The 57,671-nt window shown below is 31.4% G+C and carries 49 protein-coding genes and 1 other annotated feature (1 of these 50 cut by a window edge); of the genes, 33 read left to right on the top strand and 16 right to left on the bottom strand.

All coding sequences use genetic code 11. The features are described from left to right. From ACWJJ2_RS05935 to ACWJJ2_RS05910, 6 genes are all read left to right on the top strand, one after another. On the top strand, nt 1-906 hold the 3' portion of the coding sequence (locus tag ACWJJ2_RS05935; RefSeq protein WP_216303018.1) for a sensor histidine kinase. It extends 468 nt beyond the left edge of the window; 906 of the gene's 1,374 nt are visible here — the last part of the coding sequence; its start codon lies off the left edge, out of view; its stop codon occupies nt 904-906. A gap of 740 nt (nt 907-1,646) precedes the next feature. Next, nucleotides 1,647-3,122 (top strand): D-alanine--poly(phosphoribitol) ligase subunit DltA, encoded by a 1,476-nt coding sequence (dltA, locus tag ACWJJ2_RS05930; RefSeq protein WP_462953973.1) that lies wholly within the window; start codon nt 1,647-1,649, stop codon nt 3,120-3,122. Further along, nucleotides 3,123-4,268 (top strand): D-alanyl-lipoteichoic acid biosynthesis protein DltB, encoded by a 1,146-nt coding sequence (gene dltB, locus ACWJJ2_RS05925; RefSeq protein ID WP_216303020.1) that lies wholly within the window; start codon nt 3,123-3,125, stop codon nt 4,266-4,268. It abuts the gene before it with no gap. A 14-nt stretch (nt 4,269-4,282) separates the two neighbouring features. After that, complete coding sequence (locus tag ACWJJ2_RS05920; protein ID WP_216303021.1) at nt 4,283-4,522, top strand: phosphopantetheine-binding protein; 240 nt, start codon at nt 4,283-4,285, stop codon at nt 4,520-4,522. Continuing rightward, nucleotides 4,522-5,715, top strand: a complete 1,194-nt coding sequence (gene dltD / locus ACWJJ2_RS05915) for a D-alanyl-lipoteichoic acid biosynthesis protein DltD (protein WP_462953972.1) — start codon at nt 4,522-4,524, stop codon at nt 5,713-5,715. The genes ACWJJ2_RS05920 and dltD overlap by 1 nt, the downstream gene beginning before the upstream one ends. 499 nt (nt 5,716-6,214) lie before the next feature. Beyond that, entirely contained in the window at nt 6,215-7,627 is a 1,413-nt protein-coding gene (locus tag ACWJJ2_RS05910; RefSeq protein WP_216303763.1) for an alanine/glycine:cation symporter family protein, read from the top strand. Between the two features lie 162 nt (nt 7,628-7,789). Here the strand turns inward: ACWJJ2_RS05910 and ACWJJ2_RS05905 are convergent, their stop codons facing one another. The 3 genes from ACWJJ2_RS05905 to ACWJJ2_RS05895 form a co-directional block, all read right to left on the bottom strand. Further along, nucleotides 7,790-9,175: a L,D-transpeptidase family protein gene (locus tag ACWJJ2_RS05905; protein ID WP_462953971.1), complete on the bottom strand. Its 1,386-nt coding sequence runs from the start codon at nt 9,173-9,175 to the stop codon at nt 7,790-7,792. A gap of 460 nt (nt 9,176-9,635) precedes the next feature. Then, complete coding sequence (gene brnQ, locus ACWJJ2_RS05900) at nt 9,636-10,973, bottom strand: branched-chain amino acid transport system II carrier protein (protein ID WP_462954314.1); 1,338 nt, start codon at nt 10,971-10,973, stop codon at nt 9,636-9,638. Nucleotides 10,974-11,085: 112 nt separating this feature from the next. Continuing rightward, nucleotides 11,086-11,340, bottom strand: a binding site (T-box leader). A 119-nt stretch (nt 11,341-11,459) separates the two neighbouring features. Continuing rightward, the gene (locus tag ACWJJ2_RS05895) at nt 11,460-12,521 is read right to left on the bottom strand and encodes an IS30 family transposase (RefSeq protein ID WP_462953225.1); all 1,062 of its coding nucleotides are present in this window, start codon (nt 12,519-12,521) and stop codon (nt 11,460-11,462) included. 371 nt (nt 12,522-12,892) lie between these two features. On the opposite strand from ACWJJ2_RS05895, the gene ACWJJ2_RS05890 reads away from it, so the two are divergent. From ACWJJ2_RS05890 to ACWJJ2_RS05870, 5 genes are all read left to right on the top strand, one after another. Further along, nucleotides 12,893-13,048 carry a hypothetical protein gene (locus ACWJJ2_RS05890; RefSeq protein ID WP_462953970.1) on the top strand — a complete coding sequence of 52 codons (156 nt, stop codon included), beginning with the start codon at nt 12,893-12,895 and terminating at the stop codon, nt 13,046-13,048. A 224-nt stretch (nt 13,049-13,272) separates the two neighbouring features. Further along, nucleotides 13,273-14,268, top strand: a complete 996-nt coding sequence (locus tag ACWJJ2_RS05885; protein WP_253198239.1) for a LacI family DNA-binding transcriptional regulator — start codon at nt 13,273-13,275, stop codon at nt 14,266-14,268. Nucleotides 14,269-14,454: 186 nt separating this feature from the next. After that, on the top strand, nt 14,455-15,831 hold the full coding sequence (locus ACWJJ2_RS05880; RefSeq protein ID WP_462953969.1) for a sucrose-specific PTS transporter subunit IIBC: 1,377 nt from the start codon (nt 14,455-14,457) through the stop codon (nt 15,829-15,831). A gap of 39 nt (nt 15,832-15,870) precedes the next feature. Continuing rightward, nucleotides 15,871-16,839: a carbohydrate kinase family protein gene (locus tag ACWJJ2_RS05875; protein ID WP_462953968.1), complete on the top strand. Its 969-nt coding sequence runs from the start codon at nt 15,871-15,873 to the stop codon at nt 16,837-16,839. 6 nt (nt 16,840-16,845) lie between these two features. Then, entirely contained in the window at nt 16,846-18,291 is a 1,446-nt protein-coding gene (locus tag ACWJJ2_RS05870; protein ID WP_462953967.1) for a glycoside hydrolase family 32 protein, read from the top strand. 256 nt (nt 18,292-18,547) lie between these two features. On the opposite strand, the gene ACWJJ2_RS05865 is transcribed toward ACWJJ2_RS05870, so the two are convergent. Further along, a complete protein-coding gene (locus ACWJJ2_RS05865; RefSeq protein WP_268064169.1) occupies nt 18,548-19,408 on the bottom strand; it encodes a mechanosensitive ion channel family protein in 861 nt (286 codons plus the stop codon). Between the two features lie 288 nt (nt 19,409-19,696). Here ACWJJ2_RS05865 and putP point away from each other — a divergent pair, with 288 nt between their 5' ends. After that, nucleotides 19,697-21,172, top strand: coding sequence for a sodium/proline symporter PutP (putP, locus tag ACWJJ2_RS05860; protein WP_216303752.1), 1,476 nt, complete (start codon nt 19,697-19,699; stop codon nt 21,170-21,172). A 52-nt stretch (nt 21,173-21,224) separates the two neighbouring features. On the opposite strand, the gene ACWJJ2_RS05855 is transcribed toward putP, so the two are convergent. Continuing rightward, a complete protein-coding gene (locus ACWJJ2_RS05855) occupies nt 21,225-22,967 on the bottom strand; it encodes an oleate hydratase (protein WP_462953966.1) in 1,743 nt (580 codons plus the stop codon). Between the two features lie 258 nt (nt 22,968-23,225). Between ACWJJ2_RS05855 and ACWJJ2_RS05850 the strand changes: the two genes are divergently transcribed. Together ACWJJ2_RS05850 and ACWJJ2_RS05845 are read left to right on the top strand one after the other, a co-directional pair. Further along, nucleotides 23,226-23,384 (top strand): hypothetical protein, encoded by a 159-nt coding sequence (locus tag ACWJJ2_RS05850; RefSeq protein ID WP_216303751.1) that lies wholly within the window; start codon nt 23,226-23,228, stop codon nt 23,382-23,384. Between the two features lie 249 nt (nt 23,385-23,633). After that, nucleotides 23,634-25,178 (top strand): M4 family metallopeptidase, encoded by a 1,545-nt coding sequence (locus ACWJJ2_RS05845; RefSeq protein ID WP_216303750.1) that lies wholly within the window; start codon nt 23,634-23,636, stop codon nt 25,176-25,178. Between the two features lie 95 nt (nt 25,179-25,273). On the opposite strand, the gene ACWJJ2_RS05840 is transcribed toward ACWJJ2_RS05845, so the two are convergent. The 3 genes from ACWJJ2_RS05840 to ACWJJ2_RS05830 all read right to left on the bottom strand — a co-directional run bounded on the left by ACWJJ2_RS05840 (nt 25,274) and on the right by ACWJJ2_RS05830 (nt 27,403). Continuing rightward, complete coding sequence (locus ACWJJ2_RS05840; RefSeq protein ID WP_462953965.1) at nt 25,274-26,095, bottom strand: endonuclease I family protein; 822 nt, start codon at nt 26,093-26,095, stop codon at nt 25,274-25,276. A gap of 388 nt (nt 26,096-26,483) precedes the next feature. Beyond that, nucleotides 26,484-26,975: a hypothetical protein gene (locus ACWJJ2_RS05835; protein ID WP_462953964.1), complete on the bottom strand. Its 492-nt coding sequence runs from the start codon at nt 26,973-26,975 to the stop codon at nt 26,484-26,486. 29 nt (nt 26,976-27,004) lie between these two features. Further along, nucleotides 27,005-27,403 carry a hypothetical protein gene (locus ACWJJ2_RS05830; RefSeq protein ID WP_224578878.1) on the bottom strand — a complete coding sequence of 133 codons (399 nt, stop codon included), beginning with the start codon at nt 27,401-27,403 and terminating at the stop codon, nt 27,005-27,007. 252 nt (nt 27,404-27,655) lie between these two features. Here ACWJJ2_RS05830 and ACWJJ2_RS05825 point away from each other — a divergent pair, with 252 nt between their 5' ends. Then, nucleotides 27,656-29,122: an amino acid permease gene (locus ACWJJ2_RS05825; RefSeq protein ID WP_220286946.1), complete on the top strand. Its 1,467-nt coding sequence runs from the start codon at nt 27,656-27,658 to the stop codon at nt 29,120-29,122. A gap of 454 nt (nt 29,123-29,576) precedes the next feature. Further along, on the top strand, nt 29,577-30,824 hold the full coding sequence (gene brnQ, locus ACWJJ2_RS05820; protein ID WP_216303747.1) for a branched-chain amino acid transport system II carrier protein: 1,248 nt from the start codon (nt 29,577-29,579) through the stop codon (nt 30,822-30,824). A 56-nt stretch (nt 30,825-30,880) separates the two neighbouring features. Here the strand turns inward: brnQ (ACWJJ2_RS05820) and ACWJJ2_RS05815 are convergent, their stop codons facing one another. Further along, nucleotides 30,881-31,702 carry a response regulator transcription factor gene (locus ACWJJ2_RS05815; protein ID WP_216303746.1) on the bottom strand — a complete coding sequence of 274 codons (822 nt, stop codon included), beginning with the start codon at nt 31,700-31,702 and terminating at the stop codon, nt 30,881-30,883. Between the two features lie 17 nt (nt 31,703-31,719). Beyond that, nucleotides 31,720-33,480 carry a cache domain-containing sensor histidine kinase gene (locus tag ACWJJ2_RS05810; RefSeq protein ID WP_462953963.1) on the bottom strand — a complete coding sequence of 587 codons (1,761 nt, stop codon included), beginning with the start codon at nt 33,478-33,480 and terminating at the stop codon, nt 31,720-31,722. A 361-nt stretch (nt 33,481-33,841) separates the two neighbouring features. On the opposite strand from ACWJJ2_RS05810, the gene ACWJJ2_RS05805 reads away from it, so the two are divergent. From ACWJJ2_RS05805 to ACWJJ2_RS05755, 11 genes are all read left to right on the top strand, one after another. Then, nucleotides 33,842-35,107 carry an ABC transporter substrate-binding protein gene (locus tag ACWJJ2_RS05805; RefSeq protein WP_216303744.1) on the top strand — a complete coding sequence of 422 codons (1,266 nt, stop codon included), beginning with the start codon at nt 33,842-33,844 and terminating at the stop codon, nt 35,105-35,107. Between the two features lie 108 nt (nt 35,108-35,215). Further along, nucleotides 35,216-36,085, top strand: coding sequence for a carbohydrate ABC transporter permease (locus tag ACWJJ2_RS05800; protein WP_216303743.1), 870 nt, complete (start codon nt 35,216-35,218; stop codon nt 36,083-36,085). Between the two features lie 23 nt (nt 36,086-36,108). Continuing rightward, nucleotides 36,109-36,990, top strand: a complete 882-nt coding sequence (locus tag ACWJJ2_RS05795; protein WP_462953962.1) for a carbohydrate ABC transporter permease — start codon at nt 36,109-36,111, stop codon at nt 36,988-36,990. Nucleotides 36,991-37,132: 142 nt separating this feature from the next. Continuing rightward, a complete protein-coding gene (locus ACWJJ2_RS05790; RefSeq protein WP_462953961.1) occupies nt 37,133-39,535 on the top strand; it encodes a GH36-type glycosyl hydrolase domain-containing protein in 2,403 nt (800 codons plus the stop codon). A 40-nt stretch (nt 39,536-39,575) separates the two neighbouring features. Further along, entirely contained in the window at nt 39,576-40,988 is a 1,413-nt protein-coding gene (locus ACWJJ2_RS05785) for a phosphoglucomutase/phosphomannomutase family protein (RefSeq protein ID WP_216303741.1), read from the top strand. A 245-nt stretch (nt 40,989-41,233) separates the two neighbouring features. Next, nucleotides 41,234-41,698, top strand: coding sequence for a C-GCAxxG-C-C family (seleno)protein (locus ACWJJ2_RS05780; RefSeq protein WP_216303740.1), 465 nt, complete (start codon nt 41,234-41,236; stop codon nt 41,696-41,698). Between the two features lie 12 nt (nt 41,699-41,710). After that, complete coding sequence (locus ACWJJ2_RS05775) at nt 41,711-42,664, top strand: TDT family transporter (RefSeq protein ID WP_220320080.1); 954 nt, start codon at nt 41,711-41,713, stop codon at nt 42,662-42,664. 301 nt (nt 42,665-42,965) lie between these two features. Then, entirely contained in the window at nt 42,966-44,126 is a 1,161-nt protein-coding gene (locus tag ACWJJ2_RS05770) for a cell wall hydrolase (RefSeq protein ID WP_253198235.1), read from the top strand. Nucleotides 44,127-44,888: 762 nt separating this feature from the next. Next, on the top strand, nt 44,889-45,275 hold the full coding sequence (gloA2, locus tag ACWJJ2_RS05765; protein WP_216303738.1) for an SMU1112c/YaeR family gloxylase I-like metalloprotein: 387 nt from the start codon (nt 44,889-44,891) through the stop codon (nt 45,273-45,275). Nucleotides 45,276-45,543: 268 nt separating this feature from the next. Beyond that, nucleotides 45,544-45,714 carry a hypothetical protein gene (locus ACWJJ2_RS05760; protein WP_165412276.1) on the top strand — a complete coding sequence of 57 codons (171 nt, stop codon included), beginning with the start codon at nt 45,544-45,546 and terminating at the stop codon, nt 45,712-45,714. 175 nt (nt 45,715-45,889) lie between these two features. Continuing rightward, nucleotides 45,890-46,096, top strand: coding sequence for a hypothetical protein (locus tag ACWJJ2_RS05755; protein ID WP_216303737.1), 207 nt, complete (start codon nt 45,890-45,892; stop codon nt 46,094-46,096). A gap of 111 nt (nt 46,097-46,207) precedes the next feature. On the opposite strand, the gene ACWJJ2_RS05750 is transcribed toward ACWJJ2_RS05755, so the two are convergent. The 4 genes from ACWJJ2_RS05750 to ACWJJ2_RS05735 form a co-directional block, all read right to left on the bottom strand. Beyond that, entirely contained in the window at nt 46,208-46,441 is a 234-nt protein-coding gene (locus ACWJJ2_RS05750; RefSeq protein ID WP_165412278.1) for a hypothetical protein, read from the bottom strand. Nucleotides 46,442-46,552: 111 nt separating this feature from the next. Further along, a complete protein-coding gene (locus tag ACWJJ2_RS05745; RefSeq protein ID WP_216303736.1) occupies nt 46,553-47,194 on the bottom strand; it encodes an ABC-2 transporter permease in 642 nt (213 codons plus the stop codon). Continuing rightward, a complete protein-coding gene (locus ACWJJ2_RS05740) occupies nt 47,194-48,054 on the bottom strand; it encodes an ABC transporter ATP-binding protein (RefSeq protein WP_462953960.1) in 861 nt (286 codons plus the stop codon). The genes ACWJJ2_RS05745 and ACWJJ2_RS05740 overlap by 1 nt, the downstream gene beginning before the upstream one ends. Continuing rightward, the gene (locus ACWJJ2_RS05735; RefSeq protein WP_165412281.1) at nt 48,051-48,431 is read right to left on the bottom strand and encodes a GntR family transcriptional regulator; all 381 of its coding nucleotides are present in this window, start codon (nt 48,429-48,431) and stop codon (nt 48,051-48,053) included. Before ACWJJ2_RS05735 ends, ACWJJ2_RS05740 begins: the two co-directional genes overlap by 4 nt. A 309-nt stretch (nt 48,432-48,740) precedes the next feature. Between ACWJJ2_RS05735 and ACWJJ2_RS05730 the strand changes: the two genes are divergently transcribed. Continuing rightward, nucleotides 48,741-50,480, top strand: coding sequence for an ABC-F family ATP-binding cassette domain-containing protein (locus ACWJJ2_RS05730; protein WP_216303733.1), 1,740 nt, complete (start codon nt 48,741-48,743; stop codon nt 50,478-50,480). 70 nt (nt 50,481-50,550) lie between these two features. On the opposite strand, the gene fliB is transcribed toward ACWJJ2_RS05730, so the two are convergent. Both fliB and ACWJJ2_RS05720 read right to left on the bottom strand, forming a co-directional pair. Further along, nucleotides 50,551-51,771: a flagellin lysine-N-methylase gene (gene fliB / locus ACWJJ2_RS05725; protein ID WP_216303732.1), complete on the bottom strand. Its 1,221-nt coding sequence runs from the start codon at nt 51,769-51,771 to the stop codon at nt 50,551-50,553. 233 nt (nt 51,772-52,004) lie between these two features. After that, nucleotides 52,005-53,165: a metallophosphoesterase gene (locus ACWJJ2_RS05720; RefSeq protein WP_220286934.1), complete on the bottom strand. Its 1,161-nt coding sequence runs from the start codon at nt 53,163-53,165 to the stop codon at nt 52,005-52,007. Between the two features lie 366 nt (nt 53,166-53,531). On the opposite strand from ACWJJ2_RS05720, the gene ACWJJ2_RS05715 reads away from it, so the two are divergent. The 5 genes from ACWJJ2_RS05715 to ACWJJ2_RS05695 all read left to right on the top strand — a co-directional run bounded on the left by ACWJJ2_RS05715 (nt 53,532) and on the right by ACWJJ2_RS05695 (nt 57,499). Then, on the top strand, nt 53,532-54,905 hold the full coding sequence (locus tag ACWJJ2_RS05715) for a DUF4317 domain-containing protein (protein WP_462953039.1): 1,374 nt from the start codon (nt 53,532-53,534) through the stop codon (nt 54,903-54,905). A 100-nt stretch (nt 54,906-55,005) separates the two neighbouring features. Then, nucleotides 55,006-55,434, top strand: a complete 429-nt coding sequence (locus tag ACWJJ2_RS05710) for a hypothetical protein (protein ID WP_220286932.1) — start codon at nt 55,006-55,008, stop codon at nt 55,432-55,434. Beyond that, nucleotides 55,409-55,795, top strand: a complete 387-nt coding sequence (locus tag ACWJJ2_RS05705; protein ID WP_220286931.1) for a HEPN domain-containing protein — start codon at nt 55,409-55,411, stop codon at nt 55,793-55,795. The genes ACWJJ2_RS05710 and ACWJJ2_RS05705 overlap by 26 nt, the downstream gene beginning before the upstream one ends. Before the next feature lie 127 nt (nt 55,796-55,922). Beyond that, on the top strand, nt 55,923-56,606 hold the full coding sequence (locus ACWJJ2_RS05700; protein ID WP_258280590.1) for a helix-turn-helix domain-containing protein: 684 nt from the start codon (nt 55,923-55,925) through the stop codon (nt 56,604-56,606). Nucleotides 56,607-56,680: 74 nt separating this feature from the next. Continuing rightward, entirely contained in the window at nt 56,681-57,499 is an 819-nt protein-coding gene (locus ACWJJ2_RS05695; RefSeq protein ID WP_253198320.1) for an IS3 family transposase, read from the top strand. Nucleotides 57,500-57,671: the final 172 nt, after the last annotated feature.

Raw genomic sequence — 57,671 nt, 5'->3', positions numbered from 1 at the left:
ACTTTTGCCGCTTTATATTTTTTCATTATTTTAATCATTACTACTATTTATGCGAAAAACCTAAATAAGCATCTAAGGCCCCTCCTGCAAGCTACTGAAAAAATCAAGGAGCAGGATTTGGACTTTGACATAAAATGTTCAGGAATTAAAGAATTCAATGATGTACTTTTATCAATATCAGACATGAAAACAGAATTAAAAAAATCATTAGAACAGCAATGGAATATAGAACAAGCAAAGAAGGAGCAGATTTCCGCTCTTGCCCATGATCTTAAAACTCCACTAACAATTATCAAAGGAAATGCTGAATTGCTGTCTGATTCAACATTAGATAAGGAGCAACAGGAATATATTGATTATATTTCAACAAATACAAGGCAGATTGATCAGTATATCAAAACACTGATTGATATTTCAAATTCAGAAAAAACTCTTTTTCTACAACTGGAAAGAATAGATTTTGAAAATTTTATTGGCACAATTCAAGAGCAGCTTGAAGCCATTGCAAATACCAAGGGACTTAAAGTTGAGTTTACTAAAACTTATATTCCTAGGTCGATTATGATTGATAAGTTGCTACTTCAACGTGCCATTATGAATGTTATTTCAAATGCGGTGGATTACTCCCCAAGTAACGGAAAAATTTATTTTGAGGTAAAATCCATGGATAATAAAATAAGATTCATTACAACAGACGGTGGAAAGGGTTTTTCAAGCGAGGATATCAAATCAGCCACAAAACAATTTTATATGGGTGATTGTAGCCGCGCATCGAAAAGTCATTATGGGATAGGGATGTACATTACCCAATCATTTGTAAATCTCCATGGGGGGACCCTCCATATGGATAATTCACTTGTAACTGGTGGCGCACAGGTAACAATAGAGATTCCAATTTGTGAATAGGGGATTGGTGATTTTTTTGACAGCAAGTTCAGAATATAATAATTAAAGCTACAGGTCTTTCTAAAGGGAAGGTCATACAGATAAAGAAAGTCCTCAAGCGATTGAAAACCAATCATTTGAGGGCTTTTTTAAATAAGCATAGAATTTTTTTTGTTTCTATTTTACTATAAAGTAGAAAGGGTCTACAAAATTGAACGATATTACAGAGTATTTTAGTTCTCTTTGGTAAGTTGTATACTCTAATCTTAAGAAATCTTAAGGTTTAATTACAATTTTCTTAAACTCCTTCTTGTAATATAAGAAAGCAAGGAATATGCATTTTACTTTGTTGAAAAATTTTAAACGGTTTATCTGCCAACATGATGGAGCAAAAACCATTACAATTTAATATTATATTTATCTTGAAATTTTCGGATATTTTATATTGCAATATACAATTTTATTTATTTTTTTACTTTTATGTATACATTTGTACCCAATATGCCTTATAATTACATGGGAAGTTTTACATAGAGTAGCGTTATACCATAAATTGTAAGAGCGAATATAAATGGAGGCAAGGGAAAGTGGATAATTAAGCAAAACGAATGTATGTGTGTAAACAAAAACATTGAATTATGTTAAATAGAATGTTTAGAGTTATTAATATATTTAGATTATATAATGTACATAATTATTGCTTAGCGAATAGGAAATAAAAGAAAACATAGATTTTTGAAATATAGAGAGGAGGCACATTTATGGACTTTATTGATAAAATCGAAAGTTACAGTACTGGCGATAAAGTAGCTCATATGTATAGGAATAGTAACTTAACCTATAGGGAATTAAAAACAAAATCTGATTCACTTGCTGTAAATATTATAGATTTATTTGGAAAAGATAAAACTCCAATAATAGTTTTTGGACATAAAGATCATTTAATGCTTATCTGTTTTTTAGCTTGTGTAAAAAGTGGACATGCATATATTCCAGTGGATAGCTCAACACCAACTACAAGGCTTAAAGATATTGTATTTATTTCTGGTGCTAAACTAATTATAAACACATCAGATGATTTAATTGATATTCCAGCAGAAACAATATTGAATAAGAGTGAAATAGAAGAACATTTATTACAACATGGGAATAAAATACCAAATATAGGTTATAGAATTAAGGATGAAGAAGTTTATTATATTATATATACTTCAGGAAGTACTGGTAATCCAAAGGGAGTTCAGATAACTAAAAATTGTATTCAAAGCTTCATTGATTGGAGTATGGATTTAACTGATAAAAAAGATAAAATATTTATGAATCAAGCACCTTTTTCTTTTGATTTATCTGTTATGGATACTTATTTATCATTGGTTTCTGGTTCAATACTATATAGTATTGATAAAGAGATGATAGCTAATTTACCTGAGCTTTTTATTGATTTTAAGTCTTCGGGAATTACAACTTGGGTTTCCACTCCGTCCTTCGCAGAAATGTGTTTACAAAGTGAGCAATTTAATGAAAAGTTATTACCCAAATTGAGGCAGTTGTTATTCTGTGGAGAAACACTTTCTAAGGAATGCGTAAGAAAATTATTCGAAAGATTCCCTAAAATTAAAATAATAAATTTCTATGGGCCAACAGAGGCAACAGTAGCAGTAACTGCAATTGAAATAAAGAAAGAAATGCTTTTAAGTAAAGAAAAGCTTCCAGTTGGGTACGTAAAAAAAGACTGTGAAATAATCATAGAAGAAAATACAAATGAAATATTAATAGTAGGTGATAGTGTAAGTATAGGGTACTTTGCTGAGCCTATTTTAACAGAAAAAAATTTTTTTGAAAAAGAAATTTTAGATGTTAAAAAGAGGGGATACAGGACCGGAGATACGGGTTATATAGTTAATGGTCTATTATATTATGAGGGACGAATAGATAATCAAATTAAACTTCATGGTTATAGAGTGGAAATTGAAGATATTGAAAACAATATAAGAATACTTCCTTTCATTAAAAATGCAGTTGTAGTACCTATTAAAGAAAGAGGTAAAATTAAATATTTAGCAACAGCTGTAGTGTTAAATGATAAATACGAAGGAAACATAATTATCTTAGTTAAAAATTCCTTGAAGGATTTATTGCCTTCATATATGATACCTCGCAAAGTAAAGGTAATAGAAGTTTTACCGATAAATGGAAATGGAAAAATTGACAGAAAAAAGATAATGGAGGAGTTTTAAATGCTTCCTTATGGAGATTTTTTGTATTTCTATATAATGATTTTAGTGCTAATTCCAGCAATTGTTGTTGGTTTGCTTGGCAAAAGGATAAAATGGTATGGACTACCGGCTAGCTTATTTATGATGTATTTAATTTTTGGCAAATCAAAACAGCAAATTAAATATTTAATTATATTTTTTATAATGGAATTTTTGTTAATTATTATTTACAGCTTTATAGTGAAAAAGTTTAAACAAAGATGGTTACTTTGGATAATGATATTTATAGGCCTGTCACCTTTAATATACTCAAAGTTTAGCAATATACTTATACACAGAGAGCTTGGATTTCTAGGGATTTCTTATTTAACTTTCAAAGTTATTCAGATGTTAATACAAATTTTTGATGGGTATATTACCAAAATAAATATTTTTGATCTTGCTTATTTTATGTTATTTTTTCCAACGTTAAGTTCTGGACCCATTGACCGCTCACTTAGATTTACTGAGGAAAGCAATAAGGTTATAAAGCCCAGACAATATGTTGAATATTTAGGTGATGGACTATTTAAGATTCTACAGGGAATAGGTTACAAATTCTTAATAGGATATTATATACAACAACATTTTATTAATGTAATATCATTAAGACCACACACTTTAATAAATGCAACTAAATATATGTATTCTTATAGCTTTTATTTGTTTTTCGATTTTGCCGGTTACAGTTTAATTGCAATAGGCGTAAGCTACATAATGGGAATAAAAACGCCTGAAAACTTTAATCTTCCATTTATAAGTAAAGATATAAAAGATTTTTGGAACAGATGGCACATGAGCTTATCTTTTTGGTTTAGAGATTTTATTTATAATAGATTCGTAATGACTGCCATTAAGAAAAAGTGGTTCAAGAGTAGATATACAGCTTCCTACATTGGTTTCATGATAAACATGATAACCATGGGGCTATGGCATGGGATTCAGTTGAATTATGTTGTTTACGGTGCCTTCCATGGGATTTTAATCATAGTTACAGATTATTTTCAGAGAAAAGTACTCTACAAAAAAATCAAAGGAAAGGGTTATTTTAAAATTGCTTCGACTTTTGTAACTTTTAATTTGATATGTTTTAGTTTTTTAATATTTTCAGGATATTTATTTAAATAGAAGGAGGAATTTATATGCAAGAATTAATTTATAGTATATTAGAAGAAATTACTGGTGAGGATTTACATAACGAAAGTGATGTGAATTTATTTGATAGCGGAAGATTGGATTCATTAGGAATTATTGAACTGATTGTAGAATTAGAGGATAAAGCTAAAATCAAACTTGATCCTGCAATTGTTGAAAGAGGAGATATAGAAACACCAAACAAAATTATTGACTACATTCAAACTCTCTCTGAATGTAGAATGTAATGAAAAAGGTCATAGCTTTCGCTTGTTCTATTATTATTAGTATTGGTTTTTTATTTTGTTATCAAAGCTATTATAAAGGTCTTATTTCAAAAAAATATTATGATAAATTCGGAGAAAATTTATCTGCATATAAATTTAAAAGCGTAGCACTTCAAAGCATGGGAGCAAGACAAGGTGATAATCTTTTTATGTTTGGTTCCTCTGAAGTTGTAAAGACTACTGCATATTCTACTCATCCAATTAAAGTTTTTAATGATAAAAAAAATGGTTTCCAAATCAATCTTATAGGACAAGGAGGTTATAAATCCTTAGTACATACTGCTAATTTTGGAGCAATTGGTAAGGAACTTAAGGGGGAAAAAGTGGTTTTCGTACTTTCTCCACAATGGTTTTTAAAGAACGGCATTAATGAAAATGAGTTCGAAGCCAATTCTTCTGAAGCACAGGTATATGGATTTTTGTTTAATAAGGATATTAGTTTAACTACAAAGCAAGAGTTTTCTAAAAGAATAATATCAATTACTGACAAAAAGGCCAATAAACACTTTGATATTATGAGAGACTACTGCTCTCTTTATAGTAATAATGACTTATTAAGTACATCTAAGAGATATTTAATGACTCCTTATTACAGGATAAAATACGAGCAATTAATGTTAAAGGACAATATAAATAGCATTAAATATCTTAAGCCTAAACTTGCAAAATATAATGCGACGCAGCATACAAATATTAACTGGAATGCGGAATTAAAAAAAGCTACGGAGATTGCCGAATCAAAGTCTAATAATAATAAATTTGGTATGGACAATAATGCGTATAAACACGCGATTAGAGGAAATCTTTATGAAATAAAGGGGTCTATGAAGAAGGACTCTTATAAAGTATCTCCAGAATATGAGGATTTTAAATTGTTGTTAGATGTTTGTAAAGAACAAGGAATTAAACCACTATTTCTAAATATTCCTGTAAACGGCAAGTGGTATGACTATGCTGGATTTAATAAAAATGATAGGCTAGCTTATTATAAAAAAATAAACACTATGGTTAATTCCTATGGATTTGAAGTTGCTGATTTTTCAAAATATGAAAATGAAAAATACTTTCTAATGGATAGTTCCCACTTAGGCTGGAAAGGTTGGGTATATGTTAATGAAGCTATTGATAAATTTTATAACAAAAATGAAAACTAATATAATTTGTATGACAACTATTTATATTATTGTCATTTTAGGCTGTAGTTATGTATTTTTATTTCAGCCAGATGTTAAAATTTCTTATATATATAATCAGTTTTAAAGCTAGACAATTATGCATGCAGTACTATCTATATGTAACATTCTAAATAATACAAAAACCCCTCTGTAGCTACAGAGAGGTTTTTTAAAAACATATGGCGTTTACTTTAGCGCGAATTGAAAATGGTGATAATATTAATAAGAATTTTGCATTTTGCATAAATAATATATTCATATTTTTGTTAATAAGAAAAAAGGTTTAAAGTTTTTTAAAAAAAATATTCATTGTATATAACCAATTTGAAGCTACATTATCTAACATAACTTTAAAAACATTACTTTCGGAATATTCTAATTTTTGGGTTTTACGTTTTTCTGTGGTACAATAACTTTGAATTTAACTCATACATATCTATAAAATATTAAATTTACAAAAGAAGGGGAGGATAAAATGATGAACTTTTTACAAGCAATTATCGGAAAGACAAATGATATTCTATGGTCCTATATACTTATTGCACTACTTATTTTTATGGGGCTATATTTTTCTTTTAAAACAAAATTTGTTCAATTTAGATATTTAAAAGAAATGATTTCTCTTTTAACTGAAGGTGTGGGGAAATCTATTTCTAAATCTGATAAAAAGAAAGGTACATCTTCATTTCAAGCATTTTGCATAAGTACTGCTTCTAGAGTTGGAACTGGAAATCTTGCTGGAGTTGCTATTGCTATAGCGCTTGGTGGTCCTGGTGCAATATTTTGGATGTGGCTAATTGCTTTAATAGGCGGTGCTTCTAGCTTTGTTGAAAGCACTCTAGCTCAAATTTATAAAGTTAAAGATAAGCATGGCTATAGGGGCGGGCCTGCATACTATATGGAAAAAGCACTTAATAAAAGATGGATGGGAATTGTTTTTTCTATATTAATTACAGTATGTTTTGGTCTTGTATTTAACTCTGTTCAATCAAACACTATATCACTTGCTTTTCAAGAAGCTTTTGGTGTTAAAACTGTAATTACTGGTTTAATTTTATCAATATCTACAGCAATTATAATTTTTGGTGGAGTTCAAAGAGTGGCTAAGGTTTCAGAGATTATTGTTCCTATAATGGCTGTTGCATACTTGTTAGTAGCTATATTTGTTATTCTTAAAAACATTTCTTCGCTACCATCAGTAATTTCACTTATATTTAGAAGTGCGTTTGGTTTTGAACAAGCTTTAGGCGGTGGTGTAGGTGCGGCAATGATGATGGGAATTAAACGAGGACTTTTCTCAAACGAAGCTGGAATGGGAAGTGCTCCTAATGCGGCAGCAACAGCAGAAGTAACTCACCCTGTAAAACAAGGACTGATTCAAACTTTAGGAGTATTTACAGACACAATTTTAATATGTAGTGCAACAGCATTTATAATATTATTATCTGGAACTTATACAACTAAAGGATTAACTGGAATACAGCTTACGCAAAATGCTTTAAGCTCACAAGTTGGGGCTTGGGGAAGTACCTTTATTGCTGTATGTATATTCTTATTTGCATTTAGCTCAATTGTAGGAAATTACTATTATGGCGAAACAAATATAGAATTTATTAACTCAAATAAAATATATGTTTTATTATATAGAATTACTGTTGTAGGTATGGTTTTTGTTGGCTCTGTAGTAAAGATTCAAATAGTTTGGGATTTAGCGGATTTATTTATGGGCTTAATGGCAATAATTAATTTGATCGCTATATTCCAACTTGGTAAAATTGCTTTTGCAGCATTAAAAGACTACACCTTCCAGAAAAAGCAGGGTAAGAATCCTGTATTCACAAAGAACTCTATTGAAGGATTAAAAAATGTGGAATGTTGGGATGAAGAATAGTTTCTTTTAAAATCTATGATTTTAACGACATTTCAGCACTGCAGGTGATGATTTAATACCTCTAATCTAAAAGCAAATCAAAAAAACGCAAGTTAACTAACTTGCGTTTTTTTGATTTGCTTTTATTTGGTAAACATATTATAAAAAGACTTTATTAAATCTCTAGTTATAACAAATAACCGGAGTATTAACATCAATATTATTATATATCGTCATTGCAAAATCGTCTGATGCATTTATACAACCATGAGAACCATTTGTCAAATATACATTTCCACCAAAGGAGTGTTTCCACGGTGCACCATGTATTCCAATACCATTATTAAATGGCATAAAGCAATTGACAGGTGTATTGTAACCCGGTCCCTTTAAGCTTGTATTTTTTGCTTTATCTTTTAATTTATAAACACCTGGTGGTGTTGCTGTATTTCTGCTTACATCACCAGTAACAACATCTCCATCTACAATAAGAGCACCATTCTTATAAAACCACATATGCTGTTCTGTCAAATTGATCTCCACATAGGTATTCCCGATATCATTTACACCATGAGATACTGCGGTTTGGGCATACTTGGGTTGCTTTGTTATGGTTTGTCCACCTTTTATAGATACAATTAAATCATTGACTTCACCTGTGCGATCAACTAACCATCCATAATCGCCACCGCTAACCTTTGCAGTTGTTCCGAATGATGTAGCAAAATCTCTTTCATTGCCATAGGTATTATAATGATTGGCCAGTTCACTTACATAATCTTTCATTTTAATTTCATCAAATGAAATTGCAAGGTTGTCATTAACTACTAGCCAATTGTGTATTATAGAACCGTCTAAAACTTCCTTGCCTCCAGTAAAGGTATAAGTGATTTTTGAAGCTACATATTTATCAAGCAAAATTTTAGTGTTTTTAACTTCTTTGGAACTTGAATTATATTTTGGATTAATGTATTGATTTGTTGTCTCCAAATTTATTGTTGTTTCGCCTTTGAGAATTGCATTTACTACATTTGCATACAAATGCTTGCTATTGATTTTGTTTCCCATAATTTCTTTTACAATCACATAGCCGGCATCTGAATATTTAAAACTAGGATTTTTAGGTTTAATTGCTTTCTTGTTATCAAAACAAGAGAGTTTATCAAAATGTTTTTTTAATAGTTTTTCATCATAGGTCACTATGTCAGGTAGTTCAGAAGCTTTTGAATTAAAAACTTCATAAATCCACGCAAAAGAATTCTGACTGTCTTTTAAAACTTGAATTTTATCCTTTGCATTATATTTAAGTCCAATGTCAGCAGCTTTAAGTTGTTCATTCACACCACTTCGTTCTTGAAGGTTCAGTGTATATGTTTTGCACTTTGATAATAAGGCTTTATCTAATTCATCTACTGTTTTACCAGAAGCATTTATGCCATTAATTACAGAACCAAAATAAAAATGGTTATTAAAATATATTGACATACCTAAATATAGAACAAAGATAATCGAAAAAGAAATTATACTAATGCGAATAGATTTTTTGTGTTTTATTGTTTGTATTTCCATGAGGCACCTCTTTTAATGTAAATTTAGTATTTCATATTAATCATATTCCAATATGTAGGAAATGTAAAGTAACCTTAGCGAATATTTTTACATTCATGTAAAATATTCGTTAATAAAAGCAAAGATTAACGAATTGTGCTCTAACGCCTCACTTAGAGTAGTGGAGGACTTTCCTTCTGAAATGTGCTAAAGTAATTCACTTAAATTTGCAGTTGTAAGATCAATACTGTTATTTTTCATACTAAAAAAGACCCCTTAACTAATTATTTAATGAGACATTAAAATTAGTTGGCGCTCCGTTAATTAAACAATATGAAATTTAAATAGTATCTTTGCAATGATCTACTAGATTAATTATATCACAACAAGTTTTTATTAGCGAGTTATGAAGGAAAAGGAAAAATTGTACTAGACAAAAATTAAAGGAATGCACACGGTTGTGGCATCCCCTTGAATTTTATTATTTATTATATTTATTTAAAGAGATTTCTTTTGAAAAAGAAGATTCTTTTACCATGCTAAAAAACCACCCTATTACAGCACCAACTAACGATGGAACTACCCAAACAAGACCCTGCTTAAATAAAGGTATAGAACTCAAAAATGACATTTTAAGTCCAACTTGATCAAATGAATCAAATATACTAAAAACAGCAGTAAATAGCATGCTGAAAGAATATACAGAGCTATAACCTTTAAATAGGTTATGGGAGAATGCAAGTACAATAAGTACTATCGCCATAGGATATATGACTGTTAAAACAGGTACAGATATACTTAATAGTTTAGTTAAGCCTACATTTGCAAATAACATACTAAATAGTGTTATTGCAGTAACCCAAATTTTATAGTTAACCTTTGGAACCATCCTTGAGAAGTATTCACTACATGATGTTATAAGACCAACACAAGTTGTAAGGCAAGCAAGTCCAAAAGTTAAACCAAGTATTATAAGACCATTTGCATTAAAAAGGTAAGATACTACATTTGTTAATGTTTGCGCTCCATTTTTTGTAGCACCAAATCTAGTTTGAGCAGCAGCGCCTAGGCATGAAAGCATTAGATATATTACAGTTAAAACAAGACCAGCTATAAGTCCAGCTTTTATTGTATAGGAGCTTAAAGCTTTTTCATCTGTAATTCCTTGTTTCTTTAAAACTAATGCAACAACTATACCAAAATTAAGTGCAGCGATGGCATCCATAGTCATGTATCCATCCAAGAATCCTTTTAACACAGGAAAGCTAGCATAATCTCCAATTGGAGCATTGAAGCTACCAATTGGTTTTACTAAACTACCTATAAATACAATTAATATAAGTATTAAGATAGCGGGGGTTAGTACCTTCCCAAAACGATCCATTAATTTATTAGGATTCATACTTAGCCAAAAAGCTAAACCAAAGAAACACAATGTATATAGAAAAAGAGGTAAAGCTCCACCAATAACTGATGCTGGTAAAAATGGTGCTATGCTTGTTTCAAAAGACAAACTAGCAGCACGAGGTATGCCTAAAAATGGTCCAATTGATAAATATATTAACAATGTGAAAACGAGCGCAAAGGTTTTATTAACTCTGCCAGCTAAATTTTGAAGACCATCAGCTTTTGCAACAACAGCTACAGCCAGGATCGGTAGACCTACTGCAGAAGCAAGGAAGCCAGATAACGAAAGTAAAAGATTTGTACCTGACATTTGTCCAAGTACAGGAGGGAAGATTAAGTTTCCAGCTCCAAAAAACATTGAAAATAGCATTAAACTAACTAGCATTAAACTTTTTCTTGATAATTTATTCATAGTAATTCCTCCAAAAATATTATTTTTTTTAAATTTTAGTATTATATCGCTAATATCAATGTCGCTATCCACTAAACCACCCCCTTTAAAAATAAAAAAAGCCCGTCCCTATAAAAGGGACGAGCGAGTATGCACGTGTTACCACCCTAAATCTATTAAAATTATAATGAATAACTTTAATAGCACTTAGCAAGATACCAATCGATATCTGTTCCTTGTAATGGTGGACAACCATTAAACCTTATTAGATTTCAGGTTTACTTCTCAGAGATGATTTTCGGATATAGACTGAACGTTGACTCTCACCAAATGTCAACTCTCTTTAGAACAGATACTAAAACGTACTCTTTCTCGTCATCAAATTATAAGTTATATTAAAAAAGAATATATCATATTAAAAAAGAATTGTCAATAAATAAATAATATTACTATTAAAACTGTAGATTGCAATATAAAATGTCCGAAATTTTCAAGAAAAATATAATGTTAAGTTGTAATGGTTTTCTGTTCCATCATATTGGCAGATAAACCGTTGAAAATCCTTCTTGGATAATTGTTGATCCAGTGCTGTATTCGCATAATTTGTTTTTTAGAGAATGCTGAAATATCCACACCTTTTGGGATAAATCGTCGTATCATTTTATTGATATTTTCGTTTGTGCCTCGCTCCCATGAACTATATGGGTGAGCATAATACACTTTAGTTCTCTTTCGTTTATTTCTTACTGAGTTCTCAATACCCTCGAAATCAAGGTTCTCACAGCCGTTATCACAGGTGATTGTTTTAAATGTTTTCGAGAATAACATTCCCATTTTACGCTCCAATTTGTCCAATTCTTTCACGACAGCCGCCTGTGATTTAGATGGTATTTTAAAGACTAACTCCTTACGAGTTACTCTTTCACTTAACACCATCAAGACAGTTTTTGTACCCTGTTTGCCAACTACAGTGTCCATTTCCCAGTGGCCTATCTCATCACGTGCAGCTACCGCTGCAGGTCTCTCCGATATGCTAGTTCCTTTGGTATTGTTATACGCTGATCTTATTTTTTTATAGTTTCTCTTTTTAGCATTCTTTTTAACAGGCAGATCTTTGTTACTTATATTTAAAAACAAATTATTATCCAAATAGTTATACACAGTTTTGAAGCAAATAGTTGTTTCAAATTGTAGATCTTTATTTGTGATATTTTGAATAGCTGCATACGGAGATTCGCCATCTATACCAATAGCTTTTTCTAAGTACTTCACCAATTTATGATCTTTTCCTATTTTTAATGCAGGACCTTTAGCGGTACCTTGTTTGTCATGCTCTGACTGCCCAATTTCTGCGCTATATTCCATGCGAGTGGTTAAGTCACTATTCAATAGTTCTACAATTCCTTTAGCAATTTCACGCCTTATTGTACGTTCTGAACGCCCACCTATTTGCTCCGCAATACGAGTTGAATTAAGTCCCATTTTGTGTAAAGCTTCTAACTTTATGCGTTCCTCGTATGTTATGTGTTTACCTTTTCTGCTCTGTGTGATAAAATCTAATTGACTCATTTGAAATCCTCCCGTATATGTTGGTTTAGTCACTTAACATTATACAAGAGTATTTCTCTTGAGTCTTTATTTTTTGTTACTCTTCGGTCATTTCATTATACAACTTACCTATTACTATTAAAACTGACCCAGTTTTTGACAAGAATCTGACTCTTTATAAAGATTGGAAGTAAAGATAATTACTTTTTAAATATTAGTTAATAGGTGTCACTCAAAGGATTGTTTTTAGGGTATAATAGATTAATAAAATAATAAATCATACCTTGAAAATATTTACTATTAATATTTACTATTAATATTAAATTAGAAGGTAGAAGTTAGTTTTTTTATATATAAAAGATGTAAAAAATAAAGAAAAGAAGGTAAAAAATATGAAAAATAATATAAACAAAAACATGGAAATAATGAAAAAAATTATTGAAGAAAAAAAAGGGAAATCTTCAAGTCAAAAGAATGCTAAGAGACCACCAATTTATGGACCACAAAGTCCAGCATCTGGTAATGGTGGAGGATTAGTTGGTAGATAATCTATAAGTATAAAATGGAAATTATCATAATTAACAAGGGGATTTGTTCAAATTCCCTTGTTAATTATTTTTTTTCTCTAATATTAATTTTTAACTTATACCTCCCAATACAAATACGCCCCCTTTTTAGTAGCTGTCTTAAAGTTCATTAAAAGGTTGATTATACATAGGAGTAAAAGTATACTATATAGATAAGAGTAAAATATATTTAGTTGGTGATAATTATGAATATTATAGAAGTGGCAAAGTTAGCTGGTGTATCTAAGTCTACGGTATCTAGGTATTTAAATGATGGATACGTCAGTAGTGAAAATAGATTCAAAATACAAGAGATAATAGAGAGTACAGGATATACGCCTCTTCGTCAGGCTAAAACTCTAAGAACCAAAATAACAAACCTTATTGGCGTTATTGTTCCTAAAATAAGCACAGAAACTGCTTCTAGAGTTGTTGAGGGGATATCAAATGAAGTATCTAAATATGGTTATGATATACTCATTGCAAATGCAAATTTAAGTGTAGACAAGGAAATTGAGTATTTAGAGATATTTAAAAACAATCAAGTAGACGGCATAATATTCATGGCAACAAAATTAACAGAAAAGCATTTAAGGATTATGGCTAGTATAGAATTTCCAATAGTTGTAGTAGCTCAAAAAACTGAAAATTTTCATTGCGTTTATTATGATGATTACAATGCGTCTAAGGACATGGTTAAGCTACTTTTAAACAAAGGGCATACAGAAATAGCATTTATAGGAGTTACTGAAGAAGATATTTCTGTTGGGTTTGAAAGAAAAAGAGGCTATATGGACGCATTAAAAGAATATGGTGTTTCATGTAAACAAGAGTTTTTGAAAAAAGGTGATTTTTCTATGGATTCTGGGTATAAATTAGCAGCGGAATTAATGGGTCAAACTGAAAAACCAAAAGCAATTTTTGCTGTAACTGATAATATAGCCATAGGAGCAATGCAATACCTCACAGAGATAGGATACAAGATCCCTGAAGATATATCCATTTGTAGTATCGGAGATTCAAAAATATCTAGAGTAGTAACTCCTAAACTTACAACAGCGCATTATTTTTATAAAACAGCTGGAGAAAAAAGTGCAGAAATAATGATGGAGTTGTTAAACAAAAATATAGACTATGTAAAAGAAAATGTAAAAAATATTAAATTAGGCTATAGACTTGAGGTAAGAAATAGTATAAAATGAAAATGTAAACATTTAAGTAGCTTACATTTTTTTAGGGGCTTATGGGAACGATACCATAAAATTTAAGATCAGTCGTTAATATTGTAGCTCCGCAGGAGAAGATTTAATTAAAACTTATTTTTTTATTCGTTATGGGAACGATACCATTATCATTAAACAATTTATAATTATAAAGGGGGAAGTATTATGAGTAAGGATATGTTATTCAAGAAAACTTCTAGTGAAATATTAGAACTTATAGGTGGAAGGGGAAATATAGACAGTGCAGCGCACTGTGCAACTCGTTTACGGTTGGTTCTAAAAGATGAAAGTCTTATAAAAAAAGATAAAATTGAAAATTTAGAGTTAGTGAAAGGAAGCTTTTTAAATGGGGGACAATACCAAATAATATTAGGTCAGGGTATTGTAAATAAAGTCTATGAACAGTTTGATTTAGAAGCAAATATAGATGAAGTTAGTACTTCAGATGTAAAAAGAGATGCTATGAAAAAGCTAAACCCAATTCAAAAGATAGCAAGGGTATTATCAAATATATTTGTTCCTATAATTCCTGCAATTGTAGCATCGGGACTATTAATGGGAACATTAGGAGCACTAAAGGCTTTTGGTCTTGAGTCATTGTCCGGGACTTGGTGGTGGTTAATGCTAGATTGGTTTAGTTCATCAGCATTTATATTCCTCCCAATATTGGTAGCATTTAGTGCAGCAAAAGAATTTGGAACTAATTCATATTTAGCGGCTGTTATTGGGGGAATAATGATTCATCCTGAACTTCAAAATGCGTGGACAATAGGTGGCGGGTATAAGTCTATGCGAATATTAGGTGGGATAATAGATATGCCACTAGTAGGATATCAAGGAACTGTCATACCAATTTTACTTGTAATTTGGATTATGAGTCTTATAGAAAAAAGAATTAGAAAAATTGTTCCAGAAGTACTAGATATATTTTTAACCCCATTTTTAACTGTTTTAATAACAGGATTTTTAGCATTATCTATAGTTGGACCTTTTGCAATGGTTATAGGGAAAGGAATAAGCATGTTCTTAACTGTTGCAATTGGTAAATTCGGGTTATTAGCTGGAGTATTATTTGGTGGAACTTATTCAATTATAGTTATGACTGGAATTCACCATAGCTTCCATGCTATTGAACTTTCATTATTAGCCGATACAGGAGCTAATACATTACTTCCTATATGGGCAATGGCAAACTTTTCACAAGGTGGTGCTGCACTAGCTGTATACTTTAAAACAAAGAATGCAAAAACAAAAGCTATAGCATTACCATCTGCTTTAAGTGCTTTTCTTGGAATAACAGAAGCTGCAATATTCGGTGTTAATTTAAAGTTTAGAAAACCATTTTTAGCCGCACTTGCAGGTGGAGCTGTTGCAGGCGCTTATGTAGTATTAACAAAGGTAGCTATGAATGCTATAGGATTAACTGCAATTCCAGGACTTACTATAGTAAAACCTGATTCAATGGTTAATTATATAATTGGATTAATCATAGCATTAGTTGTTTCATTTGGTACAACGTATGTTTTAGGTATAGAAGAATAATAATAATAAATAAGATATTAAATAAGGAGTTGCTAAATAGTGAAAAAGGTTATTTGTATAGGCGAAGCTTTAATAGATTTTATTCCGTGTGAAAAAGGGATAGCCCTAAAAGAAGTTAATAGCTTTTTAAGAGTTCCAGGAGGAGCCCCCTTAAATGTTGCAGCTACAGTCGCTAAACTTGGTGGTAGGAGCAAAATACTTACAAAACTAGGGAATGATGCATTTGCAGATGTAATAGTAGATGCTGTAAAACCATTAGGAGTAGATGTATCAAGTGTTTTAAGAACCAATTTAGCTAAAACAGCACTAGCCTTTGTTTCGCTAAACGAAAATGGGGATAGAGATTTTTCATTTTATAGAAATCCAAGTGCGGATATGTTGCTAGATGAAAAAGAAATAAAAGACAGCGATTTTGGGGAAGGAGAAATACTTCATTTTTGCTCCGTTAGTTTAATAGATGCTCCAATCCAAAAGGCTCATAGAAAAGCTATAGAATATTGTAGCGAAAAAAACGGAATTATAAGCTTTGATCCTAATATAAGGTTACCTTTATGGAATAGTGAAGATGAGTGTAGGCAAGCAATATTGGAGTTTTTGCCAGAGGCTCACATATTGAAAATAAGTGATGAGGAACTCCAATTTATAACAGGAATTCAAGATGAAGAGACTGCACTAAGTAGTCTATTTAAAGGTAATGTAGCTATTGTTATTTATACTAAAGGTAGCAGTGGTGCAGAGTTTATTGTAAAAAATAAAAAAGTGTTTTCAAAGGGTTTTACTATAAAAGTTGAAGATACTACAGGAGCGGGAGATTCTTTTATAGGCGCATTTTTATATCAAATAGCAAGCATGGATTTATCATTAAAGGATATTTTGGGCTTAGATGAAGACATAATTAAAGAAATGTTAAACTTTTCAAATGCAACAGCAGCCTTCGTAGTTTCTAAAAGAGGGGCTATTGATGCATTGCCTAAAAAAGAACAAGTATATAACATTATGAAGAAGTAGCTAATTATGAAAAGAAAAATTGAATTATTAAATGAAGAAATAGTTGTAGCAATAAATAATGTTAAAGACATAGTAAATGGAGATAAATGGGCATTAAAATATCACATTATGCCTAAAATAGGATGGTTAAATGATCCTAATGGATTGTGCTATTTTAAAGGTGAATATCATGTGTTTTATCAATACTCACCACTCGATGCTAGAGGTGGATTAAAATTTTGGGCACATTATAAATCAAAGAATCTCTTGAGGTGGGATGATTTAGGAATAGCCTTATATCCAGACAGTGAATTTGATCGTGATGGAGTTTATTCGGGATCAGCCTTAGTAGAAGGAGACGAATTATATCTATTTTATACTGGTAATGTAAAAGAAGAAGGTAACCACGATTATGTACTTACTGGTAGGCAGCAAAATGTGATTTGTGTAAAGAGTCTTGACGGAATTAATTTTGGCGAAAAGAAAGTAGTATTAACAAACAAGGATTTTCCTGAAAATTTTACGTTACATGTTAGAGACCCTAAGGTTTGGAAGGAAAACAATAATTATTATATGGTATTAGGTGCAAGAGGAAAAGATAATAAAGGTTACGTGCTTTTATATAAATCTAAAGATTTAGTGGATTGGAATCTTCAAAGCACACCAGCGGGAGGATTAGAAGGATTAGGGTACATGTGGGAATGCCCAGATTTTTTCACACTTGAGGAGAAAGATGTTTTGATCATATCACCACAAGGAATTTCTGTAAAAGGGTATTTATATAAGAATATATATCAAAGTGGATATGCATTGGGAAGCTTTACTGAAAATAAGAAGAATTTTAATTATGAACAATTTATAGAATTAGATAGAGGGTTTGATTTTTATGCCCCTCAAACTTTTAAGGATAATAAAGGTAGGCGCATAATGATAGCGTGGATGGGGCTTACTGATGTAACTCAGTATAGTAATCCTACTATAAAAAACTTTTGGCAACATGCTTTAACTATGCCTAGAGAGCTTTTTATAGTGAATGAAAAACTTATACAGAGGCCTATTAAAGAAATGGAAGAACTGCGAAAAAATCATATAGCTTTTAAAACCAGCATTAACGGAGAAAAAGTATTTAAAGAATTGAAGGGAGAGATTTTAGAATTAAAACTAGATGTAGAGAAGCTTTCTGGCGATTTTCAATTAATTATGAGAAATGACTGCAAAGTGATATTCAATGAGGATGAACAAATCTTTGAGCTTTCTTTAGGGCAGAGTGGATACGGTAGAGTGAATAGGATAGTCAAATTAGAAAAATTAGAATCAATATGGATATTTTCAGATACATCTTCTATAGAAATATTTATAAATGGGGGACAAGAGGTGTTTACCACAAGATTTTATCAATGCGAGGAAGATGAAGGAGTAAAAGTAACCTGTAATGGAATTGTGTCTATAAATAAATGGGATATTAGGACTTGATTGGGAATGTGTTTATAATAAGCATGAAAAGAAAATAAGTTACTACTTAGGCATAACATATAGTAAATGCCTGAGTAGTAACAATTATAAATACCCCTTATTATAGAGAAGATCTATATATATTTAGTACATTTTGTGCGCCAAGTGGCTTGAAATTTCCAAGTTTTCCTCGTGCAGTAGCTTGCTTGGCCATTTTTTTAATTTCTATTCACCAATTCCACTTAATGTAGAAGTTATTCCTAATTTATTCGCTTAATTATAATAATTCAATATCCTCATGTTTAGAAAATTCATCTAAGATATCCTCTACTAGGGCATGTTGTAAGTTTCTATAATTTCTCGCCTTGCAAATAAGCCTTAAGTTTAAACAAACTTTTCCGGGTTTCATAGAAGTGTATACTGTATGAGAAAGGTTCTCGTAATAAATAGGAAGAGTTTTTGAGGCTATATTTAGTGAATCTTTTGCTTCTTGCTCAATATCTCCTACTTTATCATTAGCAATAGATAGTAATATGCTTTTAGCTTTTTTCCAATTACTTTTAAGTGTAAGGCTTATTTCAAGTTCATTCCAAGTAAAAGGGAATGAGTTAGATTCATTTATAAGATCTTCAGTGAGAACTTTTATATTTGGTATATGAGTAATTCTTCCAGTGCTTTGCCCGTAGATTTTGTTGTCATTTTCCATAACCTCAATTATGGTAGTATAAAACCAGTCTATAGCTATTACATCACCAAGACTTTCCCCAAGCTTTATTCTATCCCCAAGTTTAAAAGGCTTATGAGTATTAATTATAAGCCAACCTAAAAAACTTGCTACAAGATCACGAAAGGCAAAGGCTAGTCCAGCTGAGAAAAATCCTAAAAATGTGAGTATATACTTAGACTCATACATCCATATTGGTATAATCACTACAGCAGTTAAGATATTTATTGATAGCGAGGATGTTTTTTTATATTTTATTATGTTATTGGAATCAAGATTGGATTTATTAATAAATGAACATATACTTTTTTTTACTAAATAAAATATCATTATTAACATTAAAGTTATAATGATTTTTATCAAAACACCTACGGTTTCAAACTTTAAGCCTAGCTCTAACAAAAATTTAATCACATGATTTCTACTCCTTTATATCAATTTTAACTATATATAGTTAATTACTATAAAGTAAATTGGTGCCTATGTCAATTACAGTGTTAAAAAAGTTGTGAAATTCATTATATAAATTATGAAACGAGATTAAAATGGCAATGGGCTAATAAACATATGTGGTATAATATTGTTTTGTACGCTCAAATATTATCTGTTAAAAACTCATATTTTCAATTGTCTTGTAAAATGCTATACTACAAACTTTATGAAATTGACGAATGACATTATAGTATTGAAAGGAGAATTAATATGGAAATAGAATCAGTTGCTGCTATGGGGGTATATATACTTATTTTACTTTTAATAGGCTATTATTCTTACAGAAAAACAAATGATATTTCAGACTACATGATAGGTGGAAGAGGGCTTGGACCTATGGTAACAGCACTATCTGCTGGTGCAAGCGATATGAGTGGCTGGATGCTAATGGGACTTCCTGGTGCGGTTTATACAAAAGGAATATCTAGCATTTGGCTTGGAATCGGTTTAACAATAGGGGCTTACTTAAATTACCTTCTGCTTGCTCCAAGATTTAGAATTTATACAGAGGTTTCGAATGATTCATTAACTGTTCCAGATTATTTAGAAAACCGCTTCAAAGATAAGTCTAATATGCTTAGACTTGTATCTGGGATAATAATACTTGTGTTCTTTGTGCTATATGTTTCATCTGGAATTGTAGCAGGGGGGAAATTATTTGAAAGTATATTTAACTCTACATATACAGCGGGTGTAGTTGTCACATTATCTGTAGTTGTGCTATATACATATTTTGGAGGGTTTTTAGCAGTAAGTCTTACAGACTTTTTCCAAGGATCCCTGATGTTTGTTGTACTAGTTGTAGTGCCAATTGTAGCATATATGAATATAGGAGTAGATGCTGGTACATTTGTTAATAAGATAAAAGTTATTGACCCAGCTTTATTTGATATGTTTAGAGGAACAAGTGTTGCGACTATTATTGGACTTTTGGCATGGGGACTTGGATACTTCGGACAACCACATATTATTGTTCGCTTTATGGCAATTAAATCTGCAGGGGAATTAAAGTCAGCAAGAAGAATAGGGATTACCTGGATGACCATAGGTCTTTTAGGTGCTGTATCAAGTGGACTTATAGGACTTGTATACTTTACAAAAAACAACATCCCGCTTAAGGATCCAGAAACAGTTTTCCTTCGTCTTGGAGATGTTTTATTCCATCCATTTATTACGGGTATTATATTAGCAGCAGTGCTATCAGCTATTATGAGTACTATTTCTTCTCAACTATTAGTTTGTTCAAGTTCTATAACAAGGGACTTTTATTTAACATTCTTAAACAAAGAGGCATCAGACAAGCAGCAAATGAAGATAGGGAAAATATCTATACTTATAGTTTCAGCTGTTGCCACATTCTTTGCATATTTGCCAAACAAAACTATTCTTAATATAGTTGGGCAAGCATGGGCTGGTTTTGGTTCATCCTTTGGACCTGTTCTTTTACTAAGTCTTTATTGGAAGAGAATGACTAAGTGGGGTGCTCTATCAGGTATGGTTGTAGGAGGCTTAACAGTTATTGTATGGATTGTTTCTGGACTATCTACTTATATGTATGAAATGGTTCCAGGATTTATATTATCGCTCATAGCTGTTATAATTGTTAGCGTTATAACTGAAAAACCGGAAGAGTCTATAAATAAGGAATTTAAAAAAATGGAAGAAATATTAGCAAAGTTTAAGTAAAAATATTGAGTTCTCTTGTATATACATTGAGAGCTCAATATTTTTTTATTTGTTACAGTAAATTTTCGAGTGTAGTATCTTTGAGCAGCTTTTGGATGATTTTTTCTCCCGGAATAGGTCGTCCGCTGTATAGTGTTTTAGCGGCGCTCAATAGCACACGTATATCATATTTTGAGGCATAAATCGGAATTACTTGTTTTTCAAGGTCTAGCAATGCATAAACAGCCATCATCGCCGTACGAACGGAATATTCTATAGTGAATACACAGTCGTCGGCAACTTCAGCAAACTGTCCAAGAAATGCAAGGTTTGTACTGCCTTCAGGGATAACATCAGGACGATCTCCCTTAACACGAGGCATAAACTGACTGGTGACATAAGGCATCATACAAGGAATAACATTTACAGTTTTTAGAATATCGTCAATTTTATCCTTAAGCCCCATGTGATATAATAATTCTGAGACAAGTTCTTCGCCGGTGCAATCACACATTTTTTTCTTGATGTAATCACCGACATTGTCTGGAAATAAGCCATATGCCCATAAAACTAATACATCATCAGGTTGGTTAATAAAGTGAGGCTGCTTAGAGCAGGTCCAGCTCATCAACCAGTTAGAATCCTTTATGGTAACAACACCACCAACGCCAGGATCTCTGTCAGTTAATTTCTTTAGAAATTTGCCCATAAACGGCCCCTTAAAGGTCATTGTAAAGGATTCCCATTTTGTTTTGTCAATGTCATTGCAGAATACCCCTGGGTGACCAAATGAAGGGTCTTTCTTTGCAATGTTCTTCCATAAATTCCAGCAACCGCAGTTTACCTTATCTCTATTTAAAACAGCAGGTGTATACATACTGCCCAAAGTTGAGTTTTCTGTCATTGAACCATTGGTAACGAAAACGAGGTCGCTTGAAGACACTGCAATTCTTTCAGAATTGCCATTACGAAGTAGATGAATACAGATTACGGTCTTTTGCTCACCAACAGTGCTGATATCCAAGTCGGTAACCTGTGTGTGGAGGTCAAAGTTTACATTTTTGTTCTTGAGCCAGGTAATAAGTGGAAGAATCATCGAATCGTACTGGTTATACTGGGTATGCATAATTCCTTTAAGCTGGTTCATACCAGGGATAAGATGCATAAAGCGCTGCATATAGCGTTTCATCTCCACAACACTGTGCCAGTTTTCAAAAGCAAACATGGAGCGCCAGAAATACCACATGTTTGTTTCAAAATAGGAGGGATCAAAAAATTGTTCAATTGTCGTTACGCCAAGTTGCTCCTCAGTGGCAAGAATAAGTTTTGTAATTTGTTTAATATGAATATCGGATAGGCCTAAAGTTGAAAAATCTGCTTTTTCTCCACAGTTATGAATCAAGCGACAGTGAGATTCATTAGGCTCTGCAACATTAAGTTCACGAAATTCATCTAAAACGGTTCTGCTTGGATTATTCAATGAAGGGATAAAGCTATACAGATCCCAGGAGCATTCATGATGTTCCACAAGTTCTCTACCACCACGGATAATATATCCATGTTCGGCATCTCCTGCACCATCCATAGCACCACCCAAAACGTGAGTTTCCTCCATAATAGTAATGTTTTTACCATCCATATGTCCATCGCGGATCAGATAAGCTGCGGCTGCAAGAGAGGCAATACCTCCACCGATTAAATATGCTTTTTTGTTTTCAATACCATCCTTTTTAAGTGAATTGATTCTTTGATAGTTCCCCATGTTACACCATGCCTTTCTTGATTTTTTTATTGATTTGATTTCTAGCATTATCATAGCCTATAATAAAGATTAATAATATTACCAATAAAGTAAATTTGTGCAATGTTACTACAAAACAGTTAAATTGTGTAACAAATTTATTTGCAAACCTAATAGGGAGATTTTCTTTCTGGAATTTTAAGTATAAAAATAAGGGTATAAAAATACAAGGATTGATAGAAAATAATAAAGATATGTAATTACACTGTATTGAGAACTAAGTCAGGTAAATTAAATAATAAATGTAAATAATAAAGGAGGCACAAATTGTTTATGAATACAATTGATGAAATAAAACTTGAAATATATAAAAATGACATGTTATCTGAATTAGGAGTTGAATTGTATAAATTAAATAATAAAGATATTGAGTGTTTAGACGACGCAATATTATTTAGTAATGAGGGAGATAGACTTAAAAAATTATTATAGAAGAATGTGAGGTCGAGTTCTGCAATGGGAAGTTAAGGCAGAGGCGCTTTGGGGAAAATCATACTAATAAGCAAAAACCAGCAGTGTTTTATTTTGACTGCTGGTTTTTGCTGTTTTATTCAAAAAAATAAAAAAAATGTCATATATTATGTTGCGAAATTAGTTGACTATAAAGAATATTCTCTTTATTATATAAGTAGTTATATACATAAAAACACTGTATATACAAATTATAGAGGGGGAGATTATATGAAAAAAGCAATTTCAATCTTAACTGCAATGGCAATGGTGGTTTTAATTAATCCAGCTAATGCAAATGCATCACAAGGAAAGCCGGCAAATTTTGTAAAGGTACAATCATCAGAAAAATTGTCAAAAGACATGAATGGCGTGCATAAATTCTTTAAGGGAAATAAAACCGTAGTTGAAGATTCAGTGAATAAGTTGGAAGAAGTAAAATCAAATGATGATAAATTGGGTTTTAAACATATCAAAACTCAACAAATGGTAAATGATATTCCGGTTTATGGTAATGAATATATCGTTCATTTTAATCAAAAGGGTGAAGTATATGCTGTAAATGGTAAATATGATGCTAACGCAAAAAATGCAAAAATAAATAAAGAACAGTTAATAGGTGAAAACAAAGCTCTTGAAATTGCAAAAACGCAAGTTAAATTTGATAAGCTTGAGGCGGATCCAACTACTAAACTTTACCTATACAATATAAATGATAAATATGTTCCAGTTTATGTTGTTTCATTAAGCTTTCTATCACCAACACCAGGAAATTGGAAGTTCTTTATAAATGCTGAAAATGGAGATATAGTAAAAAAAGGCAATAAAATATCTAAGGTTGCTGCTACAGGAACAGGTTTAGGTGTACTTAATGATTCTAAATCATTAAATCTTGACAAGGTTGATGTACGTAACAAGGTTCAATATCAATTAAGAGATACAACAAGAGGTAAGGGCATAACTACTACTTCAGCGGCTAATACTACTAACAAAATTGGTTCTATCGTCTATTCAACTACAAACGTAATTAATGATAAAGCTGCTGTAGATGCACATTACTATGCAGGAGTTGTATATGATTATTATAAAACTAAATTCAATAGAAATGGTTTTGATGGAAAAGATATGGAAATTAAATCTACAGTTCACTACGCTAAGAACTATGTTAATGCTTTTTGGAATGGAACTCGAATGATTTATGGAGATGGGGATGGTATTGATTCTATTGAATTATCTGGAGCTTTAGATGTAGTGGGTCACGAAATGACACATGCAGTAGATGAAAAAACAGCAAATCTTGATTATGAATTTCAATCTGGAGCATTAAATGAATCTATGTCAGATGCTTTTGGTGCATTCATCGAAAATTATGGACAAGCTGATAAATTTGACTGGTTAATGGGTGAAGATGTTTGGACACCTAAAGTAGAGGGTGATGCATTAAGAGATATATCCAATCCAACTAAATATGGCGATCCAGATAATATGAGTAAATTTGTAGTTACTCCTAATACGCTAGAGGGAGATTGGGGTGGAGTTCATACAAACAGTGGAATTCCAAACAAAGCTTGTTATCTTATAGCTTCTAATGATAACGTAGGGATAGCTAAAGCAGAACAAATTTATTACAGTGCTTTATCTAATTATTTAATTGCAACTTCTAACTTCCACGATGCAAGACTTGCACTTGTTCAATCCGCAACAGATCTTTACGGTGCAGATGGATCAGAAGTTGCTGCGGTAAATGCAGCTTGGGATGCAGTAGGAGTAAAGTAAAGAATGGACTATTTGATGCTGATTGTGATAATTTAATAGATTAGGATTAAAAAAACTAACTCGAATTTTTATTTTTGAGTTAGTTTTTTTAGTTATTAGTTCCAAATCAAATTTGCCCATTCTGGATGATCTATAAATGGATTTCTGTTGTGTTGATAATTCTTATAGATTACATCATTTCTGTGTCTTTCAAAAGCATCAACTGGATCCTGGGCATTCCATTGTAATAAAACAGATAATTTACCTATATAAGGAGCTGTATTATTATTAGTTAATTCGTTTAGCTCTAAATTCACTTCTCCATGCTCTCCTTCATAGCGGACTGCCATATAAAACAGCATCCTAGCGATATCCCCTTTTACGCTATCTCTTGGTTCAAAGGAATCACTATCAGATTTACATAGAGGTGCTTCAGAGTTAGGTGTACCACCCATATCAAAGTCTAAATTCCCTCTTGCGCTGTTTACAGATACATCGGCTGGTCTAAGGTGATGCAAATCTGTTCCAGCTCCTGCGGTAGTTCCAAAATTACCATGTGATTTTGCAAATACATGTTCTCTATTCCAATTATCTACTCCGCCTCCATTTGTAAGCTCTCCTTGAGAACGTCCGGTATAAAGCAAGATCACGTTATTTGCATTGTTTGGGTCTTCATCTGTATTTCTTAATGCATCCCAAACCTGTTTATAAGAAAGCTTAGTATGATTATCAATGATATCATTTAATGTTGATTTAAGACTTATGCCTGTTTTACCAATTGCAGATGCATAGTAGGTATTATCGTATGGTGAAGTAGTACTTGAAGCTGTAGGTTGCCTAGCTAGATGACCTTGTACTGCTTTTAAGGTGTTGTTTTGTGTAGCTGCAAATGATAAGTTAAATAAAAAAGATGAAAGAACAAAGGATAAAATAAGCACAAAACTAATTACGAAGCTTCCTTTTTTGAAAGTTTTCTTGTTCGAAATTAACGCCCCCTAATAATAATTTACCATAATTAATAAAATGTATAACTTTCCCCATAGCATCTAAACTTAATTCATATAAAATATCTATATGCTTTTAGGTGATAAATTATTTCATTGATTATTAAATAATATAAATAAACACAAAAGGAATGGCTTATTTCCCTTGCAGAGATTGGAATTGATTCAGATAAGCTGTGTTGATAAAAACTATAAAAAATTGCCCGTCACATCACCAATCTTTTAGAGAGAAAGAATGGAAATGAAACGAACAATCTATGTTAATATAGTTATGGGAGCCAAAGTGGATTTTTCAACGACATTAAAAATGCAAAAAACTCATCTAACACATAACAATAATTTTATATGGTGTGGTCTGAGCTGGTATACTCTTTGTGGTAGCACCATAGACAATAATTAGATTTCGATTTGCAGGGCTATTGCTAAATGATTGCCCATTTTCTAAAACTATCTGAGTGGTTGGGGCAATGTTTAATCTTAAATTATTATCACTACTAACCAACTTATCGTTAAAATAGTCTAATTTCACATTTTGATGTTGTGTATCTCTTGCCATAACAATTGCTCTAAATTGTGGCGGAAAAATGAGCGGAACAGGTGCATTTGCATCATAAAAGCCAGTTACCATATCTCCAGGTGTCACCATTACATGGTCTACGAAGTAAGTAGTTGGCGTCACCACGAAATTAACTAAAGCTCCATATCCGTTTTCTACAGACATTAATTTATAACATCCCACGCCTTCTTCATTTGCCCCTATCCAAAAGTCATTAATCATGGTAATCATACCATGGAAAGGTTGGAATTTTTCCATCTTTATTCCTCGATTCTTTAATTAATATTTTAAAAACATTGGAAACTATTAATATTTCTCAAATCCATTCCGAAAAATCTCCATCTATTTCTATTCCAGCGGAAACCGGATATAGATCTAGGACCAACAAATGTAAGCCATGCCCAGAAGCCTCTTTCTCTCCTTGGCCATATATATACAAATCTATAGAGGCAAGGTCTAATTGCACCTGGGTCTATAGCTAGAGGGGTAGCACCAAATTGTTGTGATTGAGGCTGCGATGGTGTAAAGTTTGGAGGTGCAGAAGACGGTCCACCCTGAGGCCCTTGTGCGAAGGATGTAAAATCATCCATTTGTCTGTATGGATACATTAAAGGGAAATCTTGAGTTTCTAGTTCATAGTTATACGTTGGATTATAAAATCTAATAGTATCTTCATCAATATACATTTAACTAACTCCTTAAAGTATTTACAATACAGTATATGATTACTTATAGGTTTTGTTATTCTTAATTTTAGGGGCTCGTAGTAGAAAAACGAATTGAGTTAAGTGAATTTAATAATAATATATAAAACAATGTAAAATATTGCAAAAAAGTGTGAATGATGTTAATATGAAAAGGATTTATAGAAAATTTTAGGAAATGAAAGATTTGTAAACGATTCCTAGAATATTAATTAATTGGAGGGGGTTCATAATATGAATGGGACAGGGGTTAAAAAACTTACATGGAAAAATCTAGCGCTGATGGCTTTTGTTATGGTATGGGGATTTGGGAATGTTGTTAATAACTTTGCAAATCAAGGGTTAAAAGTTGTTGGATCATGGATAATTATTATTTCATTATATTTTATACCTTATGCATTAATGGTAGGGGAATTAGGTTCTACATTTAAGGACGGAAAAGCAGGAGTTAGTACATGGATAAAATCTACAATGGGTACAAAATTAGCTTACTTAGCAGGTTGGACTTATTGGGTAGTGCATGTACCATATTTAGCACAAAAACCCCAGTCAATTTTAATAGCATTAGGATGGGTAGTAACACAAAATGGAAAATTCATTAATGGTTTTAGCCCATTAGTGTTACAATCAGTAACATTAGTACTATTTTTATTTTTCCTGTGGTTTGCTTCAAGAGGTGTTAATTCATTGAAAAAAATAGGAACCATAGCAGGAACATCAGTATTTGTAATGTCAATGTTATACATAGTGATGATGATTGCAGCACCTTCAATTACAGGAGTGAAAATTGCAACAGCACACATAACATTAAAATCTTTTATTCCGGACTTTAACTTTGCATACTTTACTACAATATCTATGCTGGTGTTTGCGATAGGTGGCTGTGAAAAAATAGCACCTTATGTTAACGATACAAAAGAGCCATCAAAAAATTTCCCAAAGGGAATGATTGTACTTGCAATAATGGTAGCAATGTCAGCATTATTAGGTTCAGTTGCAATGGGAATGATGTTTGATGGAAATAACATTCCAGTAGATTTAAAAATGAATGGACAGTACTACGCATTTAAAACATTGGGTAATTACTATGGCGTAGGAAATTTATTTTTAATTTTATATGCAATTGCGAATATGCTTGCTCAAATTTCTGCATTAGCGTTCTCCATTGATGCTCCTTTAAAAATATTATTTGCAGAAGGAGATAAAAAATATATTCCTGCTAGTCTAATGAAAACAAATAAATATGGAGCTCCAATTAATGGATACAAAATGACTGCTGTTTTAGTTGGAGTTTTAATAATTGTACCAGCCTTAGGTATTGGAGATATGAATACCCTGTACAACTGGTTATTAGATCTAAATTCAATTGTTATGCCAATAAGATATTTGTGGGTATTCTTAGCATACATGGCTTTAAGAGGCTTTGCTAAAAAGAAATTCTCTTCTGAATATAAATTTATAAAAAATGATAAGATAGCATTCATAATAGGTTCATGGTGTTTTGCATTTACTGCATTTGCATGCATTATGGGAATGTTCCCAAAAGTAAAACCAAGCTCATCAGAGTATACTTTCCAACTTGTGCTTAATTTATTAACACCATTTATACTTTTATGCTTAGGATTAATATTGCCTCTAATTGTAAAAATATCAAATAAACGAATTACCATAAATAAAACAAATATTACAAAAAAATCTTAGAATATATCTTAAAATCTAAGGGGAAATAATAAAAATTGACTTAAGCGGATAAAGCCCTAAATTCCATGGGCTAAGGCCGTTTAATTTTTTTTGTAGTCTAATTCCATTACTAAGGGAAATTGACAGTAAACTGAAAAAATGGTAAGATGGGATATTAATAATAATTTTAGATCTAAAGTTGAAAGGAGAATTGTATAATTTTTTTCGAGTACAGGTAATTGTTTGTATTTAAGGAGAAAGTAATCATTGTAATAGCTGAATTACAATTTACCGACAAGTTCTGTTTCTATTTATATGAATATGAATATGAAGTTAATATGTACAAAGTAAATCATCTTTAAAAGAAGTACTGATTTATTTATTATAAAAACTATAAAGATTAATTAAGAGGGAGGTTACATAAATCAAAAATTCAACAAAGCATTCAATAGTTATAGGTTTTGCATTATTTGCAATGTTCTTTGGCGCAGGAAACCTAATTTTTCCACCAACATTAGGAAAAGCAGCAGGGAACTCAGTTTTATTATCAATTATAGGCTTTCTTATTACAGGAGTTTGTCTTCCTCTATGTGCAATAATTGCCTGTGCTAAAATTAATGGTACTTTCGAAAAAATGGCAGATAGGGTAGGTCCAATATTTTCTGTGATAGTCTCTATTGCTTTAATTCTTGTAATAGGACCTTTATTCGCAATTCCAAGAACTGCTGCAACAACTTTTGAACTGGGAATACATCCTTTATTTCCATTAATTGGACAAAACATATCGATTATAGCTTTTTTTGCAATAGTGCTTGCATTTGCGCTTAAACCTTCTTCAATAATTGATAATATAGGTAAAATACTTACACCAGCACTTTTATTAATGTTAACTATAATTATAGTTAAAGGAATAATAGATCCTATTGGGCCAACTGTATCTACATCTTACCAAGGTGGATTTTCAAAAGCTTTAATAGAAGGATATCAAACAATGGATGCTATGACTGGTGTTATATTTTCATCAATAATTCTTGCATCTATTAGGGCAAGAGGTTATGAAAGCTCAAAAGATATAATGAGGATAACTATGAAATCGGCTGTAGTGTCTTTAATCGGTTTATCCTTTGTATATACTGGACTTATGTACCTTGGAACTCAAACGACTACTTTGTTCTCAAAAAGTATATCTAGAACTAGTCTGGTTACAGAAATTGTTAGATTAGACCTAGGTAGTATTGGTAGTGTTATACTTAGTTTATGTGTTACTATTGCATGTTTAACGACTGCTATAGGAATACTTTCAGCTGGATCAAAATTCTTTGCTAAACTTTCTAAGGGGAAATTATCTTATAAAAGTATTGCTATTAGTATGGCTTTAGTAAGTGGAGTAATGGCTACAAAGGATGTTGATAGTTTAATTAAATTGGCAGGTCCAGTTTTACAAATTATATATCCAATTGTAATTGTTCTAATAGTTACTACCTTGCTTGGCGATATAGTGAAAAATAATAAGGTAGTTGCTATAACTACCTACACAGTTTTAATAGTAAGTGTTTTAAATACTATAAATGATTTAACAGCAAATAGCATTGGGTTCTTTAAATATGTTCCTTTATCCAATCTAGGATTTGCATGGATTATACCAGCTATACTTGCTTTTGTAATTTCTAACAATTTAGTGAAATTAAATGAAATTACTAAAAATAGAGGATTAGTGGATTAATCCACTAGAATCTTTTAAGTTATAAAGACTACATAAAAACTGGAAGCTTTTGATTCCTATTCATTATTAAAAATCTTATTTCGATACTCCGTAGGTTTTAAACCAGTATTATTTTTAAAGAGTTTATTGAAATAAGTTACGTCTGTAAAACCTATCATTGCTGAAACCTCATAAATTTTATATTGGGGTTGAAGTAATAGTTTTTTAGCCTCATCAATACGTATTTCACTTAAGATATCAATAAAGTTACTACCAGTCTCTTTTTTTATCAGCTTACTAAGGTACCAGGTACTGATATATAAATAGGCTGATACATCTTTTAAGGTTAAGCCCATAGCTACATTCTCCTTCATAAAAGACAGGGCTTTAACTACAAGAAACTTAGAACTTTTTTCATTAGTATTAAGTGATTTATCTTCCATGATTGTAACGTCATCACTTAAATTGTAATTTTCTTTAACTTTTCTTTTCAAATTCTTGAAGATTTCTTCATTTGATTTTACTTTTTTAAGTTCAATAATAGCTTCTTTAATGGAGAGGATTAATTCCTTAGTATTTGTGGGTTTAAGAAGAAATCTAAAGGCTCCAAGTTTAACAGCTTGTTGGGCATACTCAAAATCTCTAAAGCCAGATAATATTATTATTTTACATTCATGCTTATGTTTTTCTAGTTTAGAGATCATTTCTAAACCATTTAAACCTGGCATCCTAATGTCAGTGAAGACAATGTCAGGTTGCATTGATGAAATCATTTCTAGTCCTTCATCCCCGTCTGAGGCTTCACCTATAACGCTGCACCCTAATGAATTCCAATCAATAACAGTTTTTAGGCCTTCTCTTATGATTTCTTCGTCATCAATTATAAGTACTTTAAACATTTAATATACACTCCCTTTTATATGTCGGCGGGTACTTTAATTGTAACAATCGTACACATACCCTCTTGACTTTCTATTTTTAGTCCGTAATCTTTACCATAAAGTAGTCTAATTCTGCGATGCACATTAATTACGCCTATCTTAGAATTATCCAAGAAATTTTCTGACTCTGGAAATTTATCATCACTCATGTCTTCTATTAGGGCTAGTAATTTGCTTTTTTCAATACCTAACCCGTCATCTGCCACAGTAATAATTAGTTGATTGTTTTCCTTCTTTATTATAATATCTACTGTTCCTCCACCCTTTTTCATTTCAAGTCCATGGTATATTGTGTTTTCAATTATAGGTTGAATTAAAAGCTTAGGAAGCCTGTTATTTAGGGTGTCTTCATCAATATTTAAATTAAATCCTATTTTCTTTCCAAATCGTTTCTGTATTAAGAATTTATAGCTTTGGATATATTCGATTTCTTTATAAACAGGAATAAATTTCTCGTTGCTCCTATTTAGGTTTGCTTCTATAATGTACGAAAAAGCAGAAATCATTTCACTGACCTCATCATCACCGTGAATTTTTGCTTTCCAGTTAATGGACTCAAGTGTATTATATAAAAAATGAGGATTAATTTGAGCTTGCAATGCATTAATTTCAGCTTGCTTCATTACAATTTGCTCTTTATATACTGTATCAATTAGGGTCTTTATGTTTTTCGACATTTTATTAAAGGTACGAAATACGAAACCAAATTCATCCTTGCGATCACTTTCTATTATTACACCCATATTACCATTTTCTATTTCCTTCATTCTTTTTATTAATACCTTCAGTGGATGTATCATTGTATTATATAAGTAATTTATAAGTAATAAGCAAATGGGAAGAGTGGCTATACATAGAATTATACTAAATTTGGCTACCTTTCGTATCTCTTTAAACAATACGTTTCCTGAAATTCCAACAACAAGTTTCCATTTGGTTGGTTTAATTGTGTCATATATCATATATAGAGAGTCACTTTTAGTCTTTATCTCTCCTTCACCTTTGTCTAAATTAGAATTAAGAAAAGATTGTATGGATTTATTAGTATTTACATCAAAACTATCATTTATAAATATTAATTGGCCATCGCTACTATAGAGACCCAAAGTTTGCTTTGAGTTAATCATGGCATTGTTAAATATTTCCATAAAACATTGATTATCTATTTTAAGTGCTAAAAGACCCACTACCTTATTCACATTTAATGAATCGTATATGGATTTTGCTAAGTATATACCATCTATTTTCCCGTTTTTACTTGCTACATACCACACTGGAGAGCCTTTTCCTTTTATGGCTATCTCATTTAACTTATCCATATTAGCGTAACAATCCGTAGTAGCAGCAAAGGCTCTATTTGCTTGAAAAACCTTTCCACTATCAGAGTATTTAATGAGAATTTCGTTTAGCTCATATTTAGCGAAAAGTAAAGATTGTAAATACCGTTGAAAACTGTTTTCATATATAAAATCTAAATTATTAGTATTAATTAAAGTGTTTGTATCAATTATTTTACTATCATAAAAAAGCTGTATAGAGTAAAGGTTAAGCTTATCCATTCTGTCTGAAAGCGAATGGGTTAGTTGTTGGGCCGCACTTTGATAGTCCATTATAGCTTTTTCTTTAATCGTTTTTGAATAATTCACATATCCTAAATAGCCAATAATTATTATAGGATAAAGAATGAATAGAATTGCAATAATAATAAGCTTGGATTTCATAGAATGTTTTGTCATAATAAAAGTCCTTTCATAAGCTGATTTTAATTTTAATATGTTTTCTATAAGTATACCTTATATTAGGCTGAATGAATTCCGGAACTAATTATATATTAAAAAGAAATTATCACAAAAAAAGCATTGATTCAAATGTGTAAATTACCATATTTTGGAGACAAGCCAAAATAAACAAATAAATACCAATATGGACTGATTTAAGTTTTTGATATGAATGTTATAATATGATTGTAAGTAAGAAGTATCATGTAAACATTTACTTGCTAATTTGAAAAGATTCAATCAGTATTATTAATAAGCACAAAGCTCATAATTTAATATTTTAATAATATTGTAGAAATAAAAATAGGGGGATATCAAAATGAAGAAATCCAAAAAATTGTTTTGTTTGCTCATGACAACTGCTGTTTTAACTTCAGCTTTAGCTGGATGCGGTAGCAAGAATTCAGCTACAAGTACAACAGTTGCAGAGGAGACGGAAGTAACAATTAGAGTAGAAACAACTTTTACTGGTGCAGACCCATACACCGAAGTATGGCAACAGGCTATAAAAGATTTCCAAGCTAAAAATCCGAAAATTAAAGTTATAGATGAAGCTACTTCTGCTGCAAGTGAGGCTTTTAAAACAAAAATAAATACTGATTTCGCTTCAGGTAATGAACCAGATGTAACATACGGATTTAATAGCGCATCTGGAAAACCGCTTGTTGATTCCGGTAAGGTAATTTCTTGGGAAGATGAATTAGCTAAGGATGCTACTTGGGCTGCAAACTTTAAGAAATCAGGACTAGATGCTGCAAAGTATAATGGTAAGCTTTATGCACTTCCTTACATTGGTTTTTTTGAAGGAGTATGGATAAATACCGATTTATTTAAGAATAACGGACTTGAGATTCCTAAGACTTATGAAGATATTATAAAGGCTATTCCAGTACTTAATGCAAAGAACATAACCCCAATCGCTTGTTCGTTTGCTGAAGAACCACATTATTTAATTGAGACATTATTACTTTCACAAGGTGGAGCTTCCGGTCATAGTAAATTATTTGATGCGAGTTGGGCTCCAGCACTTGCATTAACTAAAGACCTTTATGATAAAAAAGCATTTACAAAAGATGCCTTAACAATTAAACAAGCTGCTTGTTCTCAGGCTTTTGCTGATAAGAAAGCTGCAATGTTTATTTCAGGTTCTTGGGCAGGTGGAGCATTTCAGGGTATGGAAAATGTTAGTGTAATACCGTTCCCACTAGTACCAGGTGCAAAAGCTAATGCTAATGACATCATTGGTGGTACAGGCACAGGTTGGTATGTAACTAAGGCTCTTAATGATAAGAAAAATGGAGCTGGTATTAAATTTGTTAAGTTTATGACAGAGCCAGAACAACTCGCTAAGTTTGCTGAAAAAGGAGGGGTTCCACTTGAAAATGTACCATCTTCAACTACAGGTGGTGCACTAGCAAAAAATATCGGTGACTTTACGACTAAAGCTACTAGCATGACTGGTCCTGCTGGAGATAATATGAATCAGGAAGCCTTTACAGCTATATGGAAAGGTATGCAATATATAGCTTCTGGAAAGAAGACATCACAACAAGTACTCGATGAGGCACAAAAATTAGTAAAATAGTCAAGACTCAGTAGTAATATCTCTAATTAATAATACACAATGCTCAATATATAATAAATTTTATTGATCATTGTGTATTTTAAAATAATGTTTCGGGGAGTAATGAATATGATTTTAAAGGATAAAAAATATGCTTTTTTATTTTTAGCGCCAGCCCTTACTTTAATTACGGTTTTTCTATTCAATCCGCTAATCCAAACATTATATTTTAGTTTAACTGATTGGCATTATTTTTCAATGAAAAAGTCTTTTATTGGTTTAGAAAATTATCGGAGACTTCTACATGACCCAGTAGTTGGGATAGCAATTAAAAACACACTATTATTAATAGTATTATGTATTATATTTGAAATTGGATTCGCTCTACTCCTTGCTATGTTAATGGATGGAGTCAAGAGGGGTTTTAAGATTTATAGGACAGTTTTCTTTTTTCCTGTTGTAGTATCAGGTTCCGCAATAGGACTTTTGTTCTCACTTACATATCAGTATGATGCAGGTCTTTTGAATAACATTTTAGGTGTATTTGGTATGTCAAAGACAATATGGCTAACTGAAAAATCTTCAGCATTACTTTCTATGATGCCGTATATTTGGCAAATGACAGGTTTTTATTTTGTAATATTTATGACCGCACTTACAAAAATACCAAGTGATATATATGAATCAGCATCTTTGGATGGTGCAACGGGATTAACCAAATCAATATATATAACACTTCCACTTATAAGGGATGTAATAATTACAACTATTGCTTTGGTAATTACATCAGCTATAAAGGTTTTTGATATTATATTTACAATAACGCAGGGTGGTCCTATGAATTCAAGTCAGGTTTTGAGCACATATATATATCAAACTACATTCCAATCTATGAATCAAGGCTATGGGTCTGCACTATCTATTCTTATGGTTGTTATAGGAATTGGTTTGACTATTATTACTACATTAATATCAAGGAAAGATCCAATAAGTTATTAGTTGTTATGGAGGGGTGTTAGAGTATGTTAAATTCGAAAGTTTCAAAAGATATTTATATAGAAAAAAAGCATATTAATTCAAAAGTTAAGATGTCGAAGATTATTACACATTTTATATTAATAGCATGGGGTATAACAACCATTGCACCAATAGCATGGGTTATTATGAATAGCTTTAAGAGTTCATCTGAAATAATTTCTAGCGCTCTTAGTTTTCCAACTAAATTTAATTTAGATAACTTCGAATCGCTTGGAAAATATTCTCAAATAGACATTCCTAGGGGGTTTTTTAATAGTCTTGTTATTTCTGGTACTGTTGTTGTATTAGTATTAATTCTTGGAGCAATGGCTGCATTTGTACTAGCAAGATTTAAGTTCTTTTTAAATGGACCAATAATGATACTTTTAGTTGCTAGTATGCTTGTTCCACAGTTTGCAGTTATTATTCCTAATATTAAAATATTGCAGTTTTTTCATTTTAATAACACTTATTTAGCTGTAATAGTACCACATACTGCTGGATTTTTAAATTTTGCTATAATTATGATGACAGGATTTATGAAGTCTCTTCCTGTTGAGCTTGAAGAAGCTGCGATAATAGATGGGTGTAGTATACCAAAAATATTTATGAGAATAATAATCCCATTGTCTACTCCAATACTCGCAACCTCAGGTATAATGATTTTTTTATGGTCTTATAATGATTTACTTCTCCCACTTGTATATCTTACAGGGGAATTAAGACCTATAAGTGTGCTTTTAACACAAATTTCAAGCCAGTTTAACACGGATTATGGTGCGATGATGGCAGCGCTCACAATAACAATAATTCCAGTGATAGCACTCTATGTAATTTCTCAAAAATATGTAATTAAGGGTATGATGGCTGGTGCTGTTAAGGGATAAGGAAAATCAACCTAACTGAAAGGATTTGATAATATTACTGTGCTTGTACTATAGAAATATCCAGCAATGCTAAGGAGTTATTTAAAGAAGAACTAAATCAAGTTAGTAGTACAATTAAATTATAGTAAAGGGAGAAGATAAAATGAAATATGGATATTTTGATAATGTAAACAGGGAATATGTTATTGAACGCCCTGATGTACCAGTATCTTGGACGAACTATCTTGGGGTAAAGGATATGTGTGCTGTAATTTCTCAAAATGCAGGTGGGTACCTATTCTATAAAAAGCCACAGTACAATAGAATAACTCGTTTTAGACCAAACGGCGTACCACTAGATAGACCTGGCCACTATGTTTACCTTCGTGATGATGAATCTAGCGACTATTGGACAATTTCTTGGCAGCCAGTTGGCAAAGACCTTAAAAAGGCAAATTATAAATGCCGTCATGGGCTATCTTATTCCAAATTTTCCTGCGAATATAGCGATATAAGTGCAGAACAGATTTTGTTTATTCCAGTAAACGATGATGTAGAATTATGGGATGTAAAGATAAAGAACAATGGAACAACTCCACGTAAATTAAGTGTGTTTTCTTATGTAGAGTTCTCATTCCAAAATATTGATATGGATAATGAAAACTTCCAGATGAGCTTATACGCATCAGGTTCTAGTTGTGAAGATGGAGTTATAGAAAATGATCTTTTTTATGATAATGGTGAGACAGGTTATCAATACATAGCATCGAGTTTTAAACCAGAGAGCTATGATTGTTTAAGAGATAAATTCTTAGGAAACTACCACACTGAAGATAATCCAATAGCTGTAGAAAAGGGAATTTGTAGTGGGAGCTCAGAACTCGGTGGAAATCACTGTGGTGCTTTACATAAAAAAGTAATCTTAGCTCCAGGAGAAGAAACTAGACTTATATTTATGGTTGGTGTTGGTGCAAGGGCTAAAGGCATGAAAATGAAGGCTAAATATTCAAATGTTGCTACTGTAGATAAAGCATTTGATGAACTTAACGAATACTGGGAAAGGAAATTATCGGCATTCCAGATTAAGACACCAAATGAAGGCATGAATACCATGATAAATACATGGAACCTTTATCAAGCAGAAACAAACGTTGTGTTCTCAAGATTTGCTTCATTTATAGAAGTAGGTGGAAGAACAGGACTTGGATATAGAGATACTGCTCAAGATGTTATGTGTGTTCCTCATACAAATCCTAAAAAGTGCAAACAACGTATAATTGAACTTCTTCGTGCACAGTCGAGCATAGGTTACGGATTACATTTATTCCAACCAGAATGGTTTGATCCAGAGGTTGCTAAAATCTCACCTTCAAAATCACCAACAGTTGTACCAACTCCAAACATGTCAGATGTAGTACATGGATTAAAGGATGCATGCTCAGATGACGCATTATGGCTGATTGCAGCAATATGTGAATATGTACAAGAGACTGGTGAAGCCCAGTTGTTTGATACGATGGTTACTTTTGCTGATGGAGGAGAAGCCACGGTATATGATCACATGAAGAAAATACTTGATTTCTCAAGGTCGCAGGTTGGAGCTACAGGGATATGTAAAGGTCTTAGAGCAGACTGGAATGACTGCTTAAACCTTGTAGGAGGGGAAAGTGCTCTAGTATCTTTCCTGCATTTTTGGGCACTAAACAACTTTGTTGAATGTGCTAACTTCTTAGGTAGAACAGAAGATGTATCGGTATATAGTGCAATAGCGAGTAAAGTTAAAAAAATATGTGAAAATGAGCTTTGGGACGGGGAATGGTATATTCGTGGAATTACATCGGATGGAGAAAAAATAGGAACTCAAAAAGATGAAGAAGGAAAGGTTCACCTTGAGTCAAACACTTGGGCTGTTATTTCTGGTGTAGCGGGCCCAGAAAGGGCTAAGGCTTGTATGGATGCGGTAGATAAATATTTATATTCAGACTTTGGTCTACACTTAACGTCACCATCCTATACCAAACCAAATGATGGAATAGGTTTCGTAACTCGTGTATACAAGGGAGTTAAGGAAAATGGAGCTATCTTCAGTCATCCTAATCCTTGGGCTTGGGTTGCTGAATGTATGATTGGACGTGGTGAGAGTGCTATGAAGTTCTACGACGCATTATTACCTTATAATCAAAATGATATGATAGAGACTCGTGAAGCCGAACCATACTCATACTGTCAATTCGTGATGGGAAAAGATCATACAGCTCACGGTAGAGCAAGGCACCCATGGCTTACAGGAAGTGCTGGTTGGGCATACTATGCAGCAACTCACTACATGCTAGGAGTTCGTCTTAACTTTGATGGCATGATTATAGATCCATGTATACCAGGAGATTGGACAGAATTCGAAGTTACTCGTCTATGGCGTGGAGCAACTTATAATATAACCATAAAAAATCCAAATGGAGTACAGAGGGGTATTAAAGAAATAATTTTAAATGGAACGGCAGTGGAAGGTGCTATTAAGCCACAAAAAGCTGGTTCACAAAATATTATAGTTGCTATAATGGGCTAATAAAAGTAAGTATATTAAAATTAGTAAAGGAGTTAAAAATATGATTAAATTTGGTACTGGTGGATGGAGAGCTTTTATAGGCGAAGATTTTACAAAAAAAAATGTACAACTTCTTTCTCAAGCTCTTGCAAACCTTATGAAAAATGAAAAATGTGAGGGCAGTGGTTTTGTAATAGGTTATGATAATAGATTTTTATCTGACAAATCAGCAAAATGGGTTTCAGAAGTAATGGCTGGAAATGGAATAAAGGTTTTTTTAGTAGGAAAATCTGCACCTACCCCTCTAATAATGTTCACTGTGAATTCTTTAGATGCATACTATGGTGCAGCTGTAACAGCAAGCCATAACCCAGCTGATTACAATGGACTCAAAATATTCACCAGGGGTGGAAGAGATGCTAAAGAAGACGTTACAAGAAGTCTTGAAGAAATTATAAACAATATTACTATAGATGATGTTAAGCTTGTTATCTTTGATAAAGGAATAGCAGATGGTTTAATTGAAATTATAGATCCGTTTAATGAATTTATAGATTCAATTATCAGCATGATAGATATAGAGTCTATAAGGAATAGCAAACTAAAGGTAGCTCTTGACCCAATGTTTGGAGTTTCAAAGACTTGCCTTCAAACTATACTTTTAACTGCAAGATGTGAGGTTGAAATAATAAATAATAGACACGATACCTTATTTGGTGGAAGATTACCTTCCCCAAGCACACACACACTACATCGTTTAAAGGATTTAGTAGTTGAAAAAGGATATGATATCGGGATAGGGACAGATGGGGATGCTGATAGACTTGGAATCATAGATGAAAAAGGTAACTTTATTCATCCAAACGATATTCTTTCTGTGTTATATTACTATTTATTAAAGTACAAGGGATGGAAAGGTGGAGCTGTAAGAAACCTTGCAACCACTCACCTCCTAGATAAAATAGCAGCGAGCTTTGGTGAGGAATGCTACGAGGTTCCAGTTGGTTTCAAGAACATAAGCTCAAAAATGGAAGAAAAGAATGCATTAATCGGAGGAGAAAGCAGTGGTGGATTAACTATTCGTGGGCATATTAAGGGAAAAGACGGAATATTTGCTGCTAGCCTTCTAATCGAATTGCTTAGTGTAACAGGAAAAAGCTTATCGGAATTACTTGAAGAAATTCATAAGCAATATGGATACTTCTACATGACAGAATCTGATTATAAATTCAGCATAGAAGACAAGGAACAGATTAGGACAAAACTTTTCGTAAATAAGTTAATCCCAAATTTTGGTTATAAAGTAGAAAAAACAAACTACGAAGATGGCTTAAAGGTATATTTTAGAAATGGTGGCTGGATTATAGCAAGATTCTCTGGCACAGAACCGCTTTTAAGAGTATTTTCTGAAATGGAAAATGAAGCTATGGCCAATGAAATAAGTAATATTATGAGAGAATTCTTAAACTTATAAGCATATTAATATTGCAGCACAGAAGGTGATGATTTAATAAAAGGTGTATTTTATACCTAATTATGGTATAGAATACACCTTTTATTTTTTGATTTAATTAAAAAGTTACCCATAACAAAAGGAATTGTGTTCACAATTTGTTTGCGGCCATTGGTGGTGTCCATGTGTTTCAATTAACTAGTGGACTTGCTGTAATATTACATATATAATAGTATGTGGAATATTTTATTAAAAGGGGGCAATTTATGAGAAATGAAGTTAGTATTAAAAAAATAAGAAGAGAAGCAGAAGAGTCATTCAGAAAAGGTGATTTTTTTTGTTCCGAAGCTATTGTTAGCTCAATAAAAAACAATTTTGAAATTCCAATGCCAGATGAGATGATTGCAATGTCTTCAGGATTTCCTCTTGGAATAGGAAAATCAAAATGTGTTTGCGGTGCTGTATCAGGCGGAGTAATGTGCATAGGTTATTTCTTTGGGAGAACAACAGCTGGAGATCCTAAGGTGCAAAATGCTCTTAAGTTTGCTAATGAATTACAAGAGAGCTTTAAAAATAACCATAAGGTGTTATGTTGTAAAGTCCTTACTCACGGAATGGACATGACTTCTGGAGAACATCAAGCACAATGCATTTCCTTTACTGGGGAAATAGCTGAAAAAGCTGCGCAAATTATAGTTAGAGAGCTCGGCCTTGTAAATATTGATGAATAAGGTGGTAAAAAAATGAAAAGCCTGATAGAAAAAACTCCTGTACCAATTGCAGGGTTAATGTTAGCTTTAGCAGCAACTGGTAATCTATTATTATCTTATGGTGATATATACAGGAACATCTTTGGAGTTGTAGCTTCATTAATATTAGTACTCCTTATATTTAAGATATTTTTTGATACAAAAAGTGTAGTAGAGTCTTTTAAAAACCCAGTTGTTGCCAGCGTAATGATTACTTTTACTATGGGTTTAATGATTTTGGCAACTTACATAGTTCCGTATGCTCATTCAATATCCTTTGGTGTGTGGTCTTTTGGTTTATTACTGCATTGTTTTTTACTAATTTGTTTTACTGCAAAATTTATTTTTAACTTTGATATAAAAAAAGTTTTTCCAAGCTATTTTGTAGTTTATGTTGGTATTGTGGTAGCAAGTATGACTGCACCTACCTATAATTTAATTAGCCTTGGAAAAGGTATTTTCTGGTTTGGCCTTATATCATATTTATTATTGTTGCCTATTGTGATTTATAGGACATTCTTTATTAAGGGAATTCAAGAGCAGGCACTACCAACTATTTCAATATTCGCGGCTCCAGCTAGCTTATGTTTAGCTGGATATTTAGCATGTTTTACAGTGAAAAATAATTTTATATTAGGCTTTTTAGGAGGTCTAGCATTTATAATGTTCTTAGTGGTGATTTTGTATTTACCAAAGCTACTTAAAACTAAATTTTACCCAAGTTATTCTGCTTTTACTTTTCCAATGGTGATAAGCGCAGTTGCTATGAAGCAACTTAATGGGTATCTAGTTAATATTAAAGAACCAATATATATGTTAAAATATTTGGTTAAATTTCAAGAAGTACTAGCTGTTTTAATCGTTATTTATGTTTTAGCAAGATACTTTAAATTTCTTTTTCTTGAGGATAAAATCTCCAAAAATTCTAAAATAGACGAAGCGATCTAAACATATAATAAATAGGACTGTGATTAGATTTGATATAAAGCTAATTATAGTCTTTTTATTACTTATATTGGAAGAAAAAAGCTTAAGAAGCTATTAACAGAAAAGCCTCAAAATGAACAGAAAAGCCTCAAAATGAACAGAATATATATGATAGACAATTTGATAACTGGGCGCCATATTACAAATAATTCAAAGACCAATATTTGCTAAACATATCTCTGTATGTTATTATGTTCAGATGATAAATACTTTTAAACATAATATATTTAAAAATAAAATATTATGTAGGGGGAATGGAAAATTGAACAAAAAAATTATTTCAGCCGTAATGGCACTTGGTGTAATTATAAGCGTTGGTTCTACTACCGTATATGCAGATTCTGCATCAGATAAGGCAAAAATTCATCAGGTTCAAACTCAAAGAAACGACCTTGAAAGCAAAGTTGAGATTATGAACAATAAGCGTGAAACAATTGTGTCTAATATCGATAGTAATGAAAGCAGTATAGCTATAACACAAAAGAATATTAAGCAAACAAAAATAAATATTGAAAAAGCAGAGGTTGATATCAAAGCAGAACAGATTATTTTTAATAAAAGAATGAGAGTAATGTATATGAATGGGTCATCAAGCTATCTAAACATTATGCTAAGCTCAAATGGTATGGATGATTTTATATCCAGAGTAGAAAATATTAAAAGGGTAGTAACATTTGATCAAAAGGTTATGAAAAATATGAAAACAAAAGAAGCAGCAATTAATTTAAAGAAGGTAGCGCTAGATGCAGAAAATACAAAGTTGCTATCTTTAAGGGTTGAGAATAAAAAGAATTTAGCGATTTTAACAGAACAAAAATCAGACCAAGATGTATTAGCATTAAAATTGAATGCCCTAGAAAATCAATATGGCGCACAACTGGTAATAGATCAAGCTAATGAAGCAAGACAAGCAACAGAAGAAAAACAAGCATTAATTGATTCAAAAAAAGCTAATAACAAACGGAATGAATCCCCTAAACAAGTTGTAAAAACTCCAGAAATAGCTAGTTATACTTCAGTGCAAACTAAACCTATAGCAATCAAAAATGACTCAAGTGATTTGGACTTGCTATCAAGATTAATAACTGCCGAAGCAGGAGGAGCATCTTATAAAGCTCAAGTTGCTGTAGGCGCTGTAGTTTTAAACAGAGTTAAGAGCAGCAGTTTTCCAAATTCAATCAGTGCTGTTATTAATGAAAAAACAAATGGTTTTTATCAATTTACTCCAATACTAAATGGTAACATTAACAGACCTGCACAGGCAAGTGCTGTTAAGGCTGCAAATGAAGCACTCAGTGGAAATGATCCAACAAATAATGCACTGTTTTTTTATAGTGGTAGTGCACCTAAGGGCTTGACTTTACCACAACCAGTGTCATTAAGAATAGACGATTTAACATTTATTAAAATGCTAAAAGACTGACTATAGAGTATTTTTGATAACTTCTTAACTAAAGATTTAATTTTAATACAATCATATATATTTATTGCTTAGGACTACATAATTATTAATCATCTTAAACTCAAATATTCTTACTGGGATGGTACAGAGAATTATTATGAATAAGGGAGTTCACTTTGTGAACTCCCTTATATATATACAAATATTTAATTTTGAACTAAGTAGAGATTAGTAATTTTTTTAACTAAAGTATTTTTCTTTGTCTTATCACATATCTTAAAGACCTCTTATTTATAAATTGTACTAACCTCTAAAAACTTTAACAACTTAATTTGAAACATTGGACTATCCCCTTTCTATTAGCAATTCTTTTAGTTTATCTAATGAAGGTTAATATCTTTGTGGAATCACTTCCATCTCTTGTACTAATTAAATTCTGTTGTTTTGTTTATAAATTAATAATATCATAGTAATAGATGTTTGTAAACAACTATTTTCAATTAATAATAAATGTTATTTAAGAAGAAATTTCAATGATTGTTAGTGGAGGAGGGATATATAAATAATAATGATGAGTATGAGTAAAAAATATATGCATTTACATCTCCTATATTAATAATACGCTGGTGTGAAAAAGTTGCAAACTAGTGATTTAAGTAGAGGACATATGTTATTATTAAAATATCATATATATTAATAGAAAACTAAATGCTTCGCAGTATTCTTAAACTGTGGTGCAGTCGAAAGAAATTGCGTACGTAATATAAAGAAGGAGATAAAAAAATGAAGTTAAATAAGATTCATCATATAGCTATTATTTGTTCAAATTATGAAAGATCTAAAGAGTTTTACGTTAATGTTTTAGATTTGAAAATCATTAAAGAAACATATAGAAAAGATAGAGAATCATATAAGCTCGACTTAGGTGTTGGAGAGAATTATCAAATAGAATTATTTTCTTTTCCGCAATCACCTAAAAGGGCGAGTTATCCTGAAGCAAGAGGACTAAGGCATCTTGCTTTTGAGGTAGATAACATAGATGAGGCGATAAAAGAACTGGCTGATAAGAATGTAATTGCTGAGCATATTAGAATTGATGAGATTACGGGGAAAAAATTTACTTTTTTTAGTGATCCAGATGATTTACCTATAGAATTATATGAAAAATAGTAGGATAGCATTTTAAAATTGACAACTGTATGTCATAGCATAAATATCTTTGAAGAGCTTTTTTAACTTGTATAATTTCCCAAGGGTCTGGCCCATTACAGAGATAAAACAGACAAGCAGTGTTGCTCAAAAGGCTGTTTGTAGGGTATAATAAATTAGTAAAATAACAAGACCTACCTTGAAAATATTTATCGTGAATATTAATTTAGAAGGTATTAGTTATGAAGTTTTTTTAAGCCGTAAAAAATAAAAAAAAGAGGGTAAAAATATGAAAAATGATATAAACAAAAACATGGAAATAATGAAAAAAATTATTGAAGAAAGAAAAGCAAAATCTTCCACGCAAAAAAATAATAAGAGAGCATCAATCTATGGATCACAAAGCGCATCATCAGGTAATGGCGGAGGTTTAGTTGGTAAAAATAACAGGGGTCAATGAATAAATTCCCTTGTTATTAATAAAATATATGTAACTCTAAAAGTTTATTTCATAGAGAAATCTAGGGGTAGGCTTTTTTTTATTGATTAGCAACTCTCAAATTCAACTAAATATGATATTATCATTAACTTATGGGCATTATAATATAAAATAATTAGTAAAGGAGATGCTTTTTATGAGTCAAAATAAAACCATAGCTGAAAACAATCAAAATATTATACCTAATAGTGAAAATAGTCTGAGCCAAAATATGACCATGAAACAAAAAGATCAAAGCCTTATGGCTAATAGTTTAGATAGTAAAAATGCTAAAAATGGATATAAGGTTAATGGAAATGCTAGCGTACAAGCTGCTAATCAAGGAACTAGAAATAAAAACTAGATGAATTAATTTACTTGGAAATCTTAAAATTGAAAACACAGTAGAGTTATACTTTCTCTACTGTGTTTTTTTTATATATATTTACAAGATAGTGAATTAATTAAACAAAAGTTAATTTATTGGTGTACATATTCCTTGTGTAAATTGCGTAATTGCGCCAGTATTAATGTTTACTAAATATAAACATAAGGAATATTCTTGTTCAGGATTAACAGGATCTTTGTAAGATTTTCCTATCGCGTAATAATCATCACCATTATAAATACCTGTTCTCTGGAATCTTTGATTAGTTGTATTAAAAGTTTCGTTAGTATCTAATTTTACTTTTGATTTAACTAAATCCATTGCCTGTAGTTAAATACACAAAGGGGAACAGCACACATATTATTACTACTGGGGTTGGTAAAGCATGCATAGTTATCGCTCCTTTCTCAAAATGTATAAGTTATACTGCTGTTATAGCAATTCTTTCTTTGAGTAAATGTTTATAGATATATTCATAGAAATAAAGAGGATAGCAATTATAGCCACAATCGGCATTAAGTACTGGACCAATATAGGCATTGCAGACAATACCGTAAAATCGAGTTTAATATTGGCTTTTATTAATACAGTCAATAAAAATGGAGTTCCCATGATCAATATCATGAAGAAATACTTTGTTTTTTCAAAGCCAAATTTATATTGTACAGGTGTGTATACGCCAAATAGGATTACTGAAATCAGCAGTGCAATAAGATAGTTGTACGGAGTAAGATATTCAATTTTGACAAATAGCAGTGCTAATACGTTATATGCCACACAGCAATAAGCAAAGATCAATAGGAGAAAAGCATATCTTGCTTTTACAAGACTACTACGGGAGTATGGCGTAGAACACAGCAGAGCTTCAGCTTTAGGGTATTTCATTTCGGCCATCAAAACATATTGATACAACATAAACACCGAAAAAATCACCGATAACAAAAAAGCACTAAGCCCCCAAAATTGGGATGGTTGTATCATCATAAAAAGGGGTATAGCAAATGGAAAAGTAACTAAAAGCAGTAAATATTTTTTTATAAGTAAGATATCTTTTTTAACAAGATGTACCAGCATTATTTTCCCCCTCCTTCGACATAGCCCAGCATAATATCTTCTATGGTAGGTCTTTCAACCAAAATGTCTTTTATGCTTTTTTGAACTTGAGATAATTTATTGGTGATACCAGTAAATCCAAATCCTGTTTCTTGAATATTTAAGAACAGTTTTCTGGTTTCAATAGTCAAATCCTTGCTATCACCTTTTACTAATCGATGGGTATCAATCAATGTATCCTTTTCTTCCTCGAATAAAATTTTGCCATTGTTAATAAGAATTATCATATCTGCAACTTTATCAAGATCTGAAGTTATGTGAGTTGAAAAGAAAACGCTCTTGCCACCTTGTTTCATATAATCTGTCAAGATATTCATGAATTGGCTTCGAATTAAGGGGTCAAGTCCACTTGTAGGCTCATCCATAATAAGTAAGTCTGCCTCATGGGAAAGTGCCAAAGTTAATGCGAACTTCATACGCATACCTTTTGAAAGTGTTGAAATCTTTTGGCGTGGATTGAGTGAAAAACGTTCCATATAGGTTTTGTAATCCTGCTCATTCCAACTTGAATACGACGGTGCAATAATGCTTTTCATTTCTTTCATTGTCAATTCATCATAAAAGCAGCCATCATCCAGCACAACTCCAATACGGTTTTTCAACTCATGCCCATGTTTATCAATATCCTTTCCAAAGAATTTGATAGTACCGGCACTTCTCATTACAAGACCAAGAATGGTCTGTATAGTGGTTGTTTTACCAGCCCCGTTAATACCTATAAAACCTGTAATACAATCTTCCTGTAAAGAAAAACTAACATCGGAAAGGGCAAATTTATTATAAGATTTATTTAATCCTGATACTTCTAATACATTGTTCATTGTTCATCCCCCTCATATAAAATATTCATCATTGCATTTAATTCCTCTTTAGAAATTTTTAACGTCTTTGCTGTTTGAATTAAGTCCTGCATTTTTTGTTCAACAATACGCCGTTTAGAGTCACGAAGCAGCTCTAAATTACCAGCAGAAATAAAAGTGCCAATGCCCACCTGACTTGTAATAAATCCCTCTTGCTCTAATTCATTGTAGACACGACGAATAGTAAGAATGCTTACTTTCAAATCAGTGGCAAAATTTCTGATAGATGGAAGTGGATCACCCTCAGACATCTCACCTTTAAAAATAATATCTTTTAGTTGGTCTTTTATTTGTTGGTATAGGGGTATATTGGATATATTTGAAATTAAAATCTTCATATCACCTTATCACCTCCCTAAGTGTATAGTGTGTATTAACTTAATACACACTATACACTTAGGTTGTGTTTTTGTCAACATGTTAGTGGGTACCCGGCTCGCAAAGACTTTTTAGAATTAACGGATATCACGAGAAGCTTTAATATGAAATGATTGAATTTAGTCGTAAAAAATGTTATGCTAACAATGGTAAACTCAGTAGAATGTCTTTACTACATAAAAATAAGTGTAAAATTGCAATTGAAAATACAATATATTGAAGAGCTTATTTTTATAGGCTCTTTTTTAGTGATAAAGAGAGGTAATAATATGATAAAAATTGATAACTTGTCCTACTCATTTCCGCAAAAGGATCTATATAATAATATTTCATTTACATTAGAAGATGGTCAACACTGTGCTTTTATAGGAACAAATGGCAGTGGAAAAAGTACACTGATAGATATAATTATGGATCCAGAAAAATATATGTTCGATGGAAAGCTCGAGATTGACCTAAATTGTAGAATTGGGTATGTAAGTCAATTCTCGCAACAGGGCGAAATGAAAGAAATTACAGTTTTCGAATATATAGGGGAAAAATTTATTAAACTACAAAATGAAATAACATCTATTTGCAGTGAAATGGAAACATCTTCGGATATTGATTCTTTACTAGAAAAGTATCAACAAACTTTAGACGCATTTGATGCAATTAATGGGGATGATTTCGAAAATATCATTAATAAAAACTTAAATCTTGCAAACTTAAGCAAGTATAAAGATCTAATGATATCTGAACTTAGTGGTGGGGAATTCAAGCTTATTCAAGTAATTAAGGAAATGCTAAATAGTCCAGACTTAATGATTATGGATGAACCCGATGTGTTTTTAGACTTTGAAAACCTTAATTCGCTTAAAGATCTAATTAATTCGCACATTGGAACAATGTTAATTATTACGCACAACAGATATATATTGAATCATTGTTTTAATAAAATTCTACACCTTGAAAACATGGAGATCCAAGAGTTTGATGGAAACTATATTGAGTATAACTTCTCATTACTTCAAACGAAAATTGAGTTACAAGAACTAGCTGCTGCTGATAATGAAGAACTTGAGAGAAACGAGATCTTAATAAAGAAGTTAAGATTTCTCGCAACTGAGTATAATCAATCTTCTAAAGGGAAAGCTCTAAATGCTAGAGTTAAAATTCAAGAAAGATTAGAAAAAAGTAGAATTAAATCGCCATTTGTAGATATTAAACAACCAAATATCAGTTTAGTTACAGATAATGAAATCGAAGAAACCATTGTTTTAAAAGTTAATGATTACAGTGTTGCCTTTGATGATATGCTTCTAGAAAATGTTAACTTTGAGATTAAATCTACTGATAAAGTAGCTCTTATCGGTTCAAATGGTGCCGGGAAAACGACGTTACTTCGAGAAATATTTAAAAACAATCATGATTCTATTGAGATAAATGAAGATGTTGAAGTGGCTTATTTGTCTCAACTTCAAGGCAAAACACTAAATGAGTCTAATACGATACTTGAAGAGTTCTTAGATGCTGGTTTTAAAACTAATCAAGAGGTTAGAGCATATATTTCTGGTTATGGTTTCGAAGAAGAAGCCATTAATCAAAAGATAGGGGCTTTATCTGGTGGAGAAAAAAATATGCTTCAACTGGCTAAAGTTTCTGCTAGTAAAGCAAACATTTTGCTTCTTGATGAACCGACAAGTCATTTAGACACATATTCACAAATAGCACTGGAAAAAGCCATAGAAAACTATAAAGGTGCGATTCTCATGATTTCCCATGATTTCTATTCTATAGTAAACTGTATGGATTTTGTTTTAATCATAGAAGATAAGACAATTAGAAAAATGAGTATGCGAAAATTTAGAAAGATGATTTATGCTAATCATTTTGACAAAGACTATTTAGAAATTGAACAAAAGAAAAAATTAGTCGAAACAAAAATAGAATTGGCTTTAAAAGATATTGATTTTACGCTTGCAAAAGTTTTATCGCAGGAGTTAGAAGAGCTGATTAAGTTACTCTAAATTTAGCAAAGTTTAAGTGGAAATATTGAGCTCTCTTGTATATACATTGAGAACTCAATATTTTTTATTTTTATAAAAGTGTTTTAGCAAATTGTATATTATCAAGTTTATTTTCTTTCATATAATTTATTGAATCAATTAAAAAAGTTCTGTGATGTTCTATGGTCTTCGATAAAGATTGAATAAATTCAACTATATTTTCTTTGTTATCCTGTTTATTATATAGATAGTTACCAACTAAATAAAATCTAATAAATGAATATCTTACTAAAAGCATAATATATCCATCGAATATTGATTCTGATTCAGAAAATGGAAACATATAGTTATACATAAAATTCACCAAATAATTTTCGAAAATATAGCTATTATTATTCATAAAATTTTCAGTATAATCTTCAAATGCTTTTATGTACATTTCTGAATGTTTACTAATGTCGCCACCTTCATCAAACTTGAATCCAGCTATAATTTGCTTAGTATATTCCTTAAAATAAAGACTATCCACTTCTTTAGATACATTTAAGAAGCCTATCATCTTTTTGAAAAAATCTATCTGAACAATATAACTTAATTGATCTCTTTCATAACCATCACTAACTAAGTTCATATCATATTCCCTAATAAATTTAGGTACATTAGTATACTTATATTTAAGTTCTTCTTCTAATGTTTTTATAAAATCACCTAATATATAAAGTCTTTTACTTAAGTCGAACTTTCTGTTTTGTATTATTTCAACACTTAGATTTCTAATTTCTTTAAAATATTTAAAAGGCGAATTATCATATTCTTTAGAGCTGGTTTCAATATCACCTGATAGTATATGTTTGCCTAAAGTTTCTTCACTTTCTTTAAACCCAATTCCTTCTTCTTTTAGTAAAATAATTCTTGCAGCTTCCGGACAGGCAATATCAAGTGATATTTCATAACATGTATCTACTTTATTAATTATTCTAGGAAAAGATGTGCAAACATTTGAAAGATACTCTTCTCCAATTTTGGAATAAATAATACAATAATTTTCGTCATCTAAAAAAGCACACCTTTTTCCAGTTTTTAATTCTATTTTTCCATAATCTATATCAGGACTTAGGTATTCATCATTATTATGTACATTTTTTTGAATCATTCGCTTCATTTCTTTGTCTTGAACCTTATAATATTGCCTAAAGGTAACCTTATCGATATCTATATCCCATCCAATACAACAGCTATCTGTACATTTTCCACCTATACATTTAAATTCTTTAAGATAGCTCGGATATCTCATTTTTATATTTTTTTCCATTGTATACTTCCTTTGTATATAAATTATTTCAAGTTTTCTGTTTCATATTTATTTTACTATAGTATTTTAAGTCTGTCAGATGTATTTTTATTGCCAAGGGTCTGACCCTGTTGTGGGGACACGCTTTGCTGGACCCACTTACTAATTAAACCATAAACCATTAAGGAAAAGCTACTACATTACTTTAAACTAAGAAATATAGTAGCTTCGTCTACATTCTAAATAACTATTTATTATTTGAGTTTAAGATTTATTTCAACAATTTCCGAGCGGCTACCTATCCTAATTGGAGGTCCCCATGTTCCATAACCTGAAGATACAATAAATTGAGAATTGTTCTTTTTTAAATACCCATAGTCTATTTCAAAAATTCCATTGGTTATAATATTTGCAGGAAATATCTGACCTCTATGGGTGTGACCTGATAGTTGTAAATCAATCCCCTGGTTTTCAGGTTCACTTAAATTTACTGGCTGATGATCCATAAGCAAAAATGGTTTTGTCTTATCTAAGTCCTTTACTAAGGATGACAAATCTTTTCTTTTAATTTTTGTAACACGCTCTAAGGATGGGTCTTGTCTACCTATAACATAAAAGCTATCACTTACCAAAACTGAATTATCACGCAGCACAGTTATACCTGCATTCTCAAAATTTTTAACTACATCATCTACATTACTTCCCATTCCATCATGATTACCAAGGGAGGCATACACTCCATATTTGCTTTTAATTCGCCTAAAGTTATCACGCATGTTTTCTTTTACAAAAGGGTCAATGCTACTATCAATAATGTCTCCAGGTATTAACACAATGTCAGGTTTTAAATCATTGATTTTATTTACCATACCTGTAAGCCTATTATTATCTACCATAATCCCAAGATGAATGTCCGAGACCATAATAACCTTCAAGGTCTCTAGATTACCCGCAACTTTATCAACATTTAGATCATACTTTGTTACTCTTACGCTACGAGCACTCCAAGTACCATATATCATTACACCAAATATAAAGGCAACTACTAGACCCATTACTATTAACGAAACATTAGTATCGCCAGATAAACTTCTTGGGAGAATTATAATTTTTCTATTTATAACTCTTATTAAATCTATTATAGGCAATATTAAAATAAGATAAAACATTATTGCCATCCAATATGATCCTATAATATTTAATTTAGTTGATATTATTGCTGGTATGAAAGAAGGTATAAGCGTTGTTACAATATATGATGATGCTATTATTGAAAACAGTATCCAATATATTTTGGGATTTATACAAGGAATATGGCGAAATAGGTTCTGCCACATCCTTAAACCTATATAATAATTTATGCTTCCATACAAGCAAATAAATAAAATAGCAATAAGTATCATTAATCCATTCATTTTTTTGCTCCTTCATATTGTTTTTTTATTATAAAATTTTATACTATATAAAATTATACCATGATGTTGTGTTTTCGCACAGTCTATTGGTGAGATTGCAAAGATTAATTACCAATAATTCATACTGTAGGGTTAGAAAAACAAATACCATAAATTGGAAATAAAATGTACGAGCTGTGTTGCTATTCTATTCTCAATAGAAATCATTTAAAAAACTGATATATAAATCCTTTATTTTCTGTAAAAAAAATACTATAATTAATAACGATAATATATTAATTATAGCTACAAACAAAAAATACTAAAGACAAACCACTTCAACTATAAATTTACGTAAGGTTTGTCTATAAATTGAGGAGCTTATACATGAGAAGAAAAGATATACTTGAGTTAAAAAGACGTTTTAAAAAAGAGCAATGCACCTTCACTAAAATGTGTGGCTGCTATGTTAATGGAGAAAAACATACTATTTTAAAATTTAGAGAAAGCTTTCTAAATTTAGATGAGGATGAATACTTTAAATATTTAGAAATTGCTAAAAAAGTACTGTCTGGAACTATTGGGAATAATATTTTAGAACTTAACTTTGAAGTTAATGAAGAATTTACAAATGAAAGACAGACTTCACTTATGCAGCTTAAAAACAGTCAATTAAAAGATGATGCTCTTGTAGATAACCTTTATGATTTGATTATAGACAATTATGATTACACTGGTAATTTTTTAATACTCTTTTTTCATGATGCTTATGATGTTGTTAGCAAAACCAGAGATAATATAAAGATAGATGAATCTGAAGAAGTATATGAATATGTGTTATGTGCAATATGTCCAGTTTCACTTTCAGAGCCTGGTCTTAGATACTTTGAACAGCAAAACGAAATAAAAGCACGTATTAGAGATTGGGTAGTCGAGTCCCCGATTAATGGCTTTGTGTTTCCTGCTTTTATTGATCGTAGCTGCGATGTTAACTCTATTATGTATTATACAAAAAATGCAAAGGATACACATTCTGAATTAATGGAAAATGTTCTAGGTTGTCCTTCAAAACAAACGGCTACGGTGCAAAAGGAAACATTCCAATCAATTATTAAAGATTCTTTTAGTTCTGATGAAAATAAAGCTGATAAAATTTTTATGGATATACAAGAAAACCTAAGCACAATGATAGAAGAATACAATGATTTAAACGATGATGCAGACTGTGAACCTATAAGCTTAACAAAGAAGGATATACAAAAACTTTTAATAGAAAGTGAAGTTCCGCAGGAAATTACTACTGAGATTGAAAACTCCTATGTAGAGAACTTTGGTGATGATATCACTTTAGCAAAGAATTTAATTGACGCAAAGGCTCTTAAGGCAAATGTGCAAAGAAAAAAGGAAGAACGCCTTCACAAACAAGTGGAAATACTTCAAGCTAGACTTGATCAAGTTAAACAAGAGAATACTATAGATAATGAAATTGACCTGTCTACAGAAGTTAATGATGATAATGTGGTTTTAGAAGAAGATTTAGAAACTAATTTAGAAGAAACTTTAGAAACTAATTTAGAGAAAGTTCCAGATGCATTTTCAGAAGATAATAATGTTACCCCTCATTATGATGTTATACTACAAGTAAAACCCGAAAAAGTATCTCAAATAAAATCTCAAATAATTAATGGCCAAAAATGCATAGTTATTCCTATTAATGACAATGAACAAACTACGGTTAATGGTATAGATAATTTGATTTAAAACAACTAACTTTACACCTTTCGACAAGTGACAGTCACCCTTTGTTATTTACACTCAATTTATGTAGTGATACAATATAAGAATAGGAAGGTGAAATATTATGATAGAATGTTTAAAAGATTTCTATGCATTAGATAATATTTTTAATACAAGTAATAATACCAATTATAAATTTGAAAATTTAATTGGGTTGGATAATTATGAATGTATACATCCAGTCAAACAAAGGAAAGTTTATGAAATTGCTAATCTATTATTAAAAGATAATGTTGGTAAGCACATCACTGATATTATAGTGTTTGGTAGTGCCACAACGCTTTTCTGTAGTAGCTTTAGTGATATTGATATAATCGTTTTAGGTGATTTTTCTGAGTTTTATCCAACTGTAGATTTACATGAGTTTGGAGAAATTGATTTATTTGGATATAATAAAAAACTATTCCTTAGTGATATGGAAAATAATAATTTTTATAGGAACGCTTGGGCGAAAGGGGTAAGAATATATGAGCAATTATCTGCATCTTGCTAAGAGTGATTTGAAGTATGCGAATTTTGGTCTTACAAATTGCACAGACGAAGTAGAAATTAATTATGCGGCTTATCATGTAAATCAAGCAATTGAAAAAATAATTAAAGCACTTTTAGAGCTTAATGGGAATGATTTGACTGACAGAAAGTATAAGACACATAATATAAGTTATTTAATTTCGTCTCTTCCTAAAGGGACACAGGTGCCGAATATAATAGTCGAAAGGAAATTTGAAATTATTAGATGGGTATCAGAGCCAAGATATAATGTGAATTTTAGAGAATCTAAAGAGGATATTTTAATTATATATACTGCAGCATTTGAGTGGCTTAATCAAATCATGTTGATGCAGAGTAGATAATGTTTATTTTATTTTTACTGCCTTTCTAGTCTTTAACAAGTTAAAAGGGAATTCAAATTGATATGCTCCCCTTATGGTAGACAGTTAAAATAATAAAACTGTTTACTATAAGGAGGGCTATTTTTTTATGGGAAGAAAATCAACTATATCAGACCAACAAAAAATTAAGGCTGTAACATCATATTTAAATGGAAAAGCTAGTATGTTAAGTTTATGCAACAAACTTCAAGTACATAAGAGTTCTTTTCAAAAATGGGTAATACGATATAAATCAGAAGGTGAAGCTGGGTTAAAACATTCTAGCAAAAATACTTCTTATACTGCCAAAATCAAGATTAACATTGTAAAAGAATATCTTGATGGGCATGGCTCACTGAATGATTTATGCATTAAGTATCATATTTCGTCAAATACAGTTTTATGCAATTGGATAAAGAAGTATAATGGTCATGAAAACATAAAATCTTCTGGAACAGGAGGAAAAATAATCATGACCAAAGGACGCAAAACTTCTTATATTGAACGCATTGAAATCATAAAGTACTGTATTGAAAACAATAACAGTTATAATAAAACTGTTGAAAAATATAAGGTATCTTATCCTCAGATTTATACCTGGATGAAGAAGTATAATCAGTTTGGTATTGAAGGGCTTTTGGACCGACGTGGAAAGCCAAAGGCTGAAGAGTTAATGACAGAAGATGAAAAGCTAAAAGCTCAATACAAGCTTTTAGAAGCACAAAATAGAAGATTACGGATGGAGAATGCTCTTCTAAAAAAAATCCAAGAGATAGAAAGAAGGCGATATTAAGCGAAGCTAGATACGAAGATACTTATCTTGCAATCCAAGAATTATCTAACAAAGATAAATTTCCTATAACTGAGTTGTGCATTATAGGCGGCGTTAGCCATTCTGCATATTATAAATGGCTACACAGAGAAAAAAGTAACCGAGTATTGAAAAACGAAGAATTATTAAAGCTTATTTGTGAGTTATATGAGGAAAAAGACGGTATCTTAGGCTATCGCCAGATGACGATTAAAATCCGTAGAGAATATAATAAAAAAGTTAATTATAAACGAATTTATCGTCTGATGCAGATATTAGGATTAAAATCCGTATGCAGAAAAAAAAGATATAATTATATTAAGTCAACTCCTGAAGTTACTGCAGAAAATATTTTGGATAGAAATTTTAAAGCAGAACAAGTCAATAAAAAATGGCTTACAGATGTAACCGAGTTTAAATATGGGAGAAGTGGACAAAAGGCTTATCTAAGTGCAATATTTGATTTAGGTGATAGAAGTATTGTTTCATATGTCATTGGTCATTCTAATAATAACCAATTGGTTTATCAAACCTTTAATCTTGCTGTTAAAGTATACCCTGATGCTAAACCAATATTTCATAGTGACCGAGGTTTCCAGTATACTTCAAAAATATTTAAAGAAAAACTAAAAAAAGCTGGAATGATACAGAGCATGTCGAGGGTTGGGCATTGTATTGATAATGGTCCAATGGAAGGATTTTGGGGAATCTTAAAAACAGAAATGTATTATCTTCATAAATTTGAAGACTATGAAAGCTTAAAGAAATCGATTGAAGACTATATAGAATATTATAATAATAGACGTTATCAAAAACGTTTAAAGTGCATGACACCAATGGAATATCAGCGATATCTATTAGGTAATGCAGCATAAATAAAGCGCCTACCAAATAATAGACGCCTTACATAAAATCTTTAATTATTTCCACTGTCTACTTGACAGGGGGCAGTTCAAATGAATTCCCTTTTAATATATTCGTATAGTCAATCCACCATGTTATCATCTGCAATAAAATCTACATCAACATTCTTCTCCCTAAGCTTAT

It is taken from the genome of Clostridium sp. CM039, assembly GCF_055081075.1.
The sequence above is the reverse complement of the archived record's forward strand: the minus strand, read 5'-3'. Positions and strand labels throughout refer to the sequence as shown.

Bases quoted from the DNA above. Each gene is read 5' to 3' on its own strand.
- ACWJJ2_RS05885 (WP_253198239.1), top strand. From the start codon at position 13,273: ATGAATATTATAGAAGTGGCAAAGTTAGCTGGTGTATCTAAGTCTACG.
- ACWJJ2_RS05760 (WP_165412276.1), top strand. From the start codon at position 45,544: ATGAAAAATGATATAAACAAAAACATGGAAATAATGAAAAAAATTATT.
- ACWJJ2_RS05785 (WP_216303741.1), top strand. From the start codon at position 39,576: ATGATTAAATTTGGTACTGGTGGATGGAGAGCTTTTATAGGCGAAGAT.
- ACWJJ2_RS05795 (WP_462953962.1), top strand. From the start codon at position 36,109: ATGTTAAATTCGAAAGTTTCAAAAGATATTTATATAGAAAAAAAGCAT.
- ACWJJ2_RS05855 (WP_462953966.1), bottom strand. From the start codon at position 22,967: ATGATAATGCTAGAAATCAAATCAATAAAAAAATCAAGAAAGGCATGG.
- fliB (WP_216303732.1), bottom strand. From the start codon at position 51,771: ATGGAAAAAAATATAAAAATGAGATATCCGAGCTATCTTAAAGAATTT.
- ACWJJ2_RS05790 (WP_462953961.1), top strand. From the start codon at position 37,133: ATGAAATATGGATATTTTGATAATGTAAACAGGGAATATGTTATTGAA.
- ACWJJ2_RS05810 (WP_462953963.1), bottom strand. From the start codon at position 33,480: ATGACAAAACATTCTATGAAATCCAAGCTTATTATTATTGCAATTCTA.
- dltA (WP_462953973.1), top strand. From the start codon at position 1,647: ATGGACTTTATTGATAAAATCGAAAGTTACAGTACTGGCGATAAAGTA.
- ACWJJ2_RS05815 (WP_216303746.1), bottom strand. From the start codon at position 31,702: ATGTTTAAAGTACTTATAATTGATGACGAAGAAATCATAAGAGAAGGC.
- ACWJJ2_RS05735 (WP_165412281.1), bottom strand. From the start codon at position 48,431: ATGAAGATTTTAATTTCAAATATATCCAATATACCCCTATACCAACAA.
- ACWJJ2_RS05830 (WP_224578878.1), bottom strand. From the start codon at position 27,403: ATGTATATTGATGAAGATACTATTAGATTTTATAATCCAACGTATAAC.
- brnQ (WP_216303747.1), top strand. From the start codon at position 29,577: ATGTTCTTTGGCGCAGGAAACCTAATTTTTCCACCAACATTAGGAAAA.
- ACWJJ2_RS05905 (WP_462953971.1), bottom strand. From the start codon at position 9,175: ATGGAAATACAAACAATAAAACACAAAAAATCTATTCGCATTAGTATA.
- ACWJJ2_RS05730 (WP_216303733.1), top strand. From the start codon at position 48,741: ATGATAAAAATTGATAACTTGTCCTACTCATTTCCGCAAAAGGATCTA.
- ACWJJ2_RS05715 (WP_462953039.1), top strand. From the start codon at position 53,532: ATGAGAAGAAAAGATATACTTGAGTTAAAAAGACGTTTTAAAAAAGAG.
- ACWJJ2_RS05750 (WP_165412278.1), bottom strand. From the start codon at position 46,441: ATGGATTTAGTTAAATCAAAAGTAAAATTAGATACTAACGAAACTTTT.
- gloA2 (WP_216303738.1), top strand. From the start codon at position 44,889: ATGAAGTTAAATAAGATTCATCATATAGCTATTATTTGTTCAAATTAT.
- ACWJJ2_RS05880 (WP_462953969.1), top strand. From the start codon at position 14,455: ATGAGTAAGGATATGTTATTCAAGAAAACTTCTAGTGAAATATTAGAA.
- brnQ (WP_462954314.1), bottom strand. From the start codon at position 10,973: ATGAATAAATTATCAAGAAAAAGTTTAATGCTAGTTAGTTTAATGCTA.
- ACWJJ2_RS05780 (WP_216303740.1), top strand. From the start codon at position 41,234: ATGAGAAATGAAGTTAGTATTAAAAAAATAAGAAGAGAAGCAGAAGAG.
- ACWJJ2_RS05710 (WP_220286932.1), top strand. From the start codon at position 55,006: ATGATAGAATGTTTAAAAGATTTCTATGCATTAGATAATATTTTTAAT.
- ACWJJ2_RS05755 (WP_216303737.1), top strand. From the start codon at position 45,890: ATGAGTCAAAATAAAACCATAGCTGAAAACAATCAAAATATTATACCT.
- ACWJJ2_RS05835 (WP_462953964.1), bottom strand. From the start codon at position 26,975: ATGGAAAAATTCCAACCTTTCCATGGTATGATTACCATGATTAATGAC.
- ACWJJ2_RS05705 (WP_220286931.1), top strand. From the start codon at position 55,409: ATGAGCAATTATCTGCATCTTGCTAAGAGTGATTTGAAGTATGCGAAT.
- putP (WP_216303752.1), top strand. From the start codon at position 19,697: ATGGAAATAGAATCAGTTGCTGCTATGGGGGTATATATACTTATTTTA.
- ACWJJ2_RS05920 (WP_216303021.1), top strand. From the start codon at position 4,283: ATGCAAGAATTAATTTATAGTATATTAGAAGAAATTACTGGTGAGGAT.
- ACWJJ2_RS05775 (WP_220320080.1), top strand. From the start codon at position 41,711: ATGAAAAGCCTGATAGAAAAAACTCCTGTACCAATTGCAGGGTTAATG.
- ACWJJ2_RS05740 (WP_462953960.1), bottom strand. From the start codon at position 48,054: ATGAACAATGTATTAGAAGTATCAGGATTAAATAAATCTTATAATAAA.
- ACWJJ2_RS05850 (WP_216303751.1), top strand. From the start codon at position 23,226: ATGAATACAATTGATGAAATAAAACTTGAAATATATAAAAATGACATG.
- ACWJJ2_RS05805 (WP_216303744.1), top strand. From the start codon at position 33,842: ATGAAGAAATCCAAAAAATTGTTTTGTTTGCTCATGACAACTGCTGTT.
- ACWJJ2_RS05845 (WP_216303750.1), top strand. From the start codon at position 23,634: ATGAAAAAAGCAATTTCAATCTTAACTGCAATGGCAATGGTGGTTTTA.
- ACWJJ2_RS05870 (WP_462953967.1), top strand. From the start codon at position 16,846: ATGAAAAGAAAAATTGAATTATTAAATGAAGAAATAGTTGTAGCAATA.
- dltB (WP_216303020.1), top strand. From the start codon at position 3,123: ATGCTTCCTTATGGAGATTTTTTGTATTTCTATATAATGATTTTAGTG.
- ACWJJ2_RS05910 (WP_216303763.1), top strand. From the start codon at position 6,215: ATGAACTTTTTACAAGCAATTATCGGAAAGACAAATGATATTCTATGG.
- ACWJJ2_RS05890 (WP_462953970.1), top strand. From the start codon at position 12,893: ATGAAAAATAATATAAACAAAAACATGGAAATAATGAAAAAAATTATT.
- ACWJJ2_RS05700 (WP_258280590.1), top strand. From the start codon at position 55,923: ATGGGAAGAAAATCAACTATATCAGACCAACAAAAAATTAAGGCTGTA.
- ACWJJ2_RS05720 (WP_220286934.1), bottom strand. From the start codon at position 53,165: ATGAATGGATTAATGATACTTATTGCTATTTTATTTATTTGCTTGTAT.
- ACWJJ2_RS05895 (WP_462953225.1), bottom strand. From the start codon at position 12,521: ATGAGTCAATTAGATTTTATCACACAGAGCAGAAAAGGTAAACACATA.
- dltD (WP_462953972.1), top strand. From the start codon at position 4,522: ATGAAAAAGGTCATAGCTTTCGCTTGTTCTATTATTATTAGTATTGGT.
- ACWJJ2_RS05745 (WP_216303736.1), bottom strand. From the start codon at position 47,194: ATGCTGGTACATCTTGTTAAAAAAGATATCTTACTTATAAAAAAATAT.
- ACWJJ2_RS05825 (WP_220286946.1), top strand. From the start codon at position 27,656: ATGAATGGGACAGGGGTTAAAAAACTTACATGGAAAAATCTAGCGCTG.
- ACWJJ2_RS05800 (WP_216303743.1), top strand. From the start codon at position 35,216: ATGATTTTAAAGGATAAAAAATATGCTTTTTTATTTTTAGCGCCAGCC.